Genomic DNA, 57,671 nt, shown 5'->3' with positions numbered 1-57,671 from the left:
GATATTCAATCGCTTATTGCGCGTTCGCCGCTTTAATAAAGCCGTCGAGAAACCGGTTGAATGCACCCGGATGCGCGAGGTTCATCCCGTGCGACGCGCCGCGCACCGTCTCGCGACGTGCATCGGGTAGCCACGTTTGCAGCGTCGCCGCCGTCCTGCGGAACATATCGGGACTCTTCTCTCCGTCGATCAGCAGAACCGGGCAGCGCACCTCGGCCGCCTGCTCCTGTGCGTAACCCGGCAACGGGTCCTGCAATTGCAGCGCGAGCGTGTGCGCATTATCGGTAGCCATTCTGCGGAAGGCGGGCGTGCTCATCGCCCATGAACCGGGCCGGCTGACCGAATCGACGAACAGGTTCAGGCCGCCTTCCGCATCGCCCGTTTCGATCAGTTGCGCCGCTTTCGCGCGCAACGCGTTCACCTTCTCCGGAAAACGCGAGGCCGGCTGACCCGCTATCCGCAACTGGCCGCCCGGATCGGCGAGCGTCAACGTGCGCACCCGCTCGGGATGACGCCGCGCCAGCTGGAACACGACCGAGCCGCCGCGCGAATGCCCGACCACATGCGCTGCTCCAGCACCGAGACGGTCGATAAATTCCGCGACTTCGTCGGTGTGCGCGCTCCAGCTGAACGGATGGCCGGGTGCGGTCGCGGTCTGCGGCCAGTAATGCGACAGACTCACCGCGACACAGCGATACTGCTTCGACAGCCCGTCGAGTTGCGGTTGCCAGTAGCGGTAATCGCACAGCGATTCATGCACGAACAGCAGCAGTTCGCCCTCGCCTGCTTCGATATACGGCATGCGCAAACCGTTCTGCAATTCGATGAAAGACGGCGAAGACGATGAAATGGACGAAGCGGAAACAGGTTGATTCACGGGCGGTTCACATGCAGCGCATCAGCTTCGGCAAGCGTTGCGCGAGCAAGAATCGAACGTGGTTAAAAGAGACGGACGTTCCGTCGACTGTTCTCTCCCGCGCGCGTTGAATTGCAGCGCGGCGGCTATTGTCACACAGTCAATTGCAGCATGTCAGAAGCGAGATCGTGCGCACGCGTCGCCTCTCCTCACCTCGCGCAAGCTGACAAAAAGCCTTCATCGAAGCATCTTATTCAAACGCCGCGTCATCCAGCAAACCTCGGGCAGCGGCCGCGCTTGCGCCTCGCACCGCGCAGGTCAGCGGTTCGTCGGCGACGCGCACATCGAGTCCAAGCTCCTGGGTCAAACGGGTTCCGAGGTGGTTAAGCAACGCGCCGCCGCCCGTCAGCACGATGCCGTTGTCCGCGATGTCCGTCACCAGTTCGGCGGGCGCCATTTCGAGTCCGCGCTTGACTGCGCCGATCACCTGACGCAACGGCCCGTCGATGGCCTCGGCGATATCCTGGTTGCTCAGTTGCACCGTGCGCGGCAGGCCGTCGTCGACGCTGCGTCCGGTCGCGTTCATGTATTCGCGCGGCACGTCGCGCAGCGCCGAACCGATGCTCTTCTTCACGTGTTCGGCGGTCTGTTCGCCCAGCAGCACGCCATACAGATTGCGCACATAGGTGACGATGGCCGCGTCGAACGTGTCGCCGCCCACGCGGATCGAGCCGCTATACGCGGTGCCGCCCAGCGCGATCACGCCGACTTCAGTCGTTCCGCCGCCGATGTCGACCACCATCGAGCCGGTCGCGTCCGACACCGGCAAACCTGCGCCGACCGCCGACGCCAGCGATTCGCCGATCAGACTCACCTTCCATGCGCCCGCGGCGACAGCGGCTTCCCGGATCGCCCGCAATTCGACCTGAGTCGCACCGGCCGGTACGCACAGCGTGAACGCGGCGCGGCGGCTGAAGAACGGCCGTGGCCGCGCCATGTGGACGAACTGACGGATCATGTGCTCGGCGGCGGAGTAATTGGCGATCACGCCATGGCGCAGCGGCCGCACGGCTTCGACGTTGCGCGGCGCGCGGCCGAGCAACCGGCGAGCCTCGGTGCCGACCGCGGCAACGCGCCGGGGTCCGGCAGCGGAGTCGTTCTGGAAACAGACAACGGAGGGTTGATTGAGCAGCATACCGCCGTCGTCGGTATAGATAAGGGTGTTGGCCGTGCCGAGATCCATCGCCACGGAATGACGGAAAAGCCGCTCGAAAAGCGGGTAATACGGCGTTGGTCTGGCCATATGAAGGCTCTGATGTGTCGTTATCCGCCCGTTCAGGCAGTATGAAATGCACCCCCGGTCACGCGGATCGCACGGTACGCCTGCCAAGGCGTGGTGCGCTCCGCGAAGCGGCGGGTGATTTTCATGCTAATGAGCAGTTAACGACAAGCAGATCGAAATCTTTAGAGCCGCTTTTATTCAGGGCCGTGTCAACCGCGCGACAAAGCGCCCAGCGCGCGTTCCAGCGCTTCGTGGCCGAGCGCCACGCCGTCGGCGTTGATGGTGTGGCCGATGCCGGGCAACGCGTACGCGTCGATCGTGTAGCCGGCCTGGCTGAAGGCGTCGGCGGCGTCTTCGAGTTCCTTGACGGGGATTACTTCGTCGTCCTCGCCGTGGATCAGCGTGAGCGGCGTACCGTTCTGCGCGGTGATCGGCGAAGCGAGCCGCCCCGAATACGCGACGACGCCCGCCGCGCCTTCCGCGCTGGTCGCGACGTGGTGCATCGCCATGATCGAGCCTTGCGAGAAGCCGACCAGCGCGAGGCGGCCGAACGGCACCTGCCAGTGCGCGAGTTCGGCTTCGAGCATGCCGCGCAGCGCCGGATAGGCGGCGGCCACGCGTGCCTCGCGATTGCCGGGCGTAACGTCGCGCAGGCTGAACCATTGACGGCCGCCGAAGCCGCCGTCGAACGGATCGGTGCCGTCGAGCGACGTGAACGCCACGTCGGGCAGGCTCTCGCTCCAGATGTCCGCGAGCGGCATCAGATCGCGCGCATTGCTGCCGACGCCGTGCATCAGCACGACGAGGCCCCTGGCCGGCGCGGCGGCGGGTGCGCGCCGCCAGCCATGTTCGAATTGCTCCCAGGCCATAACTGTTTCCTTTCTATCGCTTACTTCTGTTGATGAATGATTCGTTGCGCGCCCACGCGCGGCGATCTGCGCCTTGCGTGTCGGGTTTCGCATTTCGCGTATCACGTGGCGGCGGATCGATCCGCTGCAGCCGTGACGACCCCAGCCGCGAGCATACGCTGGCAGATTTGTTTCTGCCGCCGGGCCTGCAGCGCCGACGACGCCGAAAGCCGAATACAGGTATGCTTTTGCGAGCATTCGACGGACCTGGCGCCGCGCGCATCGACTGAGCAGCGCGCCCGCAGGAAATCAACCGTCCGTCCACGACATTCGCAGCACCCCGATCCGGAGAACCCCTTGAGCCAGCCCAACGCCGCGCCCGCTTCCGCGTCGCCGACGCCACCCTCGCCGCCGCCGCCCCTGCAAGGCGGCAAACTGGTTCTGGCCACCATTGCCGTCGCGCTTGCCACGTTCATGAACGTGCTCGACACGTCGATCGCAAACGTCGCGATCCCGACCATCTCGGGCAACCTCGGCGTTTCCGTCGACGAAGGCACGTGGGTCATCACCGTGTTCGCGGCGGCCAACGCGGTGTCGATTCCGCTGACCGGCTGGCTCACGCAGCGTATCGGCCAGGTGAAGCTGTTCGTCGGCGCGATCCTCGCGTTCGTGCTGGCATCGTGGCTGTGCGGGATCGCGCCCACGCTGCCGATCCTGCTGCTCGCGCGGATTTTCCAGGGCGCCGTGGCCGGTCCGCTGATTCCGCTGTCGCAGGCTATTCTGCTCGGCTCGTATCCGAAGGAGAAATCGTCCACCGCGCTCGCTTTGTGGGCGATGACGGCGACTGTCGGCCCGATTGCGGGCCCGGCGCTCGGCGGCTGGATTACCGACAGCTATAGCTGGTCGTGGATCTTCTACATCAACATTCCGGTCGGCATTTTCGCGGCCGGCGTCACGTGGATGATCTATCGCACGCGCGAGTCGCCCACCCGCAAGCTTCCGATCGACCTCGTCGGCCTCGGTCTGCTGATTACGTGGGTTGCGTCGCTGCAGGTCATGCTCGACAAGGGCAAGGACCTCGACTGGTTTTCGTCCCCGGTGATCGTGATTCTCGGCATTACGGCGCTGATCAGTTTCGCGTTTTTCCTCGTGTGGGAATTGACCGAACCCAATCCGATCGTCGATTTGCGGCTGTTCCAGCAGCGCAATTTTCTCGGCGGCACGATTGCGATTTCGGTCGCGTACGGCGTGTTCTTCGGCAACCTCGTGCTGTTACCGCAATGGATGCAGGAGTACCTGAACTACCGTTCTGTCGACGCCGGTCTCGTCACCGCGCCGCTCGGCGTGTTCGCCGTGCTGCTCGCGCCGGTGATGGGCCGCGTGCTGCCGCGCTCGGACGCGCGCGTGATCGCCACGCTCGCGTTCGTCGGCTTCGCGATCGTGTTCTACATGCGCTCGAAGTACGTGATCGAAATCGATACGTGGCATCTGGTGTTGCCCACGCTGCTGCAAGGCATTCCCATGGCGTTGTTCTTCGTGCCGCTGACGTCGATCATCCTGTCAGGGCAGCCGCCGAACAAGATTCCGGCGGCGGCGGGTCTGTCGAATTTCGCGCGGGTGTTCTGCGGCGCGGTGGGCACGTCGATCGCGGGCAACGAGTGGAACAACCGCACGGTGCTGCATCACGCGAGACTGACCGAGCAGGCGTCGATCAACAATCCGCTGTTCAATCAGCAGATGGATACGACGCAAACGCTGCTGCATCTGAATCCGCTGTCGGCGCACGCGCTGTTCGATTTCACCGTGAATACGCAGGCCGCGATGATGGGGCTGAACGATATTTTCTTCATATCGGCGATCATTTTCATTCTGATCATTCCGCTGATCTGGATTACGCGGCCGGCCAAAGGCGGCGGCGGACCGGATGCGGCTGGCGCGCATTGAGCGTGACGGTTTCTGCGCTTCGCTTCATGGGCGCGCGCTAAGGCGCTGCGCTGCGCGCCGCGTCAGCGGAAAAAACGCGCGGGCGTGTCGCCGAACGCGTCGCGGAACACCGCGATAAACGACGACACGTCGGTGTAGCCCACTTCAACCGCCACCTGCGAGACGCTGGCTCCCGCACCGAGATGCTCAAGCGCGATCAGCAGGCGCAGTTGCTGGCGCCACTGACCGAACGTCTGCCCCGTTTCCTTGACGAACAGACGCGCCGCCGTACGAGCCGTCACGCCCGCCGCCACCGCCAGGTCTTCAAGTATCGCGGACTGCGCCGGATCGGCGCTCAGCGCATCGGCGATTCGCTGGATGCGCGCATCGCGTGGCCAGTTCAATTCCAGCGGCGCGCGCGGCAACGTCGGCAGACGGTCAAGCAGCACTTGCACGAGACGGGCGGCGGCTTCATCGAATGGGTGGTCGAGCGGCAGAGCGGCGGCGGTGTCCAGCAACGCCTGTACGAGCACATCGGTCGAGACCGCGCCGCTTTGCGCGGGCAACGGCGCGGCGTCCGTACTCGCGTAGAGCGAATACAACTTGACCGGCCGTGTCGCCGACAGATTGTGCAGCGCGTGCGCGACGATCCAGACCGCGTGCCCGGGCGGCACGACCCAGCGGCTGTTTTCCGTGCGCACGGTCAGCACGCCGTCGCCGACGTAAATCAGCCGTGCGCGGCGATGCGTGTGCCACGGCTCGTCCAGCGTCTCATGGTGTGTGCCGACCACGAAAACCGCTTGTTCGATGCCGTCGGGATCGAGGGCTTCGTTCATGGCGTCCGTTTTGCCCTGTTGCGTCGGGAAAGGCAGCAAGATTAGCACGGTTGCGCCCATGCTTTCTTACGGCGACGAGGGCATCGCGACGTGTCATTGATCTCTTTGCGTTGCCGATGAGACACGCCAGCAAACTGGACCGTCCTGCGCCCATGACTCGTAGCACATGGGTCGCATTGTCTGATGCCGGCATGTTCTTCAACGAAGTCCGACGCCGCACGAACGATTCCCGCAGACACTGTCGTCCAGAAGAACAGCCAGACGCAGTCCTCTGCGATCTAGCCGCTTTCTTTAGAAATGCGGACGAGTGATAGGGAAAGAGATGGCGGTCAAATAACCGTCAGTTTGAATGTGTGCGCGCTGATAGCGCGCACTTCGCCTGCGGCACCACGGGGAGGCCCGGCCGCGCAGTCCGACTGCTGCGCGCCGCCGACCATTCGCGTTTAAAAACCACGATTCTTCCTCCAGGCCCCGCCCCCGCTTCAAACCTCCTGCGCGGTCGGACGGAACAGAATTTCGTTCACGTCCACATCGTCAGGTTGCTCGATCGCGAACGCGACCATGCGGGCGAAGCTATCGGCCGGAATCGCAAACTTCTCGTAGAAGTCGGCGACGCCCGCAGCCACGTCCGCTTCGGTGACGCTCTGCGGCAGTTCGGACTGCACCGCGCCCGGCGAAATAATCGTCGTGCGGATGTTGTACGGCTTGACCTCCTGCCGCAGTCCCTCGGACAGCACCCGCACCGCCGTCTTCGTCGCGCAATACACGGCGTTGTTTTTGCCGACCTTATGACCCGCCACCGACGACACGTTGATGATGTGCCCGCTCTTCTGCCGCGTCATGTGAGGCAGCGCGGCTGCGATGCCATACAGAACGCCCTTGATGTTCACGTCGATCGTCCGGTCCCAATCGTCGATCTTGCCGCGCTCCAGCGGCGAATGCGGCATCAGACCGGCGTTGTTGATGAGCACGTCGACGCGGCCATATTTCGCGACCGCAGCGTCGACGAGCGCCTTGACCTGCTGGGCGTCGGTGACGTCCGTTTCGACTGCCGCGTCTTCGGGAAGACCGAGTTCGACGGCAAGCGCCTTGAGCCGCTCGACCCGGCGCGCGCCGAGGATCAGCTTCGCGCCGCCCGCGGCCAGGCGGCGCACGGCTGCTTCACCGAGCCCGCTGCTCGCGCCGGTGATGACGATAACCTTGCCTGCAATGTTTTCCGACATGTTGGTCCTCTGTGTGCGTGATCGACGGAGACGGCTTACTTGCCGACCCGCGCCTGAAGATGGGCGGGATAGCGGTCGCCTTGCACCGTGACGTTCGCGAGCTGGGCGTCGATGTCGCTCAGATTGGCGGCCGTCAGTTCGATAGCCGCCCCGCCGACGTTCTCTTCCAGCCGATGCAGTTTTGTCGTGCCCGGAATCGGCACGATCCACGGCTTTTGCGCGAGCAGCCACGCGAGCGCGACTTGCGCCGGGGTCGCGTTCAGACTCACAGCAATCTGCTTGAGCACATCGACCAGCGCCTGATTGGCGTTGCGGTTTTCTTCGGAAAAACGCGGCACGACATTGCGGAAGTCGGTTTTATCGAAGCCGGTGCTGGCGTTGATCGCGCCGGTCAGAAAGCCCTTGCCGAGGGGGCTGAACGGCACGAAGCCGATGCCGAGTTCTTCGAGCAGCGGCAGGATCTCTTTCTCCGGCTCGCGCCACCACAGCGAGTATTCGCTTTGCAGCGCCGCCACCGGCTGCACCGCGTGCGCCCGGCGGATCGACTGAACGCCCGCTTCGGACATGCCGAAATGCTTGACCTTGCCCTGCTGGATCAGGTCCTTGACCGCCCCGGCGACGTCTTCCATCGGCACGTCGGGATCGACGCGATGCTGGTAAAGCAGGTCGATGCGATCCGTCCTGAGCCGCTTGAGCGCCGCTTCCGTGACCGCGCGAATATTGTCGGGCTTGCTGTTGACGCCCTTCTGCACGTCGCCGCCTTCAAAACCGAACTTGGTCGCGATCACGACCTGATCGCGGAACGGCTCCAGCGCTTCGCCCAGTAGTTCCTCATTCGCGCCCTGCGCGTACGCTTCGGCGCTGTCGAAAAAGGTAACGCCCTGCTCGTAGGCCGACCGGATCAGCGTGATCGCATCGGCTTTATCGGTTGCCGGGCCGTAACCGTAGCTCAGCCCCATGCAGCCCAGCCCGATCGCCGACACTTCCAACCCGCTCTTTCCGAGAATACGTTTTTTCATCGTGCAACTCCTTGATCGCTTGCGTTCATGTGGGTCCGATACTGCTCGTCCGTGACCTTCTCCATCCAGTCGACCGGACTGCCATTCAGCTTTTCAGCGATGGCGATATGCGTCATTGCCGTGTTCGGGGTCGCGCCGTGCCAGTGCTTCTCGCCAGGGGCGATCCAGACCGTATCTCCCGGCCTGATTTCCTCGACCGGTCCGCCTTCGCGCTGCACCCAGCCACGGCCTGCGGTCACGATCAGCGTCTGACCGAGCGGATGCGTGTGCCATGCAGTCCGCGCGCCCGGCTCGAACGTGACGGTGGCGCCGCCGATTCGCGCCGGCTCCTCGCCTGCGAACGGCGCGTCGACCCTGACCGTTCCCGTGAAATAGTCCGCCGACCCCGTCGTGGATGGCTGCGAACCGCATTGGGTGATTTGCATGGGCGCTCCTTGCCGTCATGACCGTGAGTGCCAATGTAGCAGCGCGGCTTCCTGCGATTAAGAGCTAAAATCGGCATGAAGTTAGAAGCTGGACTTATAAATGGCACGCTCCGATCTATCCGATATCACCGCATTTCTCACCGTCGCTCGCGAGGGCAGCTTCACGAAAGCCGCCGCGAAGCTCGACGTTTCGCAGTCTGCGCTGAGTCAGACCGTGCGCAATCTCGAAGCACGGCTCGGGCTCCGGCTCCTGACCCGAACCACGCGCAACGTCTCGCCGACGGAAGCCGGAGAGCGGTTGATACAGTCCGTCGGCCCCCGGCTCGATGAAATCGAGGCCGAACTGGCCGCTCTTACGGCGTTACGCGACAAACCGGCGGGCACGGTGCGGATTGCCGCAGGCGAACACGCGGCGGAATTGCTGCTCTGGCCGGTGATTGAGCGGCTGCTGCCCGACTATCCCGACATCCGGATCGAAATCGTGATCGACAACGGACTCACGGACATCGTCGAACAACGGCTCGATGCGGGCGTGCGGCTCGGCGAGCAGGTGGCCAAAGACATGATCGCGGTTCGCATCGGGCCGGATGTGCGCATGGCCGCGGTCGGCACGCCCGGCTACTTCGCGAAGCATCCGAAGCCGAAGACGCCGCAAGACCTGACGGCGCACAACTGCATCAACATCCGGCTCCCGACCGCCGGGGGCATTTACGCGTGGGAGTTCAAGAAAGGGGGGCGCGAGATAAACGTGCGCGTCGAAGGCCAACTCGTTTTCAATACGGGAACCATGGCCGCGAAGGCCGCCATGGCAGGCGTCGGCCTCGCGTTGATCCCGGAAGAACGCGTCTTGACGCAACTGGCGAACGGCACGCTGGTGCGTGTGCTGGCCGACTGGTGTCCGTTGTTCCCGGGCTTCCATCTCTACTATCCGAGCCGTCGGCAGCCGACTCCGGCGTTTGTCGTGGTGGCGGACGCGCTGCGTCAGGAATACAGCGCTCGCACCACCCGACGATAGACGACAAGGTGTTGTGCTGCTCACCACTTCCGCCAGCCATGTTCGCCGCCAACCGCCGATCTGCAACAGCAACGGCACCGGGGGACGCATAATAGCGGCTATGCCGTTTTTGGCACCGTTTTAGGATTCCCCCATGGAAATTAAAGTCAACTTTCTCGATAAGCTGCGCCTTGAAGCCAAGTTTGATGACTTCACGGTAGTGGCCGACCAGCCGATCCGTTATAAAGGCGACGGCTCCGCACCGGGTCCTTTCGATTATTTTCTGGCCTCGTCAGCCTTGTGTGCAGCTTATTTCGTGAAGTTGTACTGCGTAAGCCGCAATATTCCGACGGAAAATATCCGTCTTTCGCAGAATAATATTGTCGATCCGGAAAATCGCTATAAGCAGATTTTCAAGATTCAGGTCGAATTGCCAGCGGATATGTCGGACGCGGACCGCCGCGGCATTTTGCGCTTTATCGACCGCTGTACCGTGAAAAAAGTGGTGCAAGCCGGGCCGGATTTCGTCATTGAAGAAGTCGAGAATCTCGACGCCGACGCCCAGTCGCTGCTGACTTTGAAGCCGGCTTCCGACGCCAGCACGTATATCGTGGGCAAGGATCTGCCGCTGGAACAAACCATCGCCAATATGTCGGGCATTCTGGCGGGTTTGGGCATGAAGATTGAAATCGCTTCGTGGCGCAATATCATTCCAAATGTATGGTCCCTTCATATTCGCGACGCGCATTCGCCGATGTGTTTTACCAACGGCAAAGGAGCGACCAAAGAAAGCGCATTGGCGTCGGCATTGGGAGAGTTTATCGAGCGTCTGAATTGCAACCATTTCTATGGCGGTGCATTTTGGGGCGAAGATATTGCCAATGCGGATTTTGTCCATTATCCAGATGAACGCTGGTTCAAGCCGGGGCGTAAAGACGCATTGCCGCCTGAGATTCTGGATGCGTACAGTCTGGAAATTTATAATCCCGATGGCGAGTTGCGCGGTTCGCATCTTTATGACACGAACTCCGGCAATGTGCAGCGCGGCATCTGTTCGCTGCCGTTTGTGCGGCAGTCGGATGGCGAAACGGTCTATTTTCCGTCGAACCTGATCGAGAACCTGTACGTCAGCAACGGCATGAGTGCCGGTAATACGCTGGCCGAAGCGCAGGTGCAATGTCTGTCCGAAATTTTCGAGCGGGCGGTAAAGCGCGAAATTATCGAAGGTGAAATCGCGTTGCCTGATGTGCCGCACGAAGTGCTGGCGAAATATCCGGGCATTCTGGCCGGGATTCAGGGATTGGAAGAACAGGGCTTTCCGGTATTGATCAAGGATGCGTCGCTGGGTGGCATCTACCCGGTAATGTGCGTCACGCTGATGAACCCGCGAACCGGCGGTGTCTTTGCGTCGTTCGGTGCACACCCGAGTTTCGAGGTCGCGCTGGAGCGGAGTCTGACGGAATTGCTGCAGGGGCGCAGCTTTGAAGGTCTGAACGATTTGCCTCAGCCCACCTTCGTCAGTAACGCGGTGACCGAGCCGAATAACTTTGTCGAGCACTTTATCGATTCCAGTGGTGTGGTGTCGTGGCGCTTCTTCAGCGCCAAAGCGGATTACGAATTCGTCGAGTGGGATTTCTCCGGCCACGGTGAAAACTCCAATATCGACGAAGCCGCGACGCTATTCGGCATTCTCGAAAGCATGGGTAAAGAGGCTTATATAGCGGTGTATGACCAACTCGGCGCCGTCGCCTGCCGGATTCTGGTGCCCGGATATTCAGAGGTTTATCCGGTAGAGGATTTGATCTGGGATAACACCAACAAGTCGCTGTTATTCCGCTCCGATATTCTGAATGTGCATCGCCTGGACGACGCCAGCCTGGAAGCCATGCTTGAACGCCTGGAAAACAGCGAACTGGACGAGCACTCCGATATTGCGACTTTGATCGGCATCGAGTTTGACGAGAATACCGACTGGGGCCAACTCACCGTTCTCGAGTTGAAACTGCTGACTCATCTCGCCTTGCAGCAATTCGAAGAGGCGCAGGAACTGGTGGGCGCGTTCCTGCAATACAACGACAACACCGTCGAGCGCGGCCTGTTCTACCAGGCATTGAATGTCGTGCTGGAAGTCATGCTCGATGACGACCTCGAACTGGACGACTACGTGATCAACTTCCGTCGGATGTTCGGCGACGCGCGGATGGACGCGGTATTGGGCTCGGTAGACGGCAGCGTGCGTTTCCATGGCCTGACGCCGACGAGCATGAAGCTGGAGGGTCTCGAAAGGCATCATCGTCTGATCGACAGCTACAGGAAATTGCATAAGGCGCGGGCTGCTGTTGCGGCTACGGCGAGTTAGACCTGCAAGCCATGGCTGAATGCGGGGATGCTGGTCATCCCCCGCCTGAAGCCTTTCACCTGTGCCGGCGTGCATCAATGTTGACGCCCGGCACAGGTGGCCGGATTCGAAGGACAGGTTGCAGGACTTTGATCGGCTTTCCATCTTTCCATCTTTGCGTCGTCGTGTTGCCGTTCGTTAGGGCGCAAGAGCGGGAGCATAGGCTCCCGGCCCCTGCCCATCTTCAGCGCTTGTTTCCAGCAACCTCCGTCAGCCTTATCCCACCCGTCCGGCCAATTCCGCCAGCACCGTTTGATACGAGGTCGCACCGGTCACCCGCTCGTTCACGCCATCCTCGAAATCGATCCAGCCGGAGTTGAAGGCGTCGATCATTTCGATGCGCGGCGTCGGCCACGCCGTCCCCTGCGCCTGAAACAACGCGTCCCACTGATCGCGCGGCACTGCCTGAGCGCGCACCGCCCGCCCGAGCACGCCGCCCAGCAGCGCCGCAATCTCCTGCTGCGTGTAGCGCTGCGGCCCCTCAATCTCGATCACGCGACGTCCCTGCCACGATTGCTCAAGCGTTTGCGCAATCACCCGGCCGATATCCGCCGTTGCGACCATTGGAAACTTCCGATCCACCGGATGTAGAAAAGCCGGCATCACGCCCGTCTCGCGCGACGGCGCGATGTCCCAGAGCGAGTTCTCCATGAACCATGCCGGGCGCAGAATCGCAGTCGGGATCGACGTGCTGGCCGCCAGAGCCGCAAGCGCTTCTTCGAGAATATGCACCTGCGTGATGAGCCCGAGCCCGGACTCACGCTGCGCGCCAATCGACGACAGCGCCGCAATCCGCTGCGGACACGCCTTCGTCAGCGCCTCGGTCAGCACCGCAGCCGCTGTATGCGCGTTCGGATAGCCCGGCTGCGGCGCGAAATTCGGCGCGATCATCACGAAGACGCCCACTGTATCGCGAAATGCGGCGGTGAGCGCGTCGGCGTCTTCAAACGATGCAATCGCCACTTCGGCGCCGCGCTCCACCCACTGCGCTGCCTTGCTTTCATCGCGCAACACGGCACGAACCGCGTGCCCCGCGTCCAGTAATGCACGCGCCGCCGCACCGCCAACCTGCCCTGTCACTCCGGTAATTGCATACATGTTCGTCGCTCCTTGATTACGGCCGATGCCGTGTTGGAGCGTATTTTCAGCGCCTCGAATCAATTTCACGAGAGCATGAATGTCATTTATTTAATGATAATTTGTCATTCAAAGATATTTGCTTAACTAGCTCATAAAAGGGATCGACGCTATCCCGTCAGCCGTGATCTATGGTGAACTTCGCGATTGCGGACCAGTCAAGATCGCCGTGGCCCGCATTCACGACGTCCCGCATCCGGCCGTGAACGACATCGAGCATCGGTAGTACGCGGGCAGCATCGGTGGCCGCCTCCTTTGCCAGACGAAGATCCTTGAGGCCAAGCGTTGCCTTGAATCCGGGCTGGTAAGTGTCCCGGATGATATTGCCGGAATAGCTCTGATAGGGGCGACTGCCAAACAGCGTACCCAGGATCAATTCGAAAAAGCGCTCTCGCGAAAGTCCGTTCGTCTCGGTTAGAACGACGGCTTCCGCCATCGCCTCAATGGCCATCGTGATCATCATGTTGCAGGCGATCTTGGCAGCATAGGCCGTGTGCGGTTCATCGCCCATGTCCCAAACCTGTTTGCTGATGACGTCCAGCGCCAGTTTCACTCTTTCCAGCGCGCCGGGTGCGCCCGCGGCGAGGACGTTGAGTTCGCCCCTCGCGGCGACATCCGGCCGTCCGAGCACTGGAGCCGCCACATAAGCGACGCCAGCCGCGGCATGAATCTCTACCAGTTCCTGCGCAAACGCCACGGAGATTGTCGATGCCACGACATGCACCAGGCCCGGCCGAGCCTGAGACAGCAGATTCGCGTCAAGCAGGACGCCGCGGATTGCCGAGTCGTCGGACAGCATCGTCAAGGTCATGTCGACCTGCAACGCTTGCACCGGCGTCTCTACCATGCGTACGCCTTCGACATTCCCGCCTGAACGGTTCCAGGCGGTGACCGCATGACCGGCAGCGACCAGATTGCGGGCGATTTCCCGGCCCATCGCGCCTAAACCAATGATTCCAATTTCCATTTGAGTTCTCCTGGTAAAGATTCGTCTCGCTCAGTTGGGGGTTTCGGTGTTTTCGACCAGCCACTTCAACACCGGCACCAATGCATCATCCGAATTCTTCTCGTAGATGAGCCCGTGGCCGTTGCCGAACACGCCATGGTCGGGTAGATGCAACAGTTCCGCGCGGCTGCCAGCCGCTCCCAGTTGCTCAATTGCGGGTCGACTGGCGGCGGCAAAAGCTGAGGCTTCGGCAGTGACGGCAACGATCGGCAACCCGGCAAGCGCGGGCAGGCGGTGTTTGCCGGGCGGGGCCGCGCGCAGTTCTTCCGGCGAAGCGACCGGAGGCTCCCAGGTCAGCGGCGCGGCCGCGAGACCCCACGTCAGCGACCCGATATTGGGGATATCGGCGAACGGGGGGCCCATTGGCTCGACCGCGACGATCGCTTTAAGCAGCCCGGGCCGACGGTCTGCTACCAGCCAGCCGACCGGCCCCGACGCCGAGTGCGTCACGAGGATCGCCGGGCCAATCCTGTCTAGCAGCCTGGCGAGCCTGTCCGCCTCCATGTCCTCCGAAAACGCGAGGTCTGCGGGAAGCGGCCCATAGCCAGCGATGAACTCGTCCATCGCTGCGTCGTCGTCGCGGGCAAAAGGCCACTGGGTGTGCTGGCCTTCATATTGTGTCGGGAAGTAGATATCGCGCCCGTGTTCATACGAGAACCCCGGCCCCATCGGTCCCATCGTCTCGACGTGGTACGGCGATCGCCCTTGTCCGGGACGATCGGCCACGAGAACCGCGTAGCCCGCCTCCACCAGACGTTGTGCCCAGCCCGGACGGCCATCCGGCGTGTCAAACCACTCGGTTCCCTGATAGCCGCCACCGTGTACAAGCACGATCGGCCAGGGGCGCGTGACCTGCTCCGGAGCCTCCCATTCGACGAAAAGCGGGCCGCATTGGTAGGTCTCTCCACCTCGTTCGATGCGATCGCCAGCAATCCACATATGTCCGCGACGCACGGTGCGGGGCGCTGCATTTTTCCAGAAGGCCAAGATTTTTCTCCAGTTTTTGCAAGTGAGAAGCGCGTAGCGCCGAGATGGAATTGACCCGCTCAGAGCGGCGTGATGCGCAAGCGCGTTGGTGCGAGATCGGTGAACCTCGGAACGTCGGCCATGACCGCTGCGGCTTCCTGAGATCCGAAGGCTGTATCGATTGCCGCCTCGTCCCGGAAACGACATTCACAAATCACGAGGGTGCCGACATGCGTAAGCGGCGGAAAAAAGGCCGCAACGCTTTCAAGCCCGTATTGCTGCCACGCCCGCATCACGAGAGGCAGGTGATGTTCGACGTAATAGCTCCGGTCAAAACGGTCGGCTGGCGCACCTTCGTAGGTCACATACACGGTCGGCGATGCAATGTGCGTCATGACAATCTCCTCTGCCAATTTCTCCCGGATCGTCCCTGCCAGGATGCTGGAATGCCGATCGGGTTGGCCGCGAGGGCATGTCGACATGGAACGGAGCGAAGTTTCGCGCATTCACTAATGTTCGACAATTCACTAAAATGAACATTTATCGTTCATTTTTGTGGGTGCCGACTATGGAGTGGAGCGATGTCCGGATTTTTCTTGCGATAGCGCGCAGTGGAACATTGGGTGCTGCCGCCCGGCTGCTGCACCTTAGCCACCCGACCATTGGAAGGCGGCTTCGCGCGCTGGAAGATGCCACGGGACAGGTGCTCTTTCAGCGAACCGCCGAAGGCTTTGTGCTGACCGAAGAAGGCACCGCGATCCTGCCACTTGCCGAGCAGATGGAGGACAGTGCGCTGACCATGGAGCGGCGGCTCGCCGGTGAACAGCAACAGCTGGAAGGCACGCTCAGGGTGTCATCGGCCGACTGGTTTGGCGCCTATGTCCTGCCGCCAGTGATTGCCGACTACTCGCGCGAGTATCCGCATGTGGAGATCGAGGTCCTGACGGGAGCACGCCTGTTCAACCTCGCGCAGCGTGAAGCGGACGTCGCTTTCCGGATTGTTCCGTTCGACGGGCCTGATATCGTGCAAAGACGGCTGACCCAGATGCGATATGGCGCTTACGTGGCTAACGCAAGCGCTGATCCAGTGGAAGGCAATGGCACGGGGAGCCGTTTGATCGCGATGGATACGTCGACCGGCACTTTTCCCGATATCGATTGGCTGAAGACCCGTTTCCCGAACGCGAGCGTCGCAATGCAATCGAATAACCGCAATGTTCAGGCGCAAATGTGCGGCAGAGGCTTAGGCATTGCTGTGTTGCCGCGGCCTGTCGGAGACCAGGTCAACACCATTCGCCGGCTCGATCTGAGCGAAGATCCACCGGGTCGCGAGATATGGATGGGCTATCACCGCGATCTCCGGCGACTGCATCGTCTGCGCGCGTTCGTGGATATCGTCATCAAACATCTGGCCGACTAAGCCCACGGAATAAAAATTTTCGACGCGCGCACTCATTCTTCATCCCGGCAAAACACGCTGTCAACGCAGCGATTCACGGCGATGCTGAAGCATCGGCGAAGCTTCCGTCATTCCGTTCGATGATCTTCGCAATCGCAATCGCAGTGCCGGGACTGACTGCATGGCAACCTCAACCGCGACCGATGCCGACCGTGTCTCGCGGATGCTGGCAATACATGAGGACGAGTGCCGGCCTGTTCAGCCGATAGCAGACGAACCGTCTGCCGGTTCCCGCTTCACCGCCACGCACTTGATCTCGACGAGCAAGCCTGGATGTGCAAGTTCGGCCACGCCGATAGAAGTCCATGCGCACGTGCCGCGTGGAAATAACCGATTTTTGACTTCGCGAAATACGGGCATATGCGTGTGCATTTGCACGTGATACGTCGTCATATCGACGACATCCTCGAAAGTACACCCGGCCGCCTCAAGAACTACCCGCAGGTTTTCCCAACACGCCACAAACTGCGCGTGCGGATCGGCGATGACTTCGAGGTCGACGGTACGCCCAACCTGTCCAGCGCAGAACACCGTTGCGCCAACCTTCACCGCAGGTACATAACCCGCGCGTTCAACAATACGCTGCATCGTCGGCGGGACGATCAATTCTCGGTCTGTCATGTGTTTGTCCGTTAAGGAGGGAAAGTGCTCAGTGACTGCGCGTTAGATTATGACCGAGCATGGCGACCCACCGACCGGGAGTTTTTGCGCGCATACGGCGCACCGTGTTATCAACGGCTTGTTGTTTGCAGGCTTCTCGAGAAACTATCTGCGCCTGGGCGGCACGATCGGGCCACCCAGGCCGACATATCGCCGATTTCCATGTACTCAGCGTTATCGCGCTATTTCGATTGAGACGCGAACACGAGTTCGAACTGCGAGTCCCACGGGGTCAGGAAGTAGAACCACCGCTCGCCATCCGGTAACGTGACCGGATCGTTGAGAATTCGCAGTCCCCTGTTCTTCAGAACGGCGATGCTGTGATCGATATCCGTCGTCTTAAGCGCAATGTGTGTTTCTGCCGCGTCGTCTTCATGTGGTCGCACGCGCGAGATGTCGGGGCCGGAGTATTGGAAAAGCTCAATCTTCGAGCCATCCTGCAACTGCATCATCACAATCCGGTCGATCTCACTCGATTTGCGCCAGTTAAATGCCTTCTTCCATCCGTCTGGAATCTTCCCCGGGCGCATGTCGGACACAACGCGCGCGCCGAGCAGATCTGCAAAAAATGCACTGGCTACATCAACGTCAGGCACGTTGATCCCAACGTGGTCAATCCCGGCGACGGCAAGACGTTGCTGTGATGCAGGCTGCGCAATTGCCTGAACCGGGTTGGATATATCTGCGGAGAATGCGGGAACAGACAAAGAGCTTCCCGCCATGATGAGTGCCGGTAGAAGCCGGCGATAAAGAACTTTTTTCACAACTGACTCACTTCAACTAGATCAGGAAATCATTCGTTTCAGGACGCGGATTGATCGCATTGCCCCAGCGCGCTGCGTCTGCCAGCGGAAAACCGACAACCCGGTTATCGGGAGGCACCTGGTTGCACAGGTGCTCCTTCATCGCTACGAAAACAGCTTCAGCAATAAAGACGCTAAGGGATTGAAAACTGCTTCCGGGCGTCGCGCTGTTCGAGCCTAGCCCGCAGCGGTGAAAGCCTTCTGCGCCGCCACCGTGTCGAGCGACTCACGAAGCAGTTTGATCTTTCCATTCCCGGCGACGAGGCGACCTGCATACATCTGCTTGTAGACGTTCCCCGTGGACGGTACGAGTGCCTCGACCGAGTACTCTCCGAATACCTGAGTCGGCGTATCGATCAGAATCTGGACGTCTTTGAACTTGAAATCCGGCACCTTATCAAGAAGACCCGCGATGAACTTTTCGATAGCCGCCGGGCCTTGCGCGCCCGTCGTCGGGCCAAGGCTACTCAGATAAGGCAGCTCAAGAATGCCGTCATCCGCGAACAGAGCAGCCGCCGCCTTGGGATCACGGATTGACTCGAGGTACTTGTTAAGCAGTGTTTTTGCGGTATCCATTTTTGCGCCTCTTTAGTGTGTGACTGCTGGGCAGTGGTGTTCAATTGGGCTGGCTTCAGAAAACACGTTAAAAAGCACTGCACTGGCAACGCGGATCAACCTGTTGCCGTGCAGCGCTCCCATATTTTCTGTACGCCCTTTAGACCTGAGCCTGGCCGCCGTCGGCGGTAATTTCAGCGCCGTTGATGAAGCTCGAATCGTCCGATGCGAGGAAGGTGACCACCTTGGCAATCTCTGATGGGTCGGCAAGGCGACCGATCGGCACGAGTGACGCGAGGTAGCCGAGCAACCCATCCTGACCTTCCTTGGTATCGCCGCCGAGTTCAGCGAGGCCAACCGTGCGCGTCGAACCAGGGCTCACGACATTCACGCGGATTCCACGGTCCTTCAGATCGAGAACCCAGCTGCGAGCCAGCGCACGAATAGCTGCTTTCGATGCGCCGTAGATGCTGAATGCCGCCGTCCCTGTCGAGCCCGCGATCGAGCCGGTCAGGATGATCGAACCACCCTTCTGAATCAGCGGAAGTGCTTTCTGCACCGTGAACACAACAGCGCGCACATTGCGATTGAACGTGTCGTCAAAATGCTGTTCGGAGATTTCGCCAAGCGGCGCCATCGTGCCGCCACCTGCGTTCGTGTACAGGATGTCGAGACGACCCTCGTTCCTGCGAATTTCTTCGAACAGTACGTCGAGGTCTTCGGCACGCGTGACATCGCCCTGCACGCCGCGAGCGCCGTGCCCGATTGCTTCGACTGCGCTTTCCAGCTCTGCCTTGCGGCGACCCGTGATATAGACCTTCGCGCCTTCCGCTGCGAGATCTTTTGCTGCGGCCAGACCGATGCCGCTCGTGCCGCCAGTGACCAGTGCTACCTTACCTTCCAGTTTTTTGCTCATGATTTGCTCCGGGTTGTTGAGTGCTGATGGGTGCAACGATAAACGTCTGTGAGACGCAGAAAAACAGCGAAACAGCAAATTGATTTTCCACGTACATGGATAATCGCTAAACTGGTGACCGACCTAACACGGAAAGAACCAATGGATCAGCTACAAGCGTTGCGTGTGTTCGTGCGAATTGCCGAATCGGGAGGCTTCAGCAAAGCCGCCGACGCCCTGAACGTGCCGCGAGCGACAGTCTCCAAGCTCATTCAGGAACTCGAAACCCATCTTCGTGTGAAGCTCTTTCAACGCTCCACCCGCCGTGTGGTCGTGACGGAAGAAGGTCAGACCTACTACCAGAACGCGGTCAAGCTTCTCGCCGACATCGACGAGATGGATGGGCTTTTTGCGGACTCTCGCGGAAACCCGCGCGGCCGCATTCGCGTCGACATCGGCTCGTCTTTGGCTAACCTCATCCTGCTGCCGCATCTGCCGGCCTTCCGCAAGCGCTACCCCGAAATACAGCTCGACGTAGGAGTGAGCGACCGTCAGGTCGACCTGATTGGCGAGGGCGTGGACTGCGTAATCCGCGGCGGCGAGCTGACCGACACGTCGCTCGTCGCGCGACGTCTGGCCGGGCTGGAATGGGGAACGTATGCCGGGTCCGCGTACCTTGCCGAGCGCGGCACGCCATCGCATCCCGACGACCTGCTCGCGCGTCACGAAGTGGTGGGTTACTTTTCATCGTTGACCGGTCGGGTATTTACGCTGCTCTTCGAACAGGGCGAGGAGTCGATAACCGTTGATCCGAAAGGCGCCAGAGGTGTCTTCGTGAACGAAAGCACGGCCCATCTGACTTCGCTGGTCAGCGGACTGGGCGTAGGCCAGACCTTTTCGTTCATGGCACAGCCCTGGTTGAAAAACGGCGATCTCGTCCAGGTCCTGCCGCAATGGAATCGCCCGCTCCACCCGATGCACATCGTCTTCGCACAGTCGAAGTACAACAGCGCCCGCCTGAAAGTTTTCGTCGACTGGGTCATCGAAATTTTCAGGCCTTATGACAGCACGCCTGCTCCGGTTCGACCTGCGTAGCGGAGGCCCGCAGTCTGGGAGGCGCGAACGATCCCCGCCCTCCCCCAAATGATCCGTTGCTGGCAGACCGCGACAACAGAAGACAGGAAACACGACCGGGAAGGCAGAATCCAGGCCGTCGCATTGATGCCTGAAGTATTCCAAATGCCACACTTAAAGGGCGTGAGAGTTCCTTAACTTTTATGAAAACGTGGAACAAGCGGGCATATGACGTTGCAAATTCATTATGTGAAGACATAATGACGTCGGGATTGAAACGGATATCTGGACGCTGCGCCACGGACAGCCACAGAGTGCTGACCTGAATCTGTTTCGCTCATCGCTGACGAGCCAGGGCGGACACGCGGGCCGGTAACGCGCCTTCTTCGTCACACATGTAGCTTCCGCAAACTGTTCAACTGGGACTGCCGTCAGCGCCTTCGCGTGAGGGCAAGCGTAAGCGTCCCTCATCCGTGAACGCGGTGTTCTGATTTCAGTATCGAGGTTGCCCTGATGAAAATCGGTGAACTGGAAGTCGTGCGTGATTCGCGCCAGGTCCTGCGGAACGGCGTCGCCGTCAGTCTCGGCAGCCGCGCGTACGATCTGCTCCAGGTTCTGCTGGACGCGAACGGTGAGGTCATTCCAACCCAGGAGATTCTCGCGAAGGTGTGGCCCTCCACGGTTGTTGAGGAAAACAACATCCAGGTCCATATCTGCGCGCTCAGACGACTGCTCGGTGAAAATCGCCACCTGATCCAGACTGTCTCAGGACGCGGTTACCGGATGGCGCGTCCTGCATCCGTTGTTGCCGAGCCTCCCGCTCCCGCCGGCAACCCGCACGCAGAGATCATCACCCAACCCGACTTCAGCCTTCCGCACACAAGCGGCCCACTATTTGGCCGGGAAACATGTACCGAACGGCTGATCGCTGCAATCAGCGAGGGGGAAGATGCCGTCATTACGCTCGTCGGTCCCGCAGGTGTCGGCAAATCCCGCCTTGCGCTGGAAGTCGCGCGACATTTTGCGGATCATGGCGAGATCGGCGTTTCCTATCTTTCGCTCGCGTCGCATTCCAGCGAGAAAGAGGTCTATGACATGATTGGCGCCGCGCTCGAACCGGTGGGCGCCGAACCCGTTACTGCGTGCACCGTGAGACCTTCCGGGCCAACCGCCCTCCTCGTGCTGGACGACTGCGACCGGCTTTGCCATGCAGCGATACGGGCGCTTTCCGACAGCGAGACCTTCAGGCGATTGTCCCGGACCGTTGTTCTTCTGACGACCCGCACTCCGCTAAGGATGTCGATGGAGAGGGTCGTCAAGATCCCGTCGCTCCTCGCTGTTCCCCGGCGCGGAACCGTGGACGCTGCCCTTGAAATGTTTGTCTCGCGCGTCCGGTGTTTCGATCCACGAATGGACCTCACGGACGCGTTCATGGAGAGCGCCCGCCATCTGGTCGAGCAGATGGATGGTCTACCGCTCGCGATCGAACTCGCGGCACACCACACGTCCATGCTCGGCATCGAGTCGATCTCGCGTCTGCTCGAGCAGAATGTCGACCTCTCCAGCAGCGACCTGCGCCGCATGACGGACAGTCGGCACGAGTCAGTAGGCATGGCGCTGATGTGGACCTGGCCGAGCCTCGGCGTACTGCCGCGGACAATACTCACTGCCCTGCTGGACGCAGGTGCCGAGGCCGACCTCGGGGAATTGCACAACATCGCAGAGAGGTCGGGACTGCAACCGGAAAGTGCACTGGAGGCTATCAGCGATCTCGTCGAGAATTCATTTCTCAACCCTGCTTATAAGGGACTGTCGGTGACATACCGGATCCCCAACACGGTGCAGCGATTCCTGTCGCAACAACGGCAGGCGGAGCCAACTTCATCCGCTCCGACTTTGGCGGATCTCCGTGCTCCGAATGGTGTCCGGTCTGCCCCACTGTTGCCTGACAGGCACACCGGCAAATCGCCGGACAGCTCCAGCGACAACGCGATTTCGCGCAAGCGTCACGCGGCGGCGTCAAGGCCGGGTGGCACCGTTCGGCGCTCCTGACCCGCACAGCCGGGGGTCATTCCGGGGCGCAGTGTGATGGCAACGCTATGACCATAACTGACACGAATTGCACGGGCGTATCTCCCGCATAGGGCCTCGCATAGCCGAGGCAGCAGTCAAACCAAAATCAATAAAAATCCTGCAATTCCGCGCATTGCACCGGGTGTGCTGATCGATGATCGTTCAATTCAAATATCTGAAAGTAAATCCGCATAAAGATGTGACGAATTACCCTTGTCTATGTGAGGGCATCTAAGATTAATTCATAAAATTGACCTGTTACGATAGACAATGTTATTAGTTCCAGATCTATCGTTCCTGCCTGATCAAATTATGTTCAACCTGTTTTCCGCGCCGACTTCGACGCCCCAGCCCTCAGGACAATCCTGGCATCCTAACTCGCTGGCAAACGGGACATCCAGGTGATCGAGGTAGGCCCGCTTCGCGTTTCGATCGAGGATAGAACCGTCTTGCTGGGTGGGCAGCCTTGCCCGCTCAGCAGCCGTGCGTTCGCCATTCTCGAAGCGCTGATCGCCGTCCGCGGCACCGTCGTATCCAAGGACGCGCTGCTCGAACACGCGTGGCCCGACACGATCGTCGAAGAAAACAATCTTCAGGTCCAGATCGTCACGCTAAGGCGCGCACTCGGACATTCCCGCGATCTCCTCAAGACCGTGCCGGGCCGCGGCTACATCCTGCTGCCGCAACCGCAGTCGGCTTCACGGCAGAGCAAGGTGTACTCGCTGGGACTACCGTTCGTCGATACCCTCTTTGGGCGCAGCAGGGCTGTCGACGATCTTTTGCATCTCTTCGAGTCGAGCCAGGTCGTCACGCTCACCGGCGCTGGAGGCATCGGAAAAACCAGCCTCGCAATCGAAGTCTGTCGCGACACGGGTGACCTGTTTCTCTGTATCCGCTATGTCTCGCTTGCGGCTATCCAGAACGACCACCAGGCAAGAGAAGCGATACTGGCTATCTTCTCCGACGTGGTAAAAGGCAGTGCGATGAGCGTCGAAGAAATGTCCAGAAGCTTGCGCAAGTCGCAATGCCTGGTCATTCTCGATAACTGTGAGCATCTGATTGAAAGTGTTGCCTGTATCGCGCAGACGATTACGGCGGGCAACCCGGGTGTACGCGTGCTGGCCACCAGTCGTGAAGCGCTGCGCATTGCGGCAGAGACGGTCTATCCCGTGCAGACCCTCGCCTGTCCTGCGCGCACGGCGGAAAATGAGGAAACGCTCGAATCCGACGCGGTAAAACTGTTTCTGCATCGACTGCGCCGGTTGTCGGCGAACTTCGACCTGAACGAATCGACCGTGCCGGTAATCGGAGAAATCTGCCGCCGTCTCGACGGTATTCCTCTAGCCATAGAACTTGCGGCTGCCCGTGCAGCCACGCTCGGGCTCGATACGGTTCGCTCCCATCTCGACAACCGTTTTGCGATCCTCACAGGCGGCTCCCGCAACGCGCTGCCGCGCCACCAGACGCTGAAGGCCGTGTTCGAGTGGAGCTACAGGCTACTGTCGGAAACCGAGCAACTACTATTTCGGCAGGCGAGTGTTTTCGCAGACGGCTTTTCGCTGGAAGCACTCGCCGCCATCATGGACGGGCATGGGATATCGAACGTGGGCACCGCCCAGACCCTCGCCGGACTCGTCGCCAAATCTCTTCTCTACATAGACCGGCAGAACCCGCGCCGCTTTCGTCAGCTGGAGAGTTCGCGCGCCTATGCGCGCACCCTGCTTGACCAGAACGGCGAGACGGCTGCGGCATCTCACGCTCACGCCAGGTATTTCCGCGATTTTTTCGAAAAAGGACCCTACAAGTCCGAACAGATCAAAATCGAGGATGCGCATGACGTGATCAGCGCCGAGATTGGCAACATGCGGGCAGCAATGTCCTGGGCGTTTGGGCCCGCCGGGAATGTGTCTCTCGGCATCGAGCTTGCCGCGACGGCTGTACCGATGCTGTTCGAACTGCCACGCTTCGAAGAGTGCGAATATTGGGCATCCATTGCCATTGGCGCGCTTCGGCCCTTGTTGGCAAGTCCGCGATTGCAACAGACACGACTCGGGATCCTGTCTGCTCGCGCATCGGCGCTTGTTTATACCGAAGGCCCGCAGCCGTCTGTCGAGACCGCCTGGCAGGAGGTCCTGGCACTGGCCGAATCAGCGAATGATCCCAGCGCGCAATTGCGGGCGATCTGGGGGTTGTGGAACCTGGAGCTATATGGCGGCAGACCGAAGAGCGCACTTGTCTACGCGCTGCGGTTCCAGAGCGCCGCACGGGAGTTTGGCTCGCCACTCCAGGTTGCGCTGAGCCGAAGGATTATCGGCATGACGCTGCACTATGCAGGCAGGCACGCCGATGCGCGCGACGAACTGCTTGCTGCGTTGGCGACGCCTGAAATGAAGGAGCTCAGATGGTCGACGACCGGCGTCCGGACCGATCAGATCGCCGCGACACGTGCTTTGCTCGCCCGCATTCAGTGGTTCCTTGGCGACCGGGCTGGAAGCCTGGAACAGATAGAGACAGCCGAGGAAACTGCCAGAGCAACGGGACATGAGTTGACCTTGGCCTACGTTCTCATGGAGGCCACCATTCCGCTCGCGATACTCCAGCGGAGTGCGGATACGCTGATGCTTGCTGTCGAAGAACTCGAAAAGGAATGCCGCAAGGTCGGCCTGCGTGCGTGGCTCGCGTGCTGTGATGCGTTCGAATGGATTGCGCGGGCGATGGAAACCCGCCTGACTTCCGACGAGCTTTCCGCGATGGGACGCTCGGTCGAGCGGCTTCGAAAGACAGGCTATCTGGCGCCGCTACCCATGGTCCTCGGTGAATTTGCGGCAGCACTGGAGGCAGGTGGTCAGCACGATCAGGCTCTGGCGACCATCGACGTTGCGCTCGAACACTGCGCGAAACACGGGAGCTGGTGGTATCCCCCCAGGCTCGAGGAATTGCGCGCGTCGATGGGGAAGCCGGCCACCGCTTCGTCGGCGGCAGAACTCCTGTGAGCGCCGGCCGGCCTATTCGGCTTCCCAGCGCGATCCGAGCACGCGACCACAAAAGTTCGCCCGATAGAACGTCGAACTGTATCGCTCGAGCACGTCTGCGCTGACGGCTCCAAAGGTCGTCTCTGGACGGTGCATGATTGCCCGCCCCACCGCTTCCAGATATTCGCTCGCGAAGTCGCCACCGCGCGGAAACTCTCCGAGGATTTCCATTCGCAGCGGCTGCGAGAGGCGCTCGATCCCGTCACCGAAAAGATCGGCTCGCACTCCGTATGCCAGCAGTCGTGTGAGCCCGTTCATTCGCTCCGTTACGCCCGGCGTGGTGTGAAGACTGATGGCTTCCCACACGGCAACACTGAGCCTATGCCTCACGCCTTCGTTTTCCAGAAACTCTTTGGCTGCGTCGGCACCGTCTACTTCGTAACGCTGAGTCGAGTTTGCGTAGCTTGAACTCAGCCCCATGTGAGCAAAATGGGCTGAAACGAAAAGGAGATCCGCCGTGACCGGAATGTCCAGTCTCCTGGCTTCCAGAGACGCGAAGACGAAAGCCCTATAGGCGTGCCGCACCACGACCGCGGGCAATGACGCCCGCGCGATGTCGGCGGCGTAGTGCGCGAATCTTCTGCGGGGCATGCTGATTCCCGCCAGCTGCAAAGGAAATCCAGAAACAGTGCTCGATTTCTTGGGACTCAAAAATGCCTCCTCGGGTGTCGACGCCGATTCGTCACACCGGAACGCCCGCACCCGCGTGCCACCGTTGCTCGACGCTCACGAATCGCGTTCACCACGTTATTTGAATGCGGGACCTTCTTTTAAATCCTGGTCGCACGAACCGGGTTGATCGGCTCGGCGCGGGGCCCGGCTGATCATCGCAATTTACCGGGGTCGGCTGGATAAAGCATTCGCCGGACGCTGATTTTTCATGAAAAAAGCTTAAGCACTTCAACGGCTTATGGCGCGTTTTGCGGCGCGCGGGGCGGCGTACCGATTATCCACGGGAGTGGAAAGTGAATTAGGAGAAAGGGTATTTTTCAACGAGACGCTCATGTCTAAAGTTGCACCTACCAACTCTCAACAACCCGGAGCAAATCATGAGCAAAAAACTGGAAGGTAAGGTAGCACTAGTCACTGGCGGCACGAGCGGTATCGGCCTGGCCGCAGCAAAGGACCTCGCAGCGGAAGGTGCGACGGTCTATATCACGGGTCGCCGCCAGGCGGAACTGGCAAGCGCCGTTGAAGCGATTGGACATGGCGCTCGCGGCGTGCAGGGCGATGTGACTCGTGCTGCCGATCTCGACAATCTGTTCGAACAGATCCGCACCGAGCAGGGCCGGCTGGATGTCGTATTCACCAACGCAGGTGGCGGCACGATGGCACCGCTTGGCGATATCTCCGAACAGCATTTCGACGACACGTTCAATCGCAATGTGCGTGCTGTCGTGTTCACGGTGCAGAAGGCACTGCCGTTGATGCAGAAAGGTGGCTCGCTGATTCTGAATGGATCGATTGCAGGTTCGACGGGTACGCCGGCGTTCAGCATCTACAGCGCCTCGAAAGCCGCCGTTCGCGCGCTGGCTCGTAGCTGGGTCCTGGACCTGAAAGACCGTGGCATTCGCGTGAATGTCGTGAGCCCGGGTTCGACGCGCACGGTTGGCCTGGCCGAACTTGGTGGCGATACCAGGGAAGGTCAGGACGGCCTGCTCGGCTACCTCGCGTCACTCGTGCCGATCGGCCGTCTTGCCGACCCGTCGGAGATCGCCAAGGTGGTCACGTTCCTCGCCTCGGACGATTCGAGCTTCATCAACGGCGCTGAGATTACCGCCGACGGCGGCCAGGCTCAGGTCTGATTGCCGGATCGACATTCATCCCGGGTGGACAGCAGATTGCATTCATCAAAGGCTGTCCACCCGGAAGAAATGCGGATTCAGAGGAGTTTTCCCATGAAAGTCGGCTTCATTGGTGCGGCCAATATCGCACAGACATACTCGAAACATTTATTGCGTAGCGGCCATTCCGTCGTATTGAGCAACCGGAGCGGCCCGGAAACGTTGACGGATCTGGTAGCAGCACTTGGCGCACGCGCTTCTGCCGCATCCGTCGAGGTTGCGGCGAAGGCCGACGTGGTCGTGCTGGCGTTGCCCTGGACGCAGCTTCGGTCCCTTCAGCAGAGAGACATCGACTGGAGCGGCCGGATCGTGATCGACGCAACCAATGCGTTGCTGACGTATGCGCCGGACTTCCGTCGGGCAGACCTGGGCGGCAGGACGTCGAGCGAAATAGTCGCGGACATGCTGCCGGGCGCCCGGATCGTCAAGGCGCTCAACACGCTCTATTTCAAGGTACTCGAACGGGACCCCTCGGAAGCAGGCGGGCGCCGTGTCATGTTTCTCTCCGGTGACGATAGCGAAGCCAAGAAGACTGTGTCGTCCATTCTGTCGTCAACGGGATTTTGCCCGATCGATCTTGGCGGACTCGCCGAGGGAGGCCGGATCCAGCAGTTCGGGGCGCCACTGGCGGGTCCCAATCTGCTAGCGCTGTGAGCAACTGGCCGCACCGGGGATATGCGTCCTTAATGGGTCTGCCGCGCAATGCGTCGACAAACTGGCCAGCCTGGCAAACTTTGTTGAGGAGCGGGCTTTCGCGACGGCTACCGAATGGGAGGAACCTGTCCCGCAGCACCCGGAGTGAGGGTCTTCGGGTTAGCGGATACATGCGCACAACCCTCCCGCTCGCTATACGTTTTAAGAAATTTTAAGCGCGTCAAAAGGACATTGCGCATTCAACGTCTGTACCGTTGCACGTCAAGGGTAAAGACGGTCTGTCGGCCCTTTCCACACATCCACTGCAAACGGAGAACAACATGAATATTGAATCTGCAATCGGGGGAGCCAAGGTTTCCCGGCGCAAGCTGCTGTCCGCAACGGTCGGCGTTGCCGGAGCGGTGGCTGCTGCCGCCACCGTGCCGGCGAGCGCCGCTGCACCCGCGAACGGCAAGTCCGGTGCCGGCAAACATGGCGCGGGCGGTCATGGTCACGACGACAACTTTGTGCAGGCGAAAGACGGCACGCTCATTTTCTACAAGGACTGGGGTCCGAAGGACGCACAGCCGATCGTATTCCACCACGGCTGGCCGCTATCGTCCGACGACTGGGACGCGCAGATGCTGTTTTTCGTCTCGAAGGGCTATCGCGTGGTAGCACACGACCGCCGTGGCCATGGCCGGTCCGCGCAGGTGCCGAACGGCCACGATATGGATCACTACGCGTCGGATGCATTCGCGGTCGTCGAAGCGCTCGACCTGCGAAATGCGGTTCACATCGGTCACTCGACCGGCGGGGGCGAAGTTGCGCGCTATGTGGCGAAATTCGGCCAGCCGTCTGGACGGGTCGCAAAAGCGGTGCTGGTCAGCGCCGTTCCGCCGCTGATGCTCAAGACGGAAAGCAACCCCGAAGGATTGCCGATCGACGTATTCGACGGCTTCCGCAAGGCACTGGCCGAGAATCGCGCGCAGTTCTTCCTCGACGTCCCTACCGGTCCGTTCTACGGTTTCAACCGCACGGGCGCCAAAGTCTATCCGGGCGTGATCCAGAACTGGTGGCGTCAGGGCATGATGGGTAGCGCGCTGGCACACTACGAAGGCATCAAGGCGTTCTCCGAAACGGATCAAACCGACGACCTCAAGGCAATCACGGTTCCGACGCTGGTGCTGCACGGCGAAGACGACCAGATCGTGCCGATCGCGGATGCAGCCTTGAAATCGATCAAGCTGCTGAAAAACGGCACGCTCAAGACCTATCCTGGCCTTCCGCACGGCATGTTGACGACGAACGCCGATACGCTGAACGCGGATCTTCTGGCGTTCGTGCAGAAGTAAGGCGGCACAGAGGTTGAGAGCTGGATGATGGTCTGACTCTCTACGTCACCGCTTGTCGGCAGGAGCCCGCTGTTCGTGAGAACGGCGGGCTCTCCTGCGTGACTCTGCATGGAGCGAAAGCGATTATCCGGCCGACGTGTCAGTAGATTCAACGCGCTGGATCAACGTCAAGCCGCAAGCTTGCTCATCGTTAATTTCGTTCAGAGATTCGACTTCGGCATCGGTTGATATCGCCGACGTACAACCCGGGTGTCCGAACTTTAGCTATGGCCGGCAATGAGTCGCGCATGCGACCTTCATCCCGACTACTTGCACACGAGAATCCCGCCTGTTCCTCGCAACGTGGAGACAGACACCGCGCATCTCGCGCATGGAAGGTCCCATAGGCTGAACGAACTCCTCACCATTCCACTGGCGAGTCATCTGCTCGCAACCGTTGAGTTTGCGGCCCCACATTGAACCGGCAACGCGGATGAGCCGGCCAGACCACTGGTTGCGATATTCGCGGGCGTCGCACGCGACGGCAAATGGTGTTGAACCCGCGGCCATTCGTGACCATTTGCGGCACGCGTCGATTTCAAACGCTTCCACCTGTCTTCAACGCAGCAGCGAAAGCTCGATGGCATGCTGCTGTGGGCTTAGCCGCAATCAGGCCGGTCAATCAAGCCATTCCCTACGCTGTTTGATCGACGCCGACACGCGCCTCGCACGTCCACTACCTATCCGCTGACATCAGTTCGGTGCAGGGACAGGTCGCTTCGAAAGCGCCCTGTTGAGTCGGACAGTTCAATCAACTGGAATGACGTGTCCAGCCCTTGGGCCAACGGGGTTTTGCCCTATCCCGCAATCTCCGGTTGACCGTCTGGACTCTATCTCGCGATCGATTGCACGACGCGTGATGCGCGTTCGCCTATTCAAGAGAGTCGCGTGCGAACTGGAAGTGGACCACAGGAGAACCGCCCCATATTTTGCAAGCGCGGCTAACGCGAGCCATGGAAGCCTCCCCTTTCGTCTCTTTCTTGTGATCTCGCCGCCGATCAGCCGCGGCCAAAAATTGGGCAACACTCTCAAAGAATTCCGGGCCACTGCAGCCTTTGTTGCATCAGAACGGCCGTTTCGAGCTTCCCGCAGACGTTGTTGTCTCCCCATAGCCCCTATGGGCGCACATTAAAGTTGCGGGAAAAAGCTGCTCTAAAGCCCGCGCTTTCGTGTCGGTAAAGTCTGAGCTAAATCGTTAAAGTCTGCGCGAATGTATCGCGAACTTCCGACTGAGGTAGTTTCACAATCACAAAGTGTGCGGGACTGTCATCCAGCGTGCGTTACACGACCACTGGAAAAATGGGCCGCATCACATTCATATCGCATCGCAACATCAATTCGATTACGACGTTTTTGCGCGAACATTAGCAAACGTTTTCAGGCGGAATCGCATTCGACAGAATCCACGATTTCGATTTCCCGAATTCGCTTTCGCTACTCCTTTGCAAAGCGATTTCTCCGCAATCCAGCACTCCGGATAGCTTCGTCGAAGTCCCCCAACCGTTGTCCTGATGCCATGGTGGCGAGCCAGGAAAAATGACCCGTTCACGATACGACCAATTGCATCAAAACATCTTTTGGAGGTTTTGATCCGGCTTAACATTCGATGAAAGCCAGCCTTTTCGAGGATAGCCTTTTGCGATGCGATGATTGGTGGATCTGGGTCATCGACTTCGGCGTTCTCGCATATTGGGAATCGCCACCACCAGATTTCGCGAAAGTTGGAGCGTGGGTAACGGGCGAAGTCCTGATAAGCATCGATCCTTTTTTCTACAAGGATTACGTCTATCAGTTGCCAAAAATGCCGGACCTTTTTAACGAATGGGTCGTCGGCCGTATTGAGTTGAACGCACTACGTCGATTCGCGTCGAAGGCCAACTGATGATCGATGACAACGACGCCGTGATCTCATCGGCCGTCGCCGGCCTCGGAATCGCCTCATCGGGCCGGCCTGGATTTCGTGGTGAGCTCGACAGCGGCGCGCTGGTGCAGGTGCTGCCTCAATGGCAAATGGGTTCTGCGGACATTCACGTGATCCTGCCCGGCGGCCGTGCTGCAAAGCCCCCCGCAAGAGCGTTTGCACAGTTTATGGCGACGGCGTTTGAGGACGTGCTACAGAACACACGATGAACGGGTCGGTCCTGGTCAATCACTGAAACCGATATATCGTGATCCTTGCACGTCGCTCGGCCCGGTCAACAGCAACGACGACAATGAGATGATTTCGGTCGCTCTTGAGGGATAGACACTTTTAGCCTTCCCGGAAACGCGAAGCGACTTACTGATTGAGTGTCGATCCGCAAAGGCCAGACTACCAAGCAACACGAACGTGGCGAACCTCAGGCAGATGAACGCGCGCAGCAAGGCATAGCATCAGGCAAGCCAGGCGCGCGGGCCCGTGTCAATCGAGTCGCCGCGAGCAAGGATTTGCATGCCATGCGCAAGGCCGACACTTCGACGAGTGACGAGCCGCCTGCGCGCCAAAATGATGACGGGATAAACAACGTTCGTCGCCCAAAGCAGCCGCACAGTTAGTCGGGCGCGCCGAGCTTCGCACTCGCAGCGCGAGCGAAAGCCGTCAACTTTTGCGCAAGGGTGCCGTCGGGTGAACGGTCGAACCCGTTGTCCGTGCCGATCAGCGTGACAACGGCTACGATCTCGGAACGCGCGCCGAACACGGGCGCCGACATTGCATCGATGCCCGGCACCATCAAGCCCTGAACGGTGGAAATGCCACTCTGCCGGATCGATTCCAGACGCGCGCAGAGCGGCGAAGCGGGATCGAGCAGTTGCTCCTGGAGCTCCGCGGGCTCACGCGCTGCTTCCGCATCACGCTCTTGCGGCGGCAACCACGTCGCGAACATCAGGCCCGTCGCCGAACGCAGCAGCGGCATATGAGCCCCCGTGCGCGTCAGGACGGTGACTTCACCGATGGTTTCCATCACCCGCACGACGGTCGCGCCCAGGCCACCCCATACAGCGATGAAACACGTATAGCCTGTGTCGTCGCGTAAATCGGGGAGCATCTCGGAGATGCTGCCGACCACGTCAATCTGCGCGATGGCCGCCATGCCGATCTTGATTGCTTCGGGGCCGAGCGTGTACCGACCAGAGTGTTTTTCCTGTGCTGCCAGCCCGCTCGCGATCATTGCCTGCAGATAACGGTGCGCTTTGGCGGGCGCCATGCCCGCCTCCTCGCTCAGACTCGAGAGCGAAGCAGCGGGCCCGAGACGCGCGAGTGCCTTCAGGATTTCCGCACCGATTTCTGCCGATTGGACCGTCTGGCGGCTCGTGGTGCGTGTCGGACTTGTGGGCATGTGAAAGCGATATCTTTGGACGAGACCAAAACTTACGCGATCGGAGCCCTGTTGTGCAAGTCGGTCGCTTATGCCAGGAAACGATAGATAGCAACAAGTCTCGATCGAAGGTTGCAAGGGCCAGTATTTCAACTGGCCCTTGTGTCATGCGGGGTGCTGCGTCGACTTCATCGACGGCCGCTCGCTGAAGCGCGCATGCCACGCGGCCAGCGCTTTGTTCGTGCGCCACCCCTCTTCGGGGAAACGCAGGTCCAGATAGGCGAGCGCGCAAGCAATCGAGATCGTGCCGATGTCCACGCGGTCACCGAACGACGGCGCCCATGTTTCGAGTTGACCCAGTGCGGATGCGATTTTCTCGTGCTGACCGTCGAACCACGGTTGATAACGCAATCCGTCAGGACGCACGACCTGTTCATAACGCATCAGCAGCGCGGCTTCGACGAACCCATCGGCGAGCGCCTGCTCGCGCAGGCTCTGCCAGCGCGCGGCGCCGCTGGCGGGAAAAAGCCGCGGTTGAGCGCTGGTTGCGTCGAGGTATTCGCAGATCACGCGGCTGTCGTACAGCACCTCGCCATCGCCGGCAAAAAAGGTGGGCACCTTGCCGAGTGGATTGACGGCCACGATGTTCTGATCGCGCGTAATCGGGTGAGCATTGCTCGGCAGACGTTCGACATCGATGCCGAGTTCGGCGGCGCATACCAGCACCTTGCGCACGAAGGGAGAAAAGGGCGAGTAATAGACTTGCATGTTTCCGTTCTGATCCAGTAGTTGGGAGATGGGACGCCGGTTCAACGCTGATGCAGTGCGTAATCCGAGCCCTGTTTGTGGGTCAGGTAGCCCGCAGTCAGTCCGCCGTCGATATCGAGCACGGTGCCCGTGACATACGACGCGGCATCCGACAGCAGAAACGCGATACCTTGCGCGATTTCTTCTACTTGCGCGAAGCGGCCGAGCGGCGTGCGGTCCAGCATCACACCTTCACGAAAATGCTCGGGCACGCCAGCGGTCAGCATTGGTGTATCGACGCCGTTCGGCGCGACCGCGTTCACGCGTACGCCGCGGTTGCCCCATTCGCTCGCGAGACTCTTCACCAGCCCGACAAGACCCCACTTCGATGCCGCGTAATTCGCGCGGCCCGGCTGGCCGCCACGCGCGGTGATCGACGCGAGACATACGATGCTGCCGCGCCGCCGCGGCAACATCACGGCCGCCGCCGTCTTGCAGGTGAGAAAGGTCCCGCGCAGATTGATGTCGAGCACGAGATCCCACTGCTCGCCCGTCATTTCTTCGGCGGGGGCGCTGCGTGCGAGTCCCGCGCACGGTACGACGTCGGTGATCGCGCCGAGCTTTGCTTCGACGTCGGCGACGAACGCCTGTTGCGCCGCCTCGTCGCGTACGTCGAGCACTGCGCTCAGAAAGCGCACGCCCGGGCCGAGCCGGTCTTGCAGGGCCGCAAGGCCTGCCGCGTTCTGATCCGCTGCTGCAATCGCTACGCCCGAACCCGCCAGAATCCGGCACACGGCCTCGCCGATGCCGCTCGCCGCGCCCGTCACAAGAGCGACGCGCGCCATCGCAGATGAAGTGTTTCGTGCGGTCTCGCTCACGCCAAAGCCTCCTTGCTAACCCGTTCGTTTTCACTAATGGTCATGCCGGCGATATAGCCGAACGTCAATGCCGGCCCCAGCGTGATCCCGGCGGCCGGATAGGTGCCGCCCATGATCGAGTTCATGTCGTTGCCGCAGGCGAACAGCCCGGCGATCGGCGTGCCGTCGGCGCCAAGCACGCGCGATTTCGCATCGACGTCGATACCTGTCGCGCTGCCGATGTCGCCCGGCGTGATCTGTACCGCGTAGAACGGAGCCTGCCGGATCGGCCCGAGACACGGGTTGGGTTTGTTCGCGGAATCGCCGAGGTAACGGTCGTAAGCGGAACGGCCGCGCCCAAAATCGCGGTCCTCGCCGCTCGCCGCGCTCAGATTCATGCGCTCGGCCGATTCTGCCAACGCGGCCGGCGGCACACCGATCAGAGCCGCCAGCCCGTCGATCGTGTCCGCGCGCTTGAGGTAGCCCGAGCGCAGGAAGCGGTCGAGGCTCGGCGTGCGCGGACGCACGAGTCCCATGCCATACGTCTTCAGGAAACGGCTGTCGCACACGAGCCACGCCGGAACACACGGCACGTTCCCGTGTTCGCGATGAATCGACGTGACGAACTCGTGATACGAGGACGCCTCGTTCGCGAAGCGCCGGCCAGCCGAGTTCACGGCCATGATGCCAGGCTTCTGGCGATCGGTGACGAGGTGCGGAAACACCGTCTCCGTCCCGTTCGCGTCGCGCATGATCGACACGGGCGTCCAGAACGCAGCGCCGACATTGCCTGTCGCCAGACGCCCGCCCAGGCTCATTGCGAGCCGCGCGCCGTCGCCGCAATTGCTCACCGGCGACATCGAACGATGTACGTCGGCATGCGGAACGAGCATCTTGCGCAGTTGCAGATCTTGCGGAATGCCGCCCGTCGCGAGTACGACAGCGCGGCGCGCGTGCACCGTGATCGTCTTGCCATGCTGCCTGACCTGCACCCCTGTCACGCGCTCGCCTTGATGCACCAGCGCGACGACATCGGCTTCGCGTTCGAGCGCAATGCCTTTATCCACGGCCGATTTAAGAAGACGGGCCGCGAGCGCATTGCCGAGCAGGAGCCGCGTGCCGCGCGGCCATTTCAGCCGGTCGATGGCATAGCGGGACAGCAGGCCGAGCGAATGGCGCAGCGACGCAACGTTGCGATGCATCGACAGCAGCGCGTCGATGTCTTTCTTGTTGACCATCATGCCGCCGAGCGCGAGGAAAGTCGGCAGCGGACCGCGCAGCGCGGAAAACAGCGACCCAAGCAGGCGCCCGTCGAACGGCGCGGGGTCGATCGTGCGGCCGCCCTGCGCTGCGCCTTCGCGCTCCGGCTGGTAGTCCGGCGAAACGGGACGCGCGATGAAATGCACTTCCGTATTCGCTTCCATGAACTGGACCATCTCCGGTCCGTATTGCAGAAACGCGTCGACCATCTGCGGACGCAGTGCCGGGCCGACCGTCGCCTGCAGATAGGCGATGGCCTTCTCGCGAGCATCGGTGTGTCCGACGCCCGCCATATGCATGTTCTGCGGAATCCACACGGCACCGCCCGAAACAGCCGTCGAACCGCCGAACAAAGCGGTCTTTTCCAGCACCAGCACAGACAGTCCGCGCGCCTTGCAGGTGAGCGCCGCGCTCAGCCCGCCTGCGCCCGAGCCGACCACCACTACATCGTATTCACTATTCATCTGTCACCTTCCTTGTGCGGCAACGCCGCACCTGTCTGCCGCACGCGATGCGCGCGCGGCATGAGTCGCTACTGCATCCGGTATCCACCATTGACGTCAATGGTCGTGCCGGTCTGGTAGTTCGCGCCTTCCGACACGAGATACGCGACCGCGTCGGCGACATCTTCGGGCAGGCCGATCCGACCGAGCGGGATTGCTGCCGACACTTCGGCGTCGCGTGCCTGCGGCAGCGACAGGCGCAACATCGGCGCGTCGATCAGACCCGGCGCGACGGCATTGACAGTGATGCCTTGCGGCGCGAGTTCGCGTGCCAACGCTTTCGTGAAACCAAGCACGGCGGCCTTGCTGGCGATATACGCGGCGTTTGAGCGATAGCCGCCCAGTTGCGCCGTCACCGACGAGATCGTGACGATCCTGCCGAACGAACGACCTTCGGGCAGTCGACGCGCAAACTCGCGGCAGGTCAGGAAGCATCCCGTCTGGTTGATCGTCATCGTGCGCTGCCAGTCGGCGAGCGAGATTTCGGTGACCAGCGGACGCTGTCCATCCGGTTTGAAGAACAGCACGCCCGCGCCTGCTATCAGAATGCTCGGGCGCCCTGCCCGCTCGGTGACTTCATCGAACACGCGTTGCACCGAAGCTTCGTCGGCGACGTCGATGCCGACACCGAAGTGACCCGTGCCCGGCAGTTCAGCAGCCACGTGCGCCGCCGCCCCGGCATTCAGATCGGCGACGGCGACGCAATGACCGGCCTCGGCCAGATACCGGCAGATAGCGGCGCCGATGCCGCCCGCGCCGCCCGTCACGAGCGCCGTATGGCGTGTTGTTACCGATGATTGATTCATAGTCGTTTCTCTTGAATGGTCGTTTTCGAATGACGGATCAACGGGACTTACGCCGCAACCGAACGGGCACGCGTCGTGTCGCGGTGACGTTGATAAGCGGGCAGCAGCAGTAGCAACGCAATCGCGCCGAGCAGCACGAAGCCGCCCATCGTCGCAATGGCGATCCTGAAACTCCCGCTCGTCTGCGTCAGCCAACCGATGATCGCGGGACCGAAGAAGCCCCCGAGGTTCGACACGGCATTGACGAACGCGAGTGCCGCCGCGGCGGCTGTGCCGCTGTAAAACATGGTCGGCAGGGTCCAGTAAGCGGGCATGCACGCATAGAGACCGATCATCGCGACGCAGAAACCGGACATCGCGATCACCGGCCGGTCGAGATAATTCGCGGCGACGACGAACGCGACACACGCGAGCAACAACGGATAGATCACGTCGGACAAACGCATCGCGCGGCGGCGGCAGCGGCGCGCCCACACCAGCATCGCGATCGCGCCGAGCAGATTCGGCAGCGCGCTCAGCAGGCCGATCTGAATCGTCGTCACATGGAAGGTCTTGATGATCTGCGGCAGCCAGAAGCCCGCGCCGTAGAAGCCAATCACGAAGCACACGCCCGTGAACGTCACAACGAGCGTGCGCCAGTCGAGCAGCGTTTTGAACACATGTGCGGCGCTGTGCGGGTCGCCCTGTGCGCGGTCTTCTTCCATCTCGAGATCGATCCTGGCTTGCAGCCAGTCGCGCTGTGTGGGCGTCAGCCAGCGGGCCTGCGATGGGCGTTCGAGCAGAACGCGCCACGTGACGATGCCGAGTATCACGGCCGGGATGCCTTCGACGACGAACAGCCACCGCCAACCGGGGATACCCGCCACGCCGTCGAAGCACTGCAGGATCAGCGACGACAGCGGACCGCCAATGGCGGCCGCGATCGGCAACGAGATCATGAAGCGCGCGATGATCTGCGTGCGATGTTCGCGCGGAAACCAGAACGTCAGGAAGAACAGCACGCCAGGGAAGAAACCCGCCTCGCTAATGCCGAGCAGAAAACGCACGGCATAGAACGAGTGCGGCCCGGTGATCATCGAACTGGCGAGCGTGACGAGCCCCCACACGACCATGATGCGCGCGAGCCAGACGCGTGCGCCAAAGCGCACCATCATCAGATTGCTCGGCACCTCGAAGGGCAACATGCCGATGAAAAAGATGCCCGCACCGAGACCGTACATCGCAGGTGTGAGTCCGATGTCGTGGTTCATCTGCAATGCAGCGAAACCGACGTTCGTGCGATCGACGAAGCTGACGATGTACAGCAGGAACAGGAATGGGATCAGCCGCCATGCCGTCTTTTTCAGTACGGCCGCTTCTTCTGCAGCGTTCATGGTTGTCTCCTTCAGGCGTGGGCTCGTGTATGCCATGCCTTTTTATCGTTGATGTAGTGGGTTGGCGCGCTGTGTCCGGTGGATATGGCCTTTAGAGTGCCGCGGTGCCGCCGAGTGACTTGCCGCCGTCGACCATCAGGATCTGACCGGTGATGAAGTCCATGTGCGGCGCGGCGAGGAAGGCCACTGCGTTGGCAATGTCTTCGGGACGCGCAGCGCGGCCAGTAGGCTGCAACGCCAGTTGCGCCGCGCGACGCTCGGGCGTGAGTGCCTGCAGCATCGGCGTATCGACGAGGCCGGGCGCGACCGCGTTGACGAGGATGCCCTGCCCCAGCAGTTCCATAGACATGGCCCGCGTGAGGCCGACAACGGCGGCCTTCGCCGCCACGTAGTGAGCGTGATTACGCGCGCCGAGATAGGCGCGCGACGCGATATTGACGATCTTGCCGCCGGCGGTCATGCGCGCCGACGCATGGCGCGCCATGCGGAAAAGCGCGACGACGTTCAGATCGTAGTGACGCATGAAGTCTTCCGCGCGCAAATCCATAAAGGCGCGCTCGTCGAACACGCCGGCATTGTTGATCACCGCGTCCACACGCGGCAGACGCGTAACGAACGCGCCGACCGCATCCTCGTCGCGCAGATCCACCACGAGGCCCTCCGCCGATCCCCCTGCTTCCTGCACGCTGGCGATTACGCTTGCCAACGCCTCGCCCGAGATATCGACGGCGGCGACATGGAAACCATCCGCCGCAAGGCGTCGCGTAATCGCCGCACCGATGCCGCCGCCCGCGCCCGTGACGATCGCAACCGCTTTCTGATGGTCTGCCGACTGGCTGCTGTGGGTTTCGTGCACTTTACAAACTCCATTAGCGTAATTGATTACGCAAAGCGTAACTCCACCCATTATGCGGAACAATGCGGGAAATCCCCTGGCAGGGGCAATCCCAAGAAAAGGCGCACTCAACCCCAGTGGGATAGGGCGGCGAGATATGTTTTCGGAGAAATCGCGTCACGATAAAAGTCCATACCGAACGGTCGTGAGCCGTTGCGCCGGACGCGGTGACGGCCTGCCCAGCTTGTCGGAAGTGCACGAGATAGCTGCCTCGTCCGCAGTCGCGGGATCAGAAGTTGAGCAGAGAGGCCCACGTAGTCTGTCGGACCTCGTGCGATGCGAGCCGCGATGGGACCGGAGCCAATCGCAAACCGGCCCGCTGGATTCGGATGGTTTGTCGACTGTGTGAAGACCAGGGATGGATTCAGCCGCGAGGCGAAGGCTTCAAGTAAGACTGCCTGCTGTTAGCGCAGGGCATTGGCGTACGCTGATCAGCGATGGCGCGAATGTGGCGGCGTTTATGAAGCGGCTACTACGACCGCAAGTGAAGCCACCCGATCACTTCAGTCCGACAACGGACACAGAATTTCGCAGTTCCCACAGACTTTGTTGTCTCCCCATAGCCCCTATCTGCGCACACTAAAGTCTGCGGGAAAACATGGCTGTGAGGCCCATTGTTTCGTTGCATCTATGTCCACAAAAACCTGCAAAAGTCTGCGGGAGCGAATGCCATCCCCCTGACTGCGTTAATTTCGCAAACATAAAGTGTGCGGGAGGCCCTTCGCACAAGCGTTAGATAAACATCAAAAATTCGGGCCGCATCACATATGTTGTGCATCGCAACAGCCATCGACGACGACGTTTTCGCCGACAAACTAGTCAGTTCGCAGAGGGAAATTGAGCTCACGCAGCCTCTTCCAAGCTATGGCCCTTTCTGTTGCCGCAGCTAGAAGCGGCAACGTCGATTTAGGTCCACTTGTTCAAACAATCGTCTTTTATAGTGAATCACCAAAAACTATCGGCTCGGTCGATCATTTGCGGTGCACAGTCCAGTTGCCTCAACAAGACTGGACGCCAAGACATCGCGGTAGTGGCTAAAGGTTGAAGATGCATCGGCGCGTCCAGATTGCGTTCAGGGTGCGTGGCTACAACACACGAATCTATTGATCAGGGCCGGCGACCAGCGAGTCGATTTCCCGGATTCGGCTTCGCTGCACACCCGAGAAGCTGCGTATCCGTAACCCGGCCCGCCGTAAAGCCGCATCGCAGTTGCCCAATCGATGCTCCGATGCCAGCTTAGCAAGCCAAGACAAAACTCGCTCAAGATAGGCGGAACGAGATTCAGTCAACTGCGCCAGTAGGAGAGACGACGGTGTATCCCGGTCACGGGTGCCCCAGAACCCTACCTTTGCGCATATAGCGGCAGCAGTGGTCCTAACCGGAGGTTCGTCTAATAGCAATTCTTGCCATGCCTTTTGAATTTCGTCCGTTGTCGGTTCGCGCACATTGTATGAGATTTGCGGTCGCCAAGACCTATGCTTTGCATTGAAGTTGATAAGCCAATCGTGGTCATTTTTCAGAAGTGTCTGATATAGATCAGGTTTGGTTTCGGCTGCAGAAGAGATGCGCCTTTCCGATGAAATGCTCTTCACAACAAGACGCCATTCTGTGCGCAATCTACTGATTCCGCGCTGAGTTAGCGTCATATCTTTTGTCGAGTTCTCCGCACCAGCCCACTTTAACGCGGTGCTTCTACTCAAATGCAATTTTTCAGAGGCGAGTTTGGCACCCCCTCCTTTTTTACAAGTACATTAAATCGGCTTTTATATCGAGCTCCGTATGAAAACGGCGTCAGTTTGACAACGGCAGATTGAGACGAATCAAGCATTCGATATGATATGCCACATGTGCACACTAGCTTCCATCCTCCAGATCTTCTTAGCCCCCCCCGCAAAGTTCAAAACATCTGAATTTCGATGCAACGCCCCTTCGCACTTGACGCCTTCCGCGAGTGCTACCCCCTCTTGCAATTTAAGTAGCGCCACAGGCAAATATGAACCCGGCGAAGAAATAAGATGTTCAAGAAAACACTCCGCCGCGATAAACATAAACGGATGGGGTGTCTCATAGCTTTCCCATCCCGTTAAACGACCAAGCCATGACGAAATTCTTGCAGCGCTCATCCCTGTCAGGTTGCAATACTCTTTACCAAAGAAGTCAGACCACGCAGATATAACTTCGCTATGTCGGACAAGGGAAGCGGAACGAGCGAACCCTGCATCTCGTAATAAATCGCGATAGCTGCCAACTGGCCGGTACGCACCGCCTTCGCGTCTCTGACGAGCACTTCTTTTAGTAACCTCCTCAATCGCGACCTTATTTGATGAATCGACGTCACGGACAATCGGTCCATCAGATGCCTTGACCAAAGTCATGACCGGCACATCGCCGTGGGTGTCTACATGCCCAAATTCGACCGACCTAAGAACACAGAAATGCTCTGAACAAACGTAGGCGCCGATTAGCTGATGATCCATCTTCCAGTATATGGGTCTTTGTCTGGCTTTCCACTCCGAAAGACATTCTGGACAGTAGCGCAAATTTTTTACACGCTCACCATCAAACCTTAATATTCTTAGCGAGCCATTTTCACCCAACGGCTTACCAAGCATTCTCTCAAGCAGCTTTTTTCGAGTCGGCTCAGACGACACCATTGTTGCATAGCGAAATTCAGTGTGCTGGAAAACTATTTCATTTCCAGTCAGACTCCAGTAGTCTCTAGTTTGCTCAGCAAGATAGTCGATAGCACTCGGGAGCCGCGTGCCTGCATTGTAGAAATAGCCGAAAAGTTGTGCTCTAAGAGTCTCGGTAGATTTTATGCCCATATACTCCGCATATCTCCCAAAATTACTTGGGAGATTTTCTCCATCCATCAGCGGCAGCAGCGCAACGGCCATGGCAGTACCCCTCCATATATTCCATACGTCCGCGGGTCGACAACTCCGAACCACCACGTAGCGGTATCACGATAACAAGTCGGCATCCCACTGTTATCAAAAAACGTTAGCCATAGACAAAGCCTTTATCGGAAAAATTGCAATCCGAATCAGGGCCCGGCTCATCCAAATGCTCTTCTACAATTTCTTCTTTTTAAAAAATTGAGTCCGGTTCTCTTTATTGAATTCAGAAATCCATTTCCTGTCATGCCGGTATAATGTTCTATACAATCTCGAATCAATCTGATAGGACGTTAGAACTCGCTTCTCCGGTCGTGCGCTCTTAACGATCATTATCCATTGGTCACGCAAATCCTGAATCGTCTCTTCAGATAATTCTCTACGCCTAGAAAACCCAGAGAAGCGTGCCCAACGCAAGAGCCGAGGATTTACCGAAGAGAAACCTTGTGCTTTGCTACCGATGTTAAAGTTGTCGGCGAAGCGCATGGAAACCAAGTCCCGATAGCGTTCACCGTAAGAAATCACACTCATGTCCTCGTCTACAGAGCGCCTCACCTCGGAAGCCCTATAGGTGACGCCGCAGGAGCAAACCAATTCGCGCCCTTGGCAATCACTCGGATCCTCTCGCCATATGTCGTTAGCTCGATGAATAATTCCTTTGCATAGCAATCCCTCTCTGCGTTGACATGAGTCGTCATACCCATTCTCGGTCGAGACCTCCGCAATTTCAGCATCTTCATTTCGTTTGGCTGGAATAAACGTTCCAGGCGACGCGCATCGGGCATTCAGCAATGAAACTACGGAAATGAATACAAATGGATGAGAGGCCTCCCCGCCTGCTACATCACCTTCGATGTTCTTCAGCCATATGGCAAGCCTTTTCAAGCTGAGACCTGTAAGCTGGCAATACTCATGTCCAAAATATTCAACCATCGAAGCAGTGAACGTTCGAATATCGACGCCACCGGTAAGCCACGCATATCCACCCGTTCGAAGCAACTCACGATACATGGCCGCTGAGGGAACACGGCCGTTCCCGATCCTGTACTGGGCACTAAGTTTTGCCACCTCTGCGAACGCTGCCCGCTCGGTGGACGACGCTCGCACCAAGATTTCTTCATCTTCCACGTCCTTCAATGCCATAACCGTATGATCTGTGAGGTTTTGTGAAATACCCTGCTTCGCGACCTTCAGCATCATTGAATGGACAGCACAGACATACACACCCGGCAGTTGATGGTCTACCATCCAATGTGCAGGTGTCCCGTTCTCTCGCCACTGCGCCAAACACTCTTCACAGTATCGGAACTTCGCGACGGACTCGGCGCCCCATCCACCAGCGCTTCTTCGTAAAATGCGGCTGCAAGGCTGCTCTAGCATATCTGACAACATCGTTTCTCTCTGCTTCGCAGACATGGTGGCCGTTGCGTAGTAGAACTCTGTGCCCTTCTTAATGATTTGCTCAGCATCCAAATTCCAGTAGTCTTTAGTTTCCTCAGCGAGATGATTCAGGCCACTTGGAAGCCTGGTATCTGGCTTACATGGATATCCAAAGAGACGACGCCTCAGGGCCAGCGTGCTTTCGACACCAATGAATTCGCCATATCGCCCAAAATTACTGCCAAGCGTCTCGCCATCCAAATGAGGAAACAGTGCGATAGCCATATCATCCCTCCCTGCTTTCGCCACTTTGCTTCTGTGAATACAAACCCGAATGCCGCCGCGGCCTTCGGGTTTACCACTCTCATATCACAGGTTCCGCCTCGCCATTCTTCAGCGAATTTGCCGGAGCCTTCTTTTGATAGTATCGTCGCGCAGCCTCGTTACTCAAATCCTGGGATGAAGCCTTCGGGTATTCCATCTGCACTGCGCTCACGAGCGACGATGCCAACTCTTGCGGAACACCCAAGAGCAGCAACCTGGACACGGCACTGATCGCTGACTCATTCTTGTCGTGCTCCATCGCCAATTCTTGAAAACCATGGCGCTTCGCTTCGGAATTTACCGAATCAACGATATCGTCGAGTGTGTCGCCCAACAGATCGTCATATGCGGTCATCCGAGATTTATTTCCCGAACGAATAGCGCTCATCATCGGCCTCAATGACGCCATCTTTTCATCGAACACGTCCCTAAAGATCTGCTTGGAAAGTCTTTCGGCGCCTGAAGAGATTGCCGCGTACTGCGCTAGCTGGAAAAGAGGTACCGCAACGCCGGGCAGCCCTTGGGTCAAGAACGAAAAATACTTCCGCAGGCTGTCAGAGAGAGGCACAGGATTAACAAGCCATTGATACTTCTGCAGTTGGTTACAGAATCGCCTCCAATCATCCTCATTCCTCATCGCATCCCAGGTGATGACGCCTTGACTGCTGATACGTCTCGCCGATCGCAGCGTTTTCCGAAATAGCTGAGCCGCTTTTGGTGTACCGCTGACAATGACCGGAATGCCCACCACGTTGGTGAGATTGACGAAGAAGTCAAATAGCGGATCGTTCCTCGCAACAGCGTGAAGCGCGTTTTGCATTTCGTCGATCACAATGAGGCCAGTTTGATGCCGTTTTGCAATACGATGTAGCTTATTGGCATAATCTGCCAACGTCGCCCGTGACCCCACTTCGGCCGCGTAGTTCGTCCCAAGCAAACGATCAAACTCCAGCATCAGAAGCTTTAGAGTGTCTTTCAAACTGGCGCTCTTAGGACAATCCACTTTTATCCAGACAACCTGATTCAACCCGTATTCCGCGTGATGAATCACCTGCGGCAGCAGTCGGAGCCCCGACTCAACAGCCGTTGTCTTACCGCCCCCAGAAAGTCCGAAGATACCAGCGCAATAGGCATGCGACCGCTCGTGCGGATAGATAGGCATAAGCTCCCCATCTTGATTCGCACGATAGCGGTCCTTGATGCCTTGGACGTAATCATCTCCGACATTCACTCCAACGTAGTGCTGCCGCACGATGACCTGCAGTGTGTTCACTACGTCGAGATGAGCGGGGAGCGCCATCACGAACCGTGATAGTCTACCTATGGCATGCATGCGATACTCTTCGGATCTGGAGCGTTCATCCTCAGAAAAAGCGATAGGGACGTCGAGCGCTTTAAGGACTGCCCGTTTGTCCCAGATACGCCCCAACGCAGAAATCAGTGGATTTTTGCGATACTCAGGCAACAAGTCATCTCCATCGTAGTATCGCGCTTCCAATGACACGATGCATTGCTTAACAGCGTCCGGGTGGTTCGACTTGTTACCCGCGATCATCTCCGCAATCGTTTCCTTGATGCTCATGATATGCTCCTATTCGTCCAATTCCGCGAGCAACTTTCTTGCACGCTTCTCGCTGAGTTCTTTGGCAGACATTTGAATGGTTTCACCTGAAGTCACCTTCACATCATCCACAGATTCTTCATAAGCGTCTCCGTCTTCGTCATACTTCTGCTCCGGATCTTCAGCAGCCTCCGCGCGAGAAGCTTGCGGAATTTTCTTGATGGCGTTCTTGAACGACCTACCGGATTTGCTCTTCCGCTTCACTTTATTGCCATCTTTTAATACATCTTCTGCTGGCACACTCTTTCCTACTGACTGTTCGACGTTGCGCGTGTCCTCCATATCCCGGATGTCTGGCCGCGTCATATTCGCCTCTCTTAGCGCCCTTGCTGTCATGGACCTCGCTTCCTTCGCGATCTTCGAAATGTTGAAGTCGGTCAAAGCCCGCTCAGATTCGTTCGCTTCTTTAGTCATGCCCCGATTGGTCGTGTCAAGATCTTTCGCGAGGCTCTGTTCTTGATACGTGACGCCTTGTAAGGCTCCAATCTCATCTTCTGAAAGCGGACATGTGATTGGCTCGCCCAAACCAAGTATCTGAATCGCGCTGTTATCGGTAGAGTCGAATGTGACGTCAATCTTTGTTTGTGTTCGTTCGGCTCTGAACATCGTTTGGCGCTCAATGAGATCAAACGTCGGACATGCATAGTGAACACCATTGTGCAATATTCCTCGCTCATCAATTGAAGCCGTCGCTTTAGTCATAACCTTGGCCCGAAACTCGTCTATATCGACGTGCCTACCACAGCCATTCACTTCGGTGCCATATTTCCAGAGGTTGAGCGGCGTCGGCGCAAGCTCCCGTTCGATCATTTCTGGAGGAGTCGAGTAACCACGGATTGCGCGTGTGTTGTAACTCAGCAGCGAATAACATATGACTCGTTGAAGTTGTTTCAGGTCCAGCGCCGCGTGGTACGCAGGATGTGTTACTCCACGGTCAAATGAGCTCTTCTCGACAATCCCCGGAACGAGAGGGTTCCATATTGCCGGTATGATCCCGAAGCGCCGCTCCATGACGCTGCGAAGGTCTGGTCGATAGGCCGGTGCATTCGACACGTTGACCCGATAGTGAGAAATCAACGGGTGCGCTTTATGCACGCTACTCACCTCTCCTTGGTCCGCATAGACTCCCTCGCAGAGACGACAAGCAGGCCACTGGTCTTCCCGAATATGAATGTCCAAGGACCGGCAGAACGCAACCTTGGGACTGACTGCGTTGACGAGTGCCATCATCGCTCCATCCCAGCATGGCGGATCGTACGTAAGATAGAAGCCAACAGCCATTCCAGAGTAGTCGTCAATCACTAGATATAGAACCGGACGGCCTATGACTTTGGTTCGTAAAATCTCGCCGACCAGGTAGATATCAAGAACTGTCGCGTCAATATGGAACCGTTCTCCCGGTCCCTTTGTCGTGCGCAGGCTGCCTTTTAGTGGTCGCTCGTGGAGCAGGAAGTGTCTGAGGCCCACTTTACGAATCCGACGCTCTTCGTACGTGAGATTCTTAAATATGTAATGCTGAAGCTGCCTTACCGTAATGACTATTCGGCCACTCAACTTAAGTTCGATTAGTTCCCCTTTTTCGTTGTATACGCCCCTATCCCGCAGGAAGGTTACGCGTAACCAGTCCAAGGCCTGACCCAGCGTTTTTTGCGACCTCTTTCCTTTCGTGTACTTGAACGAGAAGTAGTAGTCTGCAGCTAGGGCAATCAGCCGTCGAACCTCCTGATCGCACGCAGAACCACGAAATTTTTTGTGCCTTGGATGCTTGCCAGGAGGGATTTTCCATTCACGCTGTTGATTTCGCCCACCGCTTAAGTCATAGTCATCAGCGGCGGCGGCCGGGGTCAATCCGCGCTGGCAATAGCGACGGAATGTCCTATGCACAGTGTCTTCAGAGAGCTTCGAAATTTTGCAGTAACGCAAAATTCGTTTTCGACGCGTTTCAGAATGAAGCAGCGCTTCGAATTCATCACCGTAATCTGACGGCTCTGGCGTGCTGCCATTTTCATCCAAAGGAAGGTCAAAGGTCAAAAGTCCAACAATAAGTTTCCAGCCTTTTGACTTCGTTGGATCAGTCGCAATTTCCTTATATTCCTCTGAACGATTTGACAATTCGAACGGATGCACGTATCGCCTCGCAGAAACATCGTTCGGCAGTTTCTTCAACTTCTCAAGCGCATCCTCTTCTTTGTATTCTTCGCAGAGACGATCCATCAGATCATCTGTTTTCAGCTTTATTGGTAACGCCTTATGATTACTATCAGACTTCTTATCATGCTCGATATCGATGACATGCGTCCAGCGCGATCCTTTCCCAGTCTTCAGTACTATGTAGATAGTACTTCCGAAACGCTCTTTCAATACGTCGCGTACAACAAGAGGTTCCGTGTACGTGGATTTCATAGGCATGACAGCCTCCGCAACGCATCATCAATCTTCAAACAGCCTTTTTCGTCCGCCAGACTTCACTGAGCAGCAGTTGGATAGGATCGTGGACATCCAGATTGAATGCCAAATATTTTCCACCAGCGAGCTGGCGAAAGGCTTGTGCGCTGGATCCCGAAGCCAGTTCGAAAGTGCGGTCGATATAGCGGCATGCATCGACGATCCGCATGTCTTTGCGCCTGCGGAAAAGACGAAGAATTTCCCGCTGAGCTATCAACTCGGTATTCGATAGCTGTCTTCCGACGGTATCGTTGTGAGCCCGAAAAATCCAAGCTAAGTTCTTCGACAGATTTGCGTGCATCCCGTTAGCTGTCATCGAACGGTAAATCGCTCCTTGGTCTTGCCACGTCCTGCGTTCGATCAGCTGTGTGCGTTTGAGCTCACCGTCACTGAAGCCTGCCGCCTTAACGGAGTTTGCCTCCCGGATATACGTGCTCCCACACCGAACATTGAGCACTAAATCCGTGCTTAGAACCGCTGGCTCTGTCCGACCGTCGTATCTCGGATGTTCTATGCTGAGGGCTAGCGCGGCACGCTGGGTTTTCTCCCGATCAAGAGCATACTGGTCAAAAATTGTCACGACATCATCCCGATACCAAGCCTGTAGAAATACAGCCTGTTCCGCGTCGGACATAAGGTGCAGTTCGTCAGCAGCAGCTTTTTCGCATACTAAACGGGTCTTTGTTCCCGATCCGGGCATGTCGCGTGTATGGAACCAGCGCAAATACGTGCCGGCCTTCTTCGCACGTTCCTGCTCGCTGAGCTTTCGACGAAGGGTGCGTTCCTTCATTCTCAGCGTTCGTGATGACATGTTCAATCTCCCTTCGGAAACTCATTCTTCGCTTGCATCCATTCAATACCTATGTATTCCTATGTTTATTTTTATGAAGAAGAAGCATCCCCGAATGAACGGGGTTATATTTCATGGACGAATTGGTTGTTGAACCGTTACGATCGTTCTAAAAACAAGCCCGTACTTTTCGCCCGGCGCTATCAATCCTGACAATATCCCTAGGAGCGCCACGAGAAGTCCAGGCGCCCCCGCGACGCCTGAGATATCAGTGAATCCTGCTCTCCCGCAAAAGTTGTCCGATGGCGAAGGAATTCCGATATGCGCGTGCGCAATCCTCTCGTTCACGCCGAGCTGCCGCCAGCCAAGCTGCGCTTCGGACCGCAACTTGTCGCGAGGGCGCTTTGGCCTTGACAGGTGCATTGAACAGGTTGTCGGGAACCATTTCGAGCCGGCCATCCAGCAGGCGACGTCTGTAAATAAACTCAGCTTTGGCGCGCGCGCCTACTGCGGGGAGAGAACAGACGATCCACTCGCTTTTCGCAGACCATTTCTCCCGCATCCAGTCGATACAGACGTCGATGGCAAGTTTCTCGCGAATCGCCAGAAGCCCAAGCACGCGCAAGTAGAACACCAAAATCACCCAGCTCAAGCGTCGGGAGTCGATCGTGCAAATAACGGACACATCCATGTCTGTCAACGACTTAATGTGACATGCAATCGTCCCCGGAGATGCGACGAATTGATCCACACCGTCTATGCCTACGACTGCGCGCGCCCTTGAGGCAGATTTCGTAGTCGCCGAGACAACGGCGAGATTGAGACGGACGCTAGCCAGACCCCGCACGCTGACAACAACCAGATTTCGAGCCCCATCCGCGCTGACTTCATGCATGCGTCTGTGCAGCGCAGCTCGACGCATGGCGATATTCGGGGCATCGATAAACCGGATGATTTTAGGATCGTGGTCACCCGACGTGACCATCAGCCCTGTAGGCGGCTCGCCAACGTAATTTGCCTCTTCCACTGCCGAGGGCTGCTCGCTCGGTGCGGTCGTCGACTTAAGCCTTGCCGTCGACGAGCGCAACATCTCTGGTGCAGCAAGCTCTAAAGGCTGCTTGGCTGGCACCCCGCGAAATTCGGTGCCGTTATCTACATACAATGCCCGAACTCCAAGTTGTTTCTTAACGTTTCGGTAATCCGCTGACGAGTTCATACCTGCCTCCTTTAATCGGCACTTGACAACATGGGCGATCAGGCAGAGGATAGAACCGTTCAAGTCAGTTCTCTGCCATCAAGCCGAGAAGAACGGGCGCCCAGTCCGCCAACCGGGTGCCCGTTTTGCTTTCTACGGTCGTGCGTTACGGCCCTTGATTCATCGCTCAACCTCCCAAGCTGATTGCATCAAGCTAATCGTTTTCCGCGGGAACGATAAAAGCCCCATCCGGGAAAACGCGATCCTGCGAGCGAAGTCTCCCGTCTTTTTTTGCGTCATACAACAGAAATCTATTCTGCAACGCGTGAAAAATTCCTGTATCTGGCTTTCATGGCAAGCCCCTCCCTCTCGCATCATCCGGCTCGCCGTTAGTAGCCCGCGATCCAAATTTTGGCCGCTACAGCGGCTCATTGATAGTGCACTATGCATCGATTTTCCGTATCTCCCAAAAGTATTGCTTCTTTCATCACACAGCATATAGTCAGTTATCCTAACGTAATTGCTTTGCCATTTTTATTGGTATAACCCGTTTCAGGTAAGTACCGCAGTGCCTTGCTTGGTAAGCGAGAGCGTCGAGTTTACTTTTCACTCACTTTGACAAAATCTCGATTCCGCGATCTACTGCATAAGAATCGAAACCGTCAGGGCGTTGCGCATTGAGTGGTCACCTCGTTAAAACTTGACCCGTAGTGCAGCTTGCGAATTTCGCTTCTTCTGGTATGCCTCCACTGTTCACTCACATAGCATAAGCTACGCCGCAATCTTCGCGTCGTTAATCGCCGACAGGATGGTTTCGACCGTGGAGAACAATTTTCTACCGCAGAAGATCGATTGAAATTTCGTTGCTGCACCGCATGATGATTTATCGAAATAGATGGAAGATCGTCGCATTCAAACAGCAATTCCCTACCCGCACCTAGGCGAGATGAGCAGGATGATAGTCCGTGATATGTGCGTCGAAGTGCTCATCCCTGCTACGCGCGGTCTACACCAATGAATCCGGTAACAATCCTATGCAGCCGGTCGCCCGTGACCGGGGTCCTGGTCATGCAATCGTCACACAAAACTGGAGTCTCGCCAGACGTCGACCGGTTGAATCCGCCACCCACAGCGGCCATTGATGAAGACCATCGGCCCAGCTTTCCTACGCGGGTTTCCCCGCCGGCTGCGGGCCATTTGCACATTTCATCGACAACATGAACGAACCACAATTGTTTACGAATATCGGTTGATGGTTTTCGTCCACGCGTGACTCGATGAGGCGCATTCAACGTGGCACGATGCCCGCGCGTCGGACCGCCGCCCGGATGCCGTAGATGACGCAAGCCGTAGTAACGCCGGTCATTAGCAAACCATTGCAATCCGAGCAAGACAGCGACAAATCGGCCAATCGCGGTAATCGGCACCACGTCGCCTTAGCCGATGGTCAACGCAGTCCCCGCACAGAAATAAAATGTTTGGCTCATCGATGAACGCGGTCGCATGCTCGCATTGACCGTGCCTCCAACCAGGTACATCGCAATCGACAGAATCAGAAACAGCAGCAGAATCTCCAAAATACCGCGCAGATGCCAAAGGAATCCGCGCGGTTTCTGGACGGCGTCGCGCGGGGCTATGCGTGCTTCAGCAGCCCTGAAACGCTTCGTAGGCAAGATCCAGCGAACACTATAACGAGCGACACCCGCATAAGGCATTGGAATACCGCTTTTCCCGGGAGTTCCGGCGAACCGCTGCATCATCAACCTACGGTGTCCAAGTCTCCTGAATTACAGGGTCAACTCCAACAGAAAGCGGCCGACCTTAGGCTCTACAGCGGTCATTCGCAGAATTCAAGGTCTCCTCGCACTCGGTCAAGCAGTGAAACGGTCAACTGCTTCCGTTCCATTCTCAGCTCGCGCTTCACCTGCTTTGTACTTCAGCTATTCAAGTTGCACGATTCGATACTAGTCGTTCGCCCGCATTGCAATTCCGACCACCTAGTCGACAATTGGCTCGCCGCACGACGAACCGAGTGAAGAGACGCCGGACGTTTCGTGTGTCACATTGGCTAGCTGTTCACGCGCTCCTCTTGGATGCGCGATCAGAAGCGGCAGTAGAACGGCTCCGTTGAACAGGCCTGCGACATAAGCTTCCTAGGAGTTTTGACGATGAACGTGCCAACGCTACTTACAAGCCATTTGCCAACACTGTCCGAGATAGGCAATTGGGTTTTGTCATCGGGGCTTCCCGTTTTGTTGAGTGTTTTGCTCGTGGCTCCGGTAACAGCGGCGCTCACTCTTCGCCGCCAGAAGCAACAGCGTAGTAACGCCATGAAGGTCGGAGGCGACTTGCTACTGCGCGACTGGACGAGAGTAGTCAAGCGTACCGCCATGGGGTTTGTCCATCTTGGCAATGCACTGACGTCGGCCCAACAGCATTCACTTCTTTCTATCATCCACGAAGCAAGTGGTCGTGGAATGACATACGGCAATATGACGCTCGAACAGATGGAGGGCTATTCCCGAACCAACGATGCAACTTTTGAAACTTTTAAAACACATTTGAGTTGGGCAGAACGGGAATTCAGTGATGCCCAAGCGGCCTACGGCCATTTTCTGCAGCAGAGTACCGTGTTTGCCAGCGCAGTCGACCCCGAGGAACTCGCTCGATTGATGGTCATCCAAGGCGATGCAGGTCAAGCCCTTGAAAGCATAGGGTCACTGGTCTATGCGATCCGGGCAGCAATGCACTGCGAACCTATCAGCGAAATCGTCATTTTTGACCATGTGGAAGCGAACGATCATGTCAGCAAGTTCTTGGCAGAGTTCGGACGGAACCAGCCCAAAGACTCTTGGGTCGTGCGGACGGTCGACCGGCTTCTATCTAAGCAGGTGAAGATCTTGGAGAAATTCGAGCACGCTACAAGTCAGAAGGTATATCTCGGCGTTCCGCCGCCGGACCTAAGCGACGAATGGGTGAAGGATGCAACAGCTCGACTCGCTATCCCCCAAAAAGTGTTGCCTGACTTGCAGAAGCAACGCGGCTACGCAGAGCAGTTGGCGTCACAACCAATGTCGCAATACCGCATCTGGTCGGAAGACTTTTCTAAATGGAAACATCAGCTCGCATACGACGGCGCGCCGGTTTGATAATGACGTACTATTCTCAGTTCACGAGTGACGAAGTGGTGTTCAACGACTGGTTGTGTTGCCGGAATCGCCGACGCCGCCGAGGGGGTTGCTTCGCAAGGCGATGCACTTGGCGGCAGAGTTTGGCGTTCATCGGCAGACCATTGCCGAGCATGGAGCCAAGATCGAAGCAGCAATACCGGGAACGCGCCACCAGACAGGCGAATGCGACCGGGCATTTGCCCGCTTTGACGCGCTATTACAGCAGGCTGGAATTGCTGGTGCATAGTGTAAAGGTCAACCCTGACCAGGGTACCAGCGGCCTACGCAACAATCGCATTATTCTTGGCTGAATCGCATTTCGGCGTTCAGGAAATCAACGTTTTCTTGCATCGTTGGACGCACCGGTGAATGAGGTACTCGTTTCTCTTGAAGGGCCGAAATTCTTGTGTAAAGCGATTCAAAGTCGTCCCATACAGTGCTATCTGATCTACGGACTTCTTCTCGGTATTTCTGTGTAAGATGATAGTAATGAAAAATTGGGTAGTAGAATTTGTGCCATACGAATTCTGTGCTTATGAGCCCGTAGCGCTCTAGCAGACCCACTTGTTCGAAGAAGTCAATGACTGCATGGCTTACTTGAGGCGGGGTCTCGAGCAAGCCTTCGCACGTAGATGCTCTTACCTTCTGGAAGCGCGGACTATCAAACTCATCGCTCATTCGCAAGAGCAAAACGACGTCCTGCGAGGCTCTGGCCCGACGTGCCTGGGACGCGAAACTCCACGCCGCTACCAACACACTGAAAGCCGTGAAGGCCGAGCCGATGCAAGTCGCGACCGTGCCCACCGACGTCCAGAATAACGGGGACCGATCCGTTTTTAGGGACTTGATAGTCAGCTACGACGCCGTCCCGAAAGCACCTAGCATCATTCCCACTAGTAGAAAAGCCGCGCGTTTCCACTCGAATTTGACGACGCTCATGTCATCTCCAATTCCCACCGATGAGGCACTGACATGGAAGATAGTCGCTTTCATGGCTTCCGACAAAGACGCAACACGCGCAGCCGGTCGGCCGCCAGCGAGTAAAAGAGGCGATTTCACTGCTGACATGCTTTGCCGCGCCACAAATCTCCAGGTGGCGCGCCTTTTGTGCGATCGCGAATAACCGCTTTCAAGGTTGGGCGGAGCCGCTAGACGGACGAAGCAACAACTAGGCCGATGAAGGAGCATTCGTCTTTGCCACTCGAATGCCAGTTACCGGGACGTACCCGACGTCTGAACGTTCGACCCACGACGCATGTGAACGGCAGTTTGGGGCCGACTACTGCCCGATGCTGATTGGCTCAGTCCGACCCAACCCGGTCAGACAGCTTCCTCCAAACCGGTCATTCAACCGAACCCATGTTCAGCGAACTGGAGTGCCAGTAAGCGGCCGCTGGCGAACTCACCCGATCGCCCAGGATTGGACGTTCGGCATCGGACGTCTGGTTGATAACAATCGGAACGGGGACGGGCTCCGGTAGACTCCAACACTTGCCCAACCTCGTCGCGATAGCATGGACACTCAGCTTTTCATCATCTGCGGACTTACATTCGTAATTCACGTCATCGCGACGCTGGCCTATGCGGTACGGATCGCAGGCGTTCGCACGCGGCGTATCGCCGTGTCGTTCTCTTTGTTCGGGATCATCGCCCTTGTCTCCCGAACGGCGAACTCGTTTCAAGGGCCGTTCATCGCCAAACGTGTCGAGCTTGATATAGCTCAGCATCTGGAAGGCGGATTGCTCAGTGACTTTCGTCTCTTTCTGGTTACAGCCACTGCGGCAAGCATAGTCGGCGCGCTGCTGATCCCAACGTTCCAGCGCTATTTCAGTCGCGCAGTCGAGCACTTTCAAGCCAATCGTTCATTGCCGCGTCTTTTGCTCCACATTTTCAATCGCGGCGGCATCAACTATATGCGTGACGGTGCACGTATTCCGTCACGCCAAAACATCTCGCAGCTGACGAGCGGTGCGGGTGTCTCTGGACGGGTGATAGTTCTCAACGTCTGCGCGATGGCCATCTGGACGGTTGGAGTTTTCGCGTCACTCTACGCGGGATACCTGAAGCCAGATTTGCGCGTGACGTGCGCCAATCTATCGTCGGTCATTAATGGATTTGCGACTGTGGTTCTGGCGGTGGTAATCGACCCGCAGGTTTCTGTCATGACGGACGACGTGATCGAAGGCCGAATCTCCGAGAATAGCTTTCGGCGAGCTATCACTACCCTTGCCGGGGCACGTGTTCTTGGGACCGTGTGTGCACAAGTAATCCTCGTACCGGCTGCGCTTCTCATCGTACGCGTCGCCGAGCTAATCTAGACGATAGAAGTGGCGTACCGTACATCGGAATGGCCGCTTCAGAGCTGCTTAGCTGTCCTTTGTGGGTCGGGCTGAGTCCGTCCGCTCTTCAAACTCATCGCCGGAAAGCGGTCATTGAAATTCACCTGCCTGGAAGCGGCCACTTGCCAATGCGTCTTCCCGACCCGTTGGAGTCACTCGGTCAGTTTGGGCTCCAGTCCGCTGTCTCGTCAAAATGAGACATTCCCATCCAGCGTTGCAGATACTAGTATCAGTACGCTCGGTGCAGCGGGGGACGCGATCTGGTCGACGGTTACAATCTTGGGACGCTGATTCGAGGAGCTCGGTATGCCGTTACTTGTAGCGATGGATTTCGTCTTTGACGCGGATTTCCGAGCCGTTCAGCTTCTAGCCAGTCTTGGTTACAAACCAAAGCCTTTCGATACCGCGTTGGGCCGTTTCGCCGCGCTGTACACGCGCGCCGAACGCGTTATTCCACCAGTGCCGTACGTAGTGCGTCTTTCAGACGAGATTCAACAGAACTCCAAGTACAGGACGCACAGAAAGGCTCTTGACGAAATCGTGTTACGGCTGCGGAATGGACAAAGCGTCCGTCCTTATCTTTCAACGTTAGCGGTTCGTGCCGCGTTCTAAGACACTCTACTATTGACTTGGGGCATTCACCATCTACACCTCAACACTATTGATACGCTCGATAAGCGGGGCTTTGTAGCCCGAAGGCGGGGCGCGTCCGAACTATTACTATTGCGCATCAAGGAACAGACAGCCTACCTAATAGACATCGTTTCGCACGACGAGCCAGATCTGTTTGACAACGCACGATTGCTAGAGGTCGTGGACCGGAACTGGCCAGAACTTCACTTCGCGGCGAAGTCAATCACTGGCGAAGCATTCACACCGCAGCAAGTGAAGAACCTTCGCTCGAACCACACAAATTTCGCTATACAGGTTAATGGGCGTACCGTTTTACCCAAGGTTGGGGTTACGGCGACCGGAGTGCCGATTGAGGTCTACGGATGGTATTGGGCGTTGCACGCCGAGCTACGCAAGGTGGAAGCGGACGTTCGTAGTCGTTTCCATGAATTTTTTCCGCACAGCATTTCGCCATCGCAGAACTGGCGAGCTATCAACGTTGTCAGGTTGGTCGGCATTGAAGATGCCTATTTCGTCATTCAGGACCAAGCAATGCTCCGCTTGTCTCATGCCTATCGCGTGGCAGCACAAAACCGGGAAGTTGTAGCGTAGGCTTTAAGTCAACCGTTCATGTCAACATGTTAAATCTCGCAAACAGCAGCTCGTTGCCGCTCTCAGCCCAAGATGCGATGTTTGTAGACAGTTTAAGTCGTGGACGAGACGTTCCTTCTTTTCGATCTCTAGGTTGGCATGCGGACGGGCTTATTATGGCCAACTTTTCATTTTCGATAATGTGAAGACATACGGAGAGACTGGTAATGTCAAACGCATCGGGGATTGGTGCCGGTAGACTCTATCGCATCTTAGACTTTAGCCGAGCAGTTCAGATTTTCGAGAGCGAGAGCTTGTATTTCGCGCATCCGCGAACATGGGAGGATCCCTATGAAGCTCACGTCGAGCATCAAGGAAGTCACGCATTCTTTGCGCAATGTTGGTGTCGACTAGGCGTCTCAGACGCAATGTGGCGCATCTATTCGCCTACGCACATGGGGGTGAGAATCTCAACGTCGACGAAGAAGCTTTCCTTGGCAGTTAAAGCATATGCCAGTCAACTCGGATACGGTTGGAAAGCGGGACCGGTGAGCTACTTGAGCCAGCGAGACATCAAAATCGAAATTCGTAAGATTGCTGACTCTCTCGAAGAAGAATTTGATCTGAGCACTGCGGTAAAGATCCTGTACATGAAGCGCGAAGCATTCGAACACGAATCAGAATGGCGTGCGACCATTTATTGCCCAGACGCCGACCGATCGGTGGATCGAGAAGGAATCTCCGTAGCCGTCAACCCGCACAAGATTATCGACAGCATACTACTTGATCCGCGGGCCCCGCAGGAATTGGTGGATGCATTCACATTCTATTTCAAGGAAAAGTTGAAATTTAAAGGTCGAGTGGAGCGCTCTGTACTCTACAAATCACCAACACGTATTCAACTTGTCGACTGACGACCGAGCGTCTAACGTCCGGTGTGGAGGAAAACTGCGCCATACGAATGGTCGATGGCCGGTCGGAGTGTTAGACCGTTCATGGCCGCACCCGATCCGACGGTGACCGGCTCTGGTCGACCCAACCCGGTCAGGCAGCTTCCTCCAAACCGGTCATTCAGCCGAATCCATGTTCAGCGAACGGGAGTGCCAGTAAGCGGCCGCTGGCGAACTCCCCCGATCGGCGGAGGCTGTGTAAAAACGTGCAGAACAGCCGGTTAGTGAAGGCCTGTGGGAAGCACGATTGCGTTAGACCGATACGCAAGCGGACGAAGCCAGCTA

48 protein-coding genes are annotated in these 57,671 nt (G+C 58.1%); 17 read left to right on the top strand and 31 right to left on the bottom strand.

What is annotated here, in order from left to right; all coding sequences use genetic code 11:
- Positions 1–13 precede the first annotated feature (13 nt).
- From ABH945_RS22395 to ABH945_RS22385, 3 genes are all read right to left on the bottom strand, one after another.
- Positions 14–877: an alpha/beta fold hydrolase gene (locus tag ABH945_RS22395; protein ID WP_429251977.1), complete on the bottom strand. Its 864-nt coding sequence runs from the start codon at positions 875–877 to the stop codon at positions 14–16.
- Between the two features lie 229 nt (positions 878–1,106).
- Positions 1,107–2,159 carry a rod shape-determining protein gene (locus tag ABH945_RS22390; RefSeq protein ID WP_429251976.1) on the bottom strand — a complete coding sequence of 351 codons (1,053 nt, stop codon included), beginning with the start codon at positions 2,157–2,159 and terminating at the stop codon, positions 1,107–1,109.
- A gap of 188 nt (positions 2,160–2,347) precedes the next feature.
- Positions 2,348–3,007, bottom strand: coding sequence for an alpha/beta hydrolase (locus ABH945_RS22385; RefSeq protein WP_074769195.1), 660 nt, complete (start codon positions 3,005–3,007; stop codon positions 2,348–2,350).
- Between the two features lie 336 nt (positions 3,008–3,343).
- On the opposite strand from ABH945_RS22385, the gene ABH945_RS22380 reads away from it, so the two are divergent.
- Complete coding sequence (locus ABH945_RS22380; protein WP_429251975.1) at positions 3,344–4,930, top strand: DHA2 family efflux MFS transporter permease subunit; 1,587 nt, start codon at positions 3,344–3,346, stop codon at positions 4,928–4,930.
- A 62-nt stretch (positions 4,931–4,992) separates the two neighbouring features.
- Here ABH945_RS22380 and ABH945_RS22375 read toward each other — a convergent pair whose 3' ends face one another.
- From ABH945_RS22375 to ABH945_RS22360, 4 genes are all read right to left on the bottom strand, one after another.
- On the bottom strand, positions 4,993–5,745 hold the full coding sequence (locus tag ABH945_RS22375; protein ID WP_429251974.1) for an AraC family transcriptional regulator: 753 nt from the start codon (positions 5,743–5,745) through the stop codon (positions 4,993–4,995).
- 482 nt (positions 5,746–6,227) lie between these two features.
- The gene (locus tag ABH945_RS22370; protein ID WP_074769201.1) at positions 6,228–6,968 is read right to left on the bottom strand and encodes an SDR family oxidoreductase; all 741 of its coding nucleotides are present in this window, start codon (positions 6,966–6,968) and stop codon (positions 6,228–6,230) included.
- Positions 6,969–7,003: 35 nt separating this feature from the next.
- Positions 7,004–7,987, bottom strand: a complete 984-nt coding sequence (locus tag ABH945_RS22365) for an aldo/keto reductase (RefSeq protein ID WP_429251973.1) — start codon at positions 7,985–7,987, stop codon at positions 7,004–7,006.
- Complete coding sequence (locus tag ABH945_RS22360; RefSeq protein WP_429251972.1) at positions 7,984–8,412, bottom strand: (R)-mandelonitrile lyase; 429 nt, start codon at positions 8,410–8,412, stop codon at positions 7,984–7,986. The genes ABH945_RS22365 and ABH945_RS22360 overlap by 4 nt, the downstream gene beginning before the upstream one ends.
- Before the next feature lie 100 nt (positions 8,413–8,512).
- On the opposite strand from ABH945_RS22360, the gene ABH945_RS22355 reads away from it, so the two are divergent.
- Both ABH945_RS22355 and ABH945_RS22350 read left to right on the top strand, forming a co-directional pair.
- Positions 8,513–9,427, top strand: coding sequence for a LysR substrate-binding domain-containing protein (locus ABH945_RS22355; protein ID WP_429251971.1), 915 nt, complete (start codon positions 8,513–8,515; stop codon positions 9,425–9,427).
- A 133-nt stretch (positions 9,428–9,560) separates the two neighbouring features.
- On the top strand, positions 9,561–11,765 hold the full coding sequence (locus ABH945_RS22350) for an OsmC domain/YcaO domain-containing protein (RefSeq protein WP_429251970.1): 2,205 nt from the start codon (positions 9,561–9,563) through the stop codon (positions 11,763–11,765).
- A gap of 255 nt (positions 11,766–12,020) precedes the next feature.
- On the opposite strand, the gene ABH945_RS22345 is transcribed toward ABH945_RS22350, so the two are convergent.
- From ABH945_RS22345 to ABH945_RS22330, 4 genes are all read right to left on the bottom strand, one after another.
- Positions 12,021–12,902 carry an NmrA family NAD(P)-binding protein gene (locus tag ABH945_RS22345; protein WP_429251969.1) on the bottom strand — a complete coding sequence of 294 codons (882 nt, stop codon included), beginning with the start codon at positions 12,900–12,902 and terminating at the stop codon, positions 12,021–12,023.
- A gap of 157 nt (positions 12,903–13,059) precedes the next feature.
- Entirely contained in the window at positions 13,060–13,908 is an 849-nt protein-coding gene (locus tag ABH945_RS22340; RefSeq protein WP_429251968.1) for an NAD(P)-dependent oxidoreductase, read from the bottom strand.
- 30 nt (positions 13,909–13,938) lie between these two features.
- Positions 13,939–14,934, bottom strand: a complete 996-nt coding sequence (locus ABH945_RS22335; protein WP_429251967.1) for an alpha/beta hydrolase — start codon at positions 14,932–14,934, stop codon at positions 13,939–13,941.
- A gap of 59 nt (positions 14,935–14,993) precedes the next feature.
- The gene (locus tag ABH945_RS22330; protein ID WP_429251966.1) at positions 14,994–15,419 is read right to left on the bottom strand and encodes an EthD family reductase; all 426 of its coding nucleotides are present in this window, start codon (positions 15,417–15,419) and stop codon (positions 14,994–14,996) included.
- Between the two features lie 62 nt (positions 15,420–15,481).
- On the opposite strand from ABH945_RS22330, the gene ABH945_RS22325 reads away from it, so the two are divergent.
- Complete coding sequence (locus ABH945_RS22325) at positions 15,482–16,333, top strand: LysR family transcriptional regulator (RefSeq protein WP_074769219.1); 852 nt, start codon at positions 15,482–15,484, stop codon at positions 16,331–16,333.
- A 237-nt stretch (positions 16,334–16,570) separates the two neighbouring features.
- Here the strand turns inward: ABH945_RS22325 and ABH945_RS22320 are convergent, their stop codons facing one another.
- The 4 genes from ABH945_RS22320 to ABH945_RS22305 all read right to left on the bottom strand — a co-directional run bounded on the left by ABH945_RS22320 (position 16,571) and on the right by ABH945_RS22305 (position 19,306).
- Positions 16,571–16,993, bottom strand: coding sequence for a RidA family protein (locus ABH945_RS22320; protein ID WP_429251965.1), 423 nt, complete (start codon positions 16,991–16,993; stop codon positions 16,571–16,573).
- Positions 16,994–17,214: 221 nt separating this feature from the next.
- Positions 17,215–17,796, bottom strand: coding sequence for a VOC family protein (locus ABH945_RS22315; RefSeq protein ID WP_429251964.1), 582 nt, complete (start codon positions 17,794–17,796; stop codon positions 17,215–17,217).
- A gap of 216 nt (positions 17,797–18,012) precedes the next feature.
- Positions 18,013–18,411 (bottom strand): nuclear transport factor 2 family protein, encoded by a 399-nt coding sequence (locus ABH945_RS22310; protein ID WP_429251963.1) that lies wholly within the window; start codon positions 18,409–18,411, stop codon positions 18,013–18,015.
- Positions 18,412–18,550: 139 nt separating this feature from the next.
- Positions 18,551–19,306 (bottom strand): SDR family NAD(P)-dependent oxidoreductase, encoded by a 756-nt coding sequence (locus ABH945_RS22305; protein ID WP_429251962.1) that lies wholly within the window; start codon positions 19,304–19,306, stop codon positions 18,551–18,553.
- 141 nt (positions 19,307–19,447) lie between these two features.
- On the opposite strand from ABH945_RS22305, the gene ABH945_RS22300 reads away from it, so the two are divergent.
- From ABH945_RS22300 to ABH945_RS22290, 3 genes are all read left to right on the top strand, one after another.
- Positions 19,448–20,380 (top strand): LysR family transcriptional regulator, encoded by a 933-nt coding sequence (locus ABH945_RS22300; protein ID WP_074769229.1) that lies wholly within the window; start codon positions 19,448–19,450, stop codon positions 20,378–20,380.
- A gap of 492 nt (positions 20,381–20,872) precedes the next feature.
- Complete coding sequence (locus ABH945_RS22295) at positions 20,873–22,411, top strand: winged helix-turn-helix domain-containing protein (protein WP_429251961.1); 1,539 nt, start codon at positions 20,873–20,875, stop codon at positions 22,409–22,411.
- Between the two features lie 422 nt (positions 22,412–22,833).
- Positions 22,834–25,425 carry an ATP-binding protein gene (locus ABH945_RS22290; protein ID WP_429251960.1) on the top strand — a complete coding sequence of 864 codons (2,592 nt, stop codon included), beginning with the start codon at positions 22,834–22,836 and terminating at the stop codon, positions 25,423–25,425.
- A 12-nt stretch (positions 25,426–25,437) separates the two neighbouring features.
- Here the strand turns inward: ABH945_RS22290 and ABH945_RS22285 are convergent, their stop codons facing one another.
- Positions 25,438–26,115, bottom strand: a complete 678-nt coding sequence (locus ABH945_RS22285; RefSeq protein ID WP_253189746.1) for a phosphohydrolase — start codon at positions 26,113–26,115, stop codon at positions 25,438–25,440.
- Positions 26,116–26,513: 398 nt separating this feature from the next.
- On the opposite strand from ABH945_RS22285, the gene ABH945_RS22280 reads away from it, so the two are divergent.
- From ABH945_RS22280 to ABH945_RS22260, 5 genes are all read left to right on the top strand, one after another.
- A complete protein-coding gene (locus ABH945_RS22280) occupies positions 26,514–27,269 on the top strand; it encodes an SDR family NAD(P)-dependent oxidoreductase (protein ID WP_429251959.1) in 756 nt (251 codons plus the stop codon).
- On the top strand, positions 27,270–27,962 hold the full coding sequence (locus ABH945_RS22275) for an NADPH-dependent F420 reductase (protein WP_429251958.1): 693 nt from the start codon (positions 27,270–27,272) through the stop codon (positions 27,960–27,962). It begins immediately after the preceding gene.
- A gap of 320 nt (positions 27,963–28,282) precedes the next feature.
- Positions 28,283–29,296 (top strand): alpha/beta fold hydrolase, encoded by a 1,014-nt coding sequence (locus tag ABH945_RS22270; RefSeq protein WP_429251957.1) that lies wholly within the window; start codon positions 28,283–28,285, stop codon positions 29,294–29,296.
- A gap of 1,645 nt (positions 29,297–30,941) precedes the next feature.
- A complete protein-coding gene (locus ABH945_RS22265; RefSeq protein WP_429251956.1) occupies positions 30,942–31,217 on the top strand; it encodes a hypothetical protein in 276 nt (91 codons plus the stop codon).
- Complete coding sequence (locus tag ABH945_RS22260) at positions 31,217–31,465, top strand: LysR substrate-binding domain-containing protein (protein WP_429251955.1); 249 nt, start codon at positions 31,217–31,219, stop codon at positions 31,463–31,465. Before ABH945_RS22265 ends, ABH945_RS22260 begins: the two co-directional genes overlap by 1 nt.
- A 401-nt stretch (positions 31,466–31,866) precedes the next feature.
- Here ABH945_RS22260 and ABH945_RS22255 read toward each other — a convergent pair whose 3' ends face one another.
- The 14 genes from ABH945_RS22255 to ABH945_RS22190 all read right to left on the bottom strand — a co-directional run bounded on the left by ABH945_RS22255 (position 31,867) and on the right by ABH945_RS22190 (position 51,484).
- A complete protein-coding gene (locus tag ABH945_RS22255) occupies positions 31,867–32,652 on the bottom strand; it encodes an IclR family transcriptional regulator (RefSeq protein WP_429251954.1) in 786 nt (261 codons plus the stop codon).
- Positions 32,653–32,796: 144 nt separating this feature from the next.
- Positions 32,797–33,399 carry a glutathione S-transferase family protein gene (locus tag ABH945_RS22250; RefSeq protein ID WP_429251953.1) on the bottom strand — a complete coding sequence of 201 codons (603 nt, stop codon included), beginning with the start codon at positions 33,397–33,399 and terminating at the stop codon, positions 32,797–32,799.
- Positions 33,400–33,440: 41 nt separating this feature from the next.
- Positions 33,441–34,256 (bottom strand): SDR family NAD(P)-dependent oxidoreductase, encoded by an 816-nt coding sequence (locus tag ABH945_RS22245; protein ID WP_429251952.1) that lies wholly within the window; start codon positions 34,254–34,256, stop codon positions 33,441–33,443.
- Positions 34,253–35,959, bottom strand: a complete 1,707-nt coding sequence (locus tag ABH945_RS22240; protein WP_429251951.1) for an FAD-dependent oxidoreductase — start codon at positions 35,957–35,959, stop codon at positions 34,253–34,255. The genes ABH945_RS22245 and ABH945_RS22240 overlap by 4 nt, the downstream gene beginning before the upstream one ends.
- Before the next feature lie 68 nt (positions 35,960–36,027).
- Positions 36,028–36,804, bottom strand: a complete 777-nt coding sequence (locus tag ABH945_RS22235) for an SDR family NAD(P)-dependent oxidoreductase (RefSeq protein ID WP_429251950.1) — start codon at positions 36,802–36,804, stop codon at positions 36,028–36,030.
- A gap of 47 nt (positions 36,805–36,851) precedes the next feature.
- Positions 36,852–38,177 carry an MFS transporter gene (locus ABH945_RS22230; protein ID WP_429251949.1) on the bottom strand — a complete coding sequence of 442 codons (1,326 nt, stop codon included), beginning with the start codon at positions 38,175–38,177 and terminating at the stop codon, positions 36,852–36,854.
- 91 nt (positions 38,178–38,268) lie between these two features.
- Positions 38,269–39,033, bottom strand: coding sequence for an SDR family NAD(P)-dependent oxidoreductase (locus ABH945_RS22225; protein ID WP_429251948.1), 765 nt, complete (start codon positions 39,031–39,033; stop codon positions 38,269–38,271).
- Between the two features lie 1,859 nt (positions 39,034–40,892).
- Positions 40,893–41,969 (bottom strand): TniQ family protein, encoded by a 1,077-nt coding sequence (locus ABH945_RS22220; protein ID WP_429251947.1) that lies wholly within the window; start codon positions 41,967–41,969, stop codon positions 40,893–40,895.
- A 177-nt stretch (positions 41,970–42,146) separates the two neighbouring features.
- On the bottom strand, positions 42,147–43,634 hold the full coding sequence (locus ABH945_RS22215) for a TniQ family protein (protein ID WP_429251946.1): 1,488 nt from the start codon (positions 43,632–43,634) through the stop codon (positions 42,147–42,149).
- A 79-nt stretch (positions 43,635–43,713) separates the two neighbouring features.
- A complete protein-coding gene (locus ABH945_RS22210) occupies positions 43,714–45,255 on the bottom strand; it encodes an ATP-binding protein (protein ID WP_429251945.1) in 1,542 nt (513 codons plus the stop codon).
- Positions 45,256–45,264: 9 nt separating this feature from the next.
- Positions 45,265–47,703 (bottom strand): integrase, encoded by a 2,439-nt coding sequence (locus ABH945_RS22205; protein WP_429251944.1) that lies wholly within the window; start codon positions 47,701–47,703, stop codon positions 45,265–45,267.
- Positions 47,704–47,731: 28 nt separating this feature from the next.
- On the bottom strand, positions 47,732–48,529 hold the full coding sequence (locus ABH945_RS22200) for a TnsA endonuclease C-terminal domain-containing protein (RefSeq protein WP_429251943.1): 798 nt from the start codon (positions 48,527–48,529) through the stop codon (positions 47,732–47,734).
- 268 nt (positions 48,530–48,797) lie between these two features.
- The gene (locus tag ABH945_RS22195) at positions 48,798–49,808 is read right to left on the bottom strand and encodes a hypothetical protein (protein WP_429251942.1); all 1,011 of its coding nucleotides are present in this window, start codon (positions 49,806–49,808) and stop codon (positions 48,798–48,800) included.
- 1,352 nt (positions 49,809–51,160) lie between these two features.
- Positions 51,161–51,484, bottom strand: coding sequence for a hypothetical protein (locus ABH945_RS22190; RefSeq protein WP_429251941.1), 324 nt, complete (start codon positions 51,482–51,484; stop codon positions 51,161–51,163).
- 408 nt (positions 51,485–51,892) lie between these two features.
- Here ABH945_RS22190 and ABH945_RS22185 point away from each other — a divergent pair, with 408 nt between their 5' ends.
- Positions 51,893–52,873, top strand: a complete 981-nt coding sequence (locus tag ABH945_RS22185) for a hypothetical protein (RefSeq protein WP_429251940.1) — start codon at positions 51,893–51,895, stop codon at positions 52,871–52,873.
- Positions 52,874–53,191: 318 nt separating this feature from the next.
- Here the strand turns inward: ABH945_RS22185 and ABH945_RS22180 are convergent, their stop codons facing one another.
- The gene (locus ABH945_RS22180; RefSeq protein ID WP_429252287.1) at positions 53,192–53,650 is read right to left on the bottom strand and encodes a DUF4760 domain-containing protein; all 459 of its coding nucleotides are present in this window, start codon (positions 53,648–53,650) and stop codon (positions 53,192–53,194) included.
- A gap of 758 nt (positions 53,651–54,408) precedes the next feature.
- Between ABH945_RS22180 and ABH945_RS22175 the strand changes: the two genes are divergently transcribed.
- The 4 genes from ABH945_RS22175 to ABH945_RS22160 all read left to right on the top strand — a co-directional run bounded on the left by ABH945_RS22175 (position 54,409) and on the right by ABH945_RS22160 (position 57,350).
- The gene (locus ABH945_RS22175) at positions 54,409–55,212 is read left to right on the top strand and encodes a lipid II flippase Amj family protein (RefSeq protein WP_429251939.1); all 804 of its coding nucleotides are present in this window, start codon (positions 54,409–54,411) and stop codon (positions 55,210–55,212) included.
- Positions 55,213–55,539: 327 nt separating this feature from the next.
- Positions 55,540–55,845: a hypothetical protein gene (locus tag ABH945_RS22170; RefSeq protein ID WP_429251938.1), complete on the top strand. Its 306-nt coding sequence runs from the start codon at positions 55,540–55,542 to the stop codon at positions 55,843–55,845.
- 111 nt (positions 55,846–55,956) lie between these two features.
- Entirely contained in the window at positions 55,957–56,457 is a 501-nt protein-coding gene (locus ABH945_RS22165; RefSeq protein ID WP_429251937.1) for a hypothetical protein, read from the top strand.
- Between the two features lie 407 nt (positions 56,458–56,864).
- Entirely contained in the window at positions 56,865–57,350 is a 486-nt protein-coding gene (locus tag ABH945_RS22160; protein WP_429251936.1) for a DUF2971 domain-containing protein, read from the top strand.
- Positions 57,351–57,671: the final 321 nt, after the last annotated feature.

Source organism: Paraburkholderia sp. GAS333, from assembly GCF_050435665.1.
GTDB classification, from domain to species: domain Bacteria; phylum Pseudomonadota; class Gammaproteobacteria; order Burkholderiales; family Burkholderiaceae; genus Paraburkholderia; species Paraburkholderia fungorum_A.
The sequence above is the reverse complement of the archived record's forward strand: the minus strand, read 5'-3'. Positions and strand labels throughout refer to the sequence as shown.

Coding starts and splice junctions, on each gene's coding strand:
- ABH945_RS22345 (WP_429251969.1), bottom strand. CDS start 12,902: ATGTATGCAATTACCGGAGTGACAGGGCAGGTTGGCGGTGCGGCGGCG.
- ABH945_RS22230 (WP_429251949.1), bottom strand. CDS start 38,177: ATGAACGCTGCAGAAGAAGCGGCCGTACTGAAAAAGACGGCATGGCGG.
- ABH945_RS22360 (WP_429251972.1), bottom strand. CDS start 8,412: ATGCAAATCACCCAATGCGGTTCGCAGCCATCCACGACGGGGTCGGCG.
- ABH945_RS22365 (WP_429251973.1), bottom strand. CDS start 7,987: ATGAAAAAACGTATTCTCGGAAAGAGCGGGTTGGAAGTGTCGGCGATC.
- ABH945_RS22295 (WP_429251961.1), top strand. CDS start 20,873: ATGAAAATCGGTGAACTGGAAGTCGTGCGTGATTCGCGCCAGGTCCTG.
- ABH945_RS22170 (WP_429251938.1), top strand. CDS start 55,540: ATGCCGTTACTTGTAGCGATGGATTTCGTCTTTGACGCGGATTTCCGA.
- ABH945_RS22325 (WP_074769219.1), top strand. CDS start 15,482: ATGGAGTGGAGCGATGTCCGGATTTTTCTTGCGATAGCGCGCAGTGGA.
- ABH945_RS22185 (WP_429251940.1), top strand. CDS start 51,893: ATGAACGTGCCAACGCTACTTACAAGCCATTTGCCAACACTGTCCGAG.
- ABH945_RS22250 (WP_429251953.1), bottom strand. CDS start 33,399: ATGCAAGTCTATTACTCGCCCTTTTCTCCCTTCGTGCGCAAGGTGCTG.
- ABH945_RS22160 (WP_429251936.1), top strand. CDS start 56,865: ATGTGGCGCATCTATTCGCCTACGCACATGGGGGTGAGAATCTCAACG.
- ABH945_RS22255 (WP_429251954.1), bottom strand. CDS start 32,652: ATGCCCACAAGTCCGACACGCACCACGAGCCGCCAGACGGTCCAATCG.
- ABH945_RS22235 (WP_429251950.1), bottom strand. CDS start 36,804: ATGAATCAATCATCGGTAACAACACGCCATACGGCGCTCGTGACGGGC.
- ABH945_RS22305 (WP_429251962.1), bottom strand. CDS start 19,306: ATGAGCAAAAAACTGGAAGGTAAGGTAGCACTGGTCACTGGCGGCACG.
- ABH945_RS22175 (WP_429251939.1), top strand. CDS start 54,409: ATGGACACTCAGCTTTTCATCATCTGCGGACTTACATTCGTAATTCAC.
- ABH945_RS22310 (WP_429251963.1), bottom strand. CDS start 18,411: ATGGATACCGCAAAAACACTGCTTAACAAGTACCTCGAGTCAATCCGT.
- ABH945_RS22330 (WP_429251966.1), bottom strand. CDS start 15,419: ATGCGCGAAACTTCGCTCCGTTCCATGTCGACATGCCCTCGCGGCCAA.
- ABH945_RS22350 (WP_429251970.1), top strand. CDS start 9,561: ATGGAAATTAAAGTCAACTTTCTCGATAAGCTGCGCCTTGAAGCCAAG.
- ABH945_RS22280 (WP_429251959.1), top strand. CDS start 26,514: ATGAGCAAAAAACTGGAAGGTAAGGTAGCACTAGTCACTGGCGGCACG.
- ABH945_RS22240 (WP_429251951.1), bottom strand. CDS start 35,959: ATGAATAGTGAATACGATGTAGTGGTGGTCGGCTCGGGCGCAGGCGGG.
- ABH945_RS22375 (WP_429251974.1), bottom strand. CDS start 5,745: ATGAACGAAGCCCTCGATCCCGACGGCATCGAACAAGCGGTTTTCGTG.
- ABH945_RS22270 (WP_429251957.1), top strand. CDS start 28,283: ATGAATATTGAATCTGCAATCGGGGGAGCCAAGGTTTCCCGGCGCAAG.
- ABH945_RS22200 (WP_429251943.1), bottom strand. CDS start 48,529: ATGAAGGAACGCACCCTTCGTCGAAAGCTCAGCGAGCAGGAACGTGCG.
- ABH945_RS22215 (WP_429251946.1), bottom strand. CDS start 43,634: ATGGCTATCGCACTGTTTCCTCATTTGGATGGCGAGACGCTTGGCAGT.
- ABH945_RS22355 (WP_429251971.1), top strand. CDS start 8,513: ATGGCACGCTCCGATCTATCCGATATCACCGCATTTCTCACCGTCGCT.
- ABH945_RS22320 (WP_429251965.1), bottom strand. CDS start 16,993: ATGACAGACCGAGAATTGATCGTCCCGCCGACGATGCAGCGTATTGTT.
- ABH945_RS22210 (WP_429251945.1), bottom strand. CDS start 45,255: ATGAGCATCAAGGAAACGATTGCGGAGATGATCGCGGGTAACAAGTCG.
- ABH945_RS22190 (WP_429251941.1), bottom strand. CDS start 51,484: ATGATGCAGCGGTTCGCCGGAACTCCCGGGAAAAGCGGTATTCCAATG.
- ABH945_RS22385 (WP_074769195.1), bottom strand. CDS start 3,007: ATGGCCTGGGAGCAATTCGAACATGGCTGGCGGCGCGCACCCGCCGCC.
- ABH945_RS22265 (WP_429251956.1), top strand. CDS start 30,942: ATGAAAGCCAGCCTTTTCGAGGATAGCCTTTTGCGATGCGATGATTGG.
- ABH945_RS22300 (WP_074769229.1), top strand. CDS start 19,448: ATGGATCAGCTACAAGCGTTGCGTGTGTTCGTGCGAATTGCCGAATCG.
- ABH945_RS22370 (WP_074769201.1), bottom strand. CDS start 6,968: ATGTCGGAAAACATTGCAGGCAAGGTTATCGTCATCACCGGCGCGAGC.
- ABH945_RS22390 (WP_429251976.1), bottom strand. CDS start 2,159: ATGGCCAGACCAACGCCGTATTACCCGCTTTTCGAGCGGCTTTTCCGT.
- ABH945_RS22260 (WP_429251955.1), top strand. CDS start 31,217: ATGATCGATGACAACGACGCCGTGATCTCATCGGCCGTCGCCGGCCTC.
- ABH945_RS22340 (WP_429251968.1), bottom strand. CDS start 13,908: ATGGAAATTGGAATCATTGGTTTAGGCGCGATGGGCCGGGAAATCGCC.
- ABH945_RS22220 (WP_429251947.1), bottom strand. CDS start 41,969: ATGGCCGTTGCGCTGCTGCCGCTGATGGATGGAGAAAATCTCCCAAGT.
- ABH945_RS22205 (WP_429251944.1), bottom strand. CDS start 47,703: ATGCCTATGAAATCCACGTACACGGAACCTCTTGTTGTACGCGACGTA.